Origin of the sequence: Cognatishimia activa, from assembly GCF_001458335.1 — a bacterium.
GTDB classification, from domain to species: domain Bacteria; phylum Pseudomonadota; class Alphaproteobacteria; order Rhodobacterales; family Rhodobacteraceae; genus Cognatishimia; species Cognatishimia activa.
Window position 1 is genome coordinate 693,919 of sequence record NZ_CYTO01000024.1, and the last position, 56,072, is coordinate 749,990.

Genomic DNA, 56,072 nt, shown 5'->3' on the forward strand with positions numbered 1-56,072 from the left:
ATGCAGGTTTTTACCCCCACATTCAGCACCGTTCGTTGTCATTAGCGACCCTTAAACAGGCCGCCCAGAATGCCGCGTACGATCTTGCGACCGGTGGTGCCTGTCAGTTCTTTGACCACCATTTTCGTCATTTGCTCGCCAAAGCTCTTTTGCGTGCGGCGCGACGTTGACCGGCTTGAAGAACGCCCCACACGAGATCCGCTGTAGCGACGTGCCGATGAATATTCCCGCGCCGCGACGGTCATTTCTTCTTCCTCCGCCTCAAGGCGTTCCGCTTCTGCGGCTGCTTTTTCAGCGCGGGATTTCAGGATTTCAAAGGCGGATTTACGATCAACCTTTACTGCATATTTGGCATCCAAGTCGCTGGTATTGATCACTTCTTTGCGTTTGGCGTCAGAGATTGGTCCCAGCTTAGAGGATGGTGGCCGGATCAAGGTCCGCTCGACCACACTTGGGATACCTTTCTTCAGCAAGGTTGATGTCACCGCCTCACCAACGCCGACTTCGCGAATGGCTTCCTCGGTCGAGAACCGCGGATTGTCGCGATACGTCTCTGCTGCCATACGCAGGTTTTTACGATCCCTTGCAGTGAACGCGCGCAATGCGTGCTGCACGCGGTTACCCAACTGGCCAAGAATATCTTCGGGCACATCCGCAGGGCTTTGGGTGATGAAATAGACACCGACACCTTTAGAGCGGATCAGACGCGCCACCTGCTCGACCTTGTCGACCAATGCCTTTGGGGCATCCTCAAACAGCAGATGGGCCTCATCAAAGAAAAAGACGAGTTTTGGTTTGTCGGGATCCCCCACTTCGGGCAGGTCTTCAAACAACTCGCTCAGCAGCCACAGAAGGAAAGTCGCATATAAGCGCGGGGATGACATCAGCTTGTCTGCCGCCAGAATGTTCACTTGCCCGCGCCCATTGCCGTCCGTGCGAATAAGATCGCTCAACTCTAGCGCAGGTTCACCAAAGAACCCGGTGGCTCCTTGGTTTTCGAGCACCATCAACCGACGTTGGATCGCGCCGATGGATTGCACAGAAATATTGCCATAGCGCAGCGACAGGTCTTGGCGATTTTCGCCCAACCAAACGAGTAAGGATTGCAGATCTTTGAGATCAAGGAGCGGGAGCCCCTCTTCATCCGCGACCCGGAACGCGATGTTCAGGATACCTTCTTGAGCTTCAGACAGCTCTAACAAACGTGAAATCAGTAAGGGTCCCATTTCAGAGACTGTGGTGCGGATCGGGTGGCCCTTTTCGCCGAATAGATCCCAGAATGTGACCGGGAAGTCTTCGTAGATGTAGTCGGCAAAGCCAATCTTTTCGGCGCGGCTTGTGAAAGCCTCATGCAGTTTGAAATCCGCGCTTCCTGCTGCGGCGAGACCCGAAAGGTCCCCTTTCACATCGGCCATAAAAACCGGGACACCGGCATTTGAAAACCCTTCCGCAAGGATCTGAAGGGTGACGGTTTTGCCGGTCCCGGTCGCCCCCGCAATCAAGCCGTGCCGGTTGGCGTATTTCAAATTCAGGAATTGTTTCGTGGCGTAGTCTTCGCCGCCGCCGCCAAGGAAAATTGAATTGTCCACGATCCGTCCCTTTTGTGATTCATTCGGTTTTTGCCGTTTGGGAAAGGTTACGGATTTATTGTCTAAGTGCCAATGCGCGCGGCGTTTTTTATCAATCTGATAGTAGAGGCACCAAGAGTCGGGGGCTTTTTTCCTAGGAAAGACAAATTGTGAAGAAAAAACGACCGTTTACCGTTGACCGGTGCAAAGATTCGTCCTAGCGTCCGGGGCATAAAATAAGTCGGCCAGTCCGACGGGGAGAAAACGGATTAAGGGGCCTTCGGGCTCCTTTTTCTATGTCGGCTTTTAAGTCGGCGTAATTGTCCACGGATTGGATGAGCAAATTCTCGCAAGAATTGGCCATTGCTCATAAATTCAAAAATGACACTCCCGCCCCAACGTGGTAATTGCGCCTTGAGACTTTAATCATTTGGGGGCGTTATGCTCAAAACTATCCAGACAATTGCCATTGCAGCAGCGTTCGCCGCTCCGACATTCGTTTTGGCACAGGATCAGGCACCAGCCACTGAAGAGCAGGCACCTACGACAACCGAAGAACAGCCGACTTCAGAGGCACCCAGCGATCTGGCGACGGGCCAGCCGGTGGAACCTGAAGTCACAAGCGAGACATTTGGCGATTGGACAGTGAATTGTCAGCAATTGGGTGAGCAAGAGCGTTGCCAGATGTACCAGCTTCTGCGCGACTCTCAGAACAATCCAGTGGTTGAGGTAAACCTGTTTCGGGTGGCTGGACAACCACAGGTATTTGCTGGCGGCACAATCGTCGCGCCTCTTGAGACGTTGCTAACGCCGCAGCTTACCATTTCCATCGATCAAGCACCGGGTAAGCGCTATCCATTCGCATTCTGCATGCCGAACGGGTGTGTGTCCCGTATCGGACTGACTGAGGACGACGTGAACGGTTACAAGCGTGGCAATTCTGCGTCTGTGACAATCGTTCCAGTGCAAGCACCAGATCAGACGGTGTCGGTCAACATGTCGCTGACTGGCTTCACGAAGGCATTTGATCGCCTTCCGTAAGCTACGCTGATGGCAGAATCCAAAAAGGGCTTCCAATTGGGAGCCCTTTTCGTTTCGATATATGATTTTGCTTAAACCGCGCGAAGCGCGAGAACAGCGTTTAATCCGCCAAAGGCAAAGGCATTAGACAATACTGCGTCCACCTTCGCCTCGCGTGCTTCATTGGGCACAACGTCCAGCGCACATTCTGGATCCGGTTCCTCATAACCTACGGTGGGTGCGATAACGCCCTCTTTGAGCGCCATAATGCAGGCCAGCAGCTCGACAGCACCGGTGCCGCCGATCAAATGCCCGTGCATAGACTTGGTAGAGCTGATCATCAGGTTGTCCGCATGCGGCCCAAAGACATCAGCCACCGCTGCACATTCGGTTTTGTCATTGGCGGCAGTGCCAGTTCCATGTGCGTTGATATAGCCAACATCAGACGCGTTTAGTTTCGCGTCCGCCAACGCACCGGAAATCGCCCGCGCTGCACCCTGTTTAGAAGGCATCACAATATCTGCGGCGTCAGAGCTCATGGCGAAACCCGCAACTTCTGCCAAGATCTCAGCACCACGGGCTTTGGCATGCTCATATTCTTCAAACACAAAGACACCAGCGCCTTCGCCCTGCACCATTCCGTTGCGGTTGGCCGAGAACGGGCGGCATCCGTCTTTGGACATCACGCGCAGACCTTCCCAGGCTTTGACACCACCAAAGCAAAGCATGCTTTCAGCGCCGCCCGTGACCATTGCAGGTGCCATTCCACAACGCACCAGTTGGAATGCTTGGGCCATCGCGTGGTTCGAGCTCGCGCAGGCGGTTGCTACGGTGAAGGACGGGCCTTTGAGATTGAACTCCATCGAAATATGGCTCGCCGCAGCGTTGTTCATCAGCTTTGGCACCACAAAAGGATGCACGCGGTTTTTGCCATCTTCATAGACAGTTCGATAATTTTCATCGAGTGTCTGCATGCCTCCGCCGGAAGTGCCCATAACAACGCCCGCTTTGGCGGCGAGTTCACCGCTGAAGGACAAGCCTGATTGCGCAATCGCTTCCCGCGCGGCCACTAGGGCGAATTGGGTAAAACGGTCATACAGAGCCATTTGCTGGCGATTGAACAGACCTTCGGTCTCAAACCCATGCACCTGACCGCCGATCTTGATCGCCAAACGATCCACATCGCGCACGTCCATGGGGCCGATGCCGCATTTGCCCTCTTTCATCGCCGTCCATGTGTCGGCGACATTATGGCCAAGGGCGTTGATCGTCCCTGCCCCGGTAATGACAACTCGCTTCATCGGATTACTTCTCTTAGATCCACAGCGCTGGCGCGTTAGGCCTGCTCGGCCACAAGTTTTTCGATGCCTGCAATGATCGTCGCCACAGAAGAGATGTCAAAATCGCTCTCTGTGGGTTCATTGGCGTTAAAGGGCACGGAAATATCAAACGCTTCTTCAATGGCAAAAATGCTCTCAACCAGACCGAGGCTATCAATGCCCAGATCTTCTAGCGTGCTTTCCATTGTCACGTCAGACGGCTCTAGCACAGCCTGTTCTGCAATGATCTCAATGATCTTGTCTTTGACGCTCATCAGTCATTCCTTTCGCCAGACTTGCGCTTTGATTTAGTCTTTCGACGAACGATTTAAAATAGCTTTCTTTAAGTCACTGACGTCTTTGGCAAGACGCGAAAGCCTGCGCAAGCCTTTATAGGCCTCAATATGTGTTTCCATTTTCATGGCTGGATAGCCCAACATCGCGCGACCTGAAGGCACGTTTGAGAGCACCATGGTGCCCGCCCCGGTGATGACATTGTCACCAACCTTTAGGTTGTCACCCACGCCGGTCTGCCCGCCGAGCACGGTATTATTACCAATTTGTGTAGATCCTGCGACACCGACTTGACCACAGAGCAAAGAATTCGTGCCAATCACCACGTTATGTCCAATTTGAACAAGATTGTCGATCTTGGTGCCGTCGCCAATCCGAGTATCCCGGATCGTGCCACGGTCGATGGTTGTGTTTGCGCCGACCTCAACATTATCGCCAATGTGAACGGAACCCACGCTGTGAATGCGCACCCAGCTCTGGCTGTCGGCCGTCACTTCTTGGCCCAGGGTTTCACGCGCAGTTTCGACGTGGCTCTTTTCGGGCGTCACAAAGGAAAAGCCATCGCCACCAATGCGTGCGCCTGATTGGCACCAGAAGTTCTCGCCGATCTGAACCCGTGCAAGAAGGCTGACATTGTCGCGCAGGACCGCGCCTGCACCCAGTGTTACGTCGATTCCGACAAAGCATTGCGCTCCGATCTGGGCATTGTCGCCGATCTTTGCACCTGCTTCGATCACGGTCATTGGGCCGATGCTGACGCCTTTACCCAGTTCTGCTGCAGGATCGACAACGGCACTTGGATGAATGCCCGGTTGCAGCCCGTGCCCTAAATCAAAGGTCTTGGTCAGGGTCGTCATCGCAAACCGCGCACGCGGAACGGTGATGGCTGCCTCAAGCCCCATTGCTTGCCAATCCGCACCGTCCCAAAGTACCGCTGCACGCGCTTTTCCTTGAGTGATGCCCTCGGCAAATTTCGGGTTGAGCGCCAAAGCTAGGTCATGAACGCCAGCATCCGCTGGTTCCGCCAGACGCTTCACCAAAATATCAGAAGCCCCAAAGGCTTGCGCCCCTAGAGCTTCTGCAATCACTTGAATGGAATGTGCCATTTCACCCCCAGAACTTGGGGGACTGTTTACCCGCGAACCGCGCGCAAGACCACCCCTTCGTTCGCGAGCGCTTTCCAGATCTTTGCATCACGGCCATAGATGTCACGGCGGTATTGCATTGGGCCTTTCGCTTTTGTGAAAGCGGTGCGGTAAATGATGTGGACTGGAACTTGTTTCTCCAGCGGCACAGTCGTTTCGCGGCCAGTATCTAGATGGCGATGGAACTCGCCTTTCGGATTGCTGCTTTGCTTGGCCAGCAACGTGTAGGCAAACTCGAACGGTTTGTGCAGGCGGATACAGCCATGGCTATATGCGCGGGTCTCACGAGAGAATAAGTTTTTCGCTGGCGTGTCATGTAGATAGATGTTGTACCTGTTCGGGAACATGAACTTTACCAAACCCAAAGCATTGGAACGGCTTGGCGCCTGCTTGATATTGAACGGGAAGCTAGACTTGGTGAATTGTGTGAAATCCACACTATCCCGGCTTACAGTGCGACCCCGTGAATCCACCAGTTTCAAATGCGAAACAGCGTTCGGGTTTTTCTGCAGCATCGGCAGGTATTCTTTGGTGGCAATCGAGCGCGGTACGTTCCATGTCGGGTTGATCACCATGTGCTCCATGGTGTCAGAGAATTCAGGGCTTACCCGATCACTCTTGGTTGCGCCAATGACGGTACGCGTACGGAACGTCTCTTTGCCATTGTCCATAATGACCGCAGAGTAATCCGTCAGGTTGACCAACACGTGACGTTTCCCGCGCCCCTCAGGACGGTTGTTCCAGCGTTCACGCTCCAGTGCGACAAGAACAGATTGCAGACGGGATTCCGCAGATTTGTTCACCTCTTTCAACGTGGTCTTGCCGGCGACGCCATCTGCGTTCAAACCATGCGCCAGTTGGAATTGCTGAACGGCTTTTTGCAGATTGCTGTCAAAGCTTTGGGAAGAACTGCGCTTCATAAAGCCCATCTTGATCAGGCGATTGCGAAGCTGCACCACCGCTGGGCCGGACGCACCAGGCTCAAGCTTGCTTGCTTTTACCGTCTCGCCATAGCCGCCCTTGCCGAGCAATTTCTCCAGCTGCAGCTTCTCTTTCATGAGACGCGTATATTCTGGCGTCTTTGGGGTCAGAGATTTGATGTAGTTGCGCGGAGAGCTTTTGGCGAAGTTCGCCAGATATGCTTTTCGGTCCCGATAAGGCACCTGGCGCACAATATTCTGATCCACACGCTTGGGTGTCAGCATCCCTGTCTGGATGTCTCGGGCATAACGCACAAAAGTTTTAGAGAGGGCGACTTCGACACGACCCAAATCGCGATTGGTTTTTGCAGCCTTTAGCTGCGCCTTAAGACCATCCACATCATAGCGCTTCGCGCTTAGTCCGTGATAGCTGGCATTCTCAAGCGCGGCGAACAGAGCTTTACGACGTTCTCTTGGCTTATTGCCCTTCCCAGTCCAGATTGGCTCATAACCAGCCTCTCTATAGAAAGCCGCTACATCCGAATCCTTGGCCGCAGATTCGGCGACAGATTGTTTAAAAGCCGTGACCTGTGCGACGCTTGGCGTCCCTGCAAACCCGGTAAATACAACAATAGAAAGAACAGCCAGCGCCTTAGGTAGTCCTCGGTAACCACGCATTTTCAAAGTCCTTAACTCGCACCTGCAATTTTTTGCTTTATTTTTATTCAAGGCTTAAGGGGAAAAGTCCATTCACATTTTCCTGAAAAAACAGATCATTTTGTGTCTGGTGCATCCCTGCACCGCATTAACTTGTGATTAACAATTTAAGCTGCTTTCACAAATATGCGCAAAATTCCGCGCAAATTCTTCACCTTAGCACCTTCGGGAAATCTTTTGCTTGGTCGACGAATCAACCTGTGACATAAGAAGCGCACATCTGGGGATAACATACTCATGCAAAGTCATGAGGCAGGTAGGCGACGGGACAGGCGCAGAAACTATGACGACCGAGGGCTCTTTGAGCATTTCGCGGCGTGGCATACTAGGTGCATTTGCAGCTACGGCCATCACAGCCGCACCCACATTCTCCAATGCAGCAGGCTTCTTGCGCGGTGGTGGCGATATTCGCCGTCTTCGCATGTATTCCGGTCGAACCGGTGAAAGCATCGATACCATTTACTGGATTGAAGGCGATTACATTAAAGAAGCCGTTAAAGAAATTAATTACTTCATGCGGGATTGGCGCACCAATGGTGTGAAATCCATCGACACCCGCACGATCGACATCATGGCCGCGTCCCACAATCTGTTGGATGCCAATAAGCCTTATATGATGTTGTCTGGCTATCGCAGCCCGCAGACCAACAATATGCTACGCTCCCGCTCTCGCGGTGTGGCGAAGAACTCTTTGCATATGAAGGGCCAAGCGGTGGATCTGCGTTTGGGTGATCGCTCTGTCGGTCAAATTGCCAAAGCAGCAGCAGCGTGCCGCGCTGGTGGTGTTGGTCGCTATTCCGGTTCTAATTTCGTGCATATGGATTGCGGTCCGGTTCGGACTTGGGGACGTTAAGGTCACCCAATCTGTAAATCAGGCGCCTACGGGCGCCTTTTTTGTTTCTTAAGTTTCCACCGCGGGCAAAGCCTCCAACTCATCCTCGCTGAACAATCGTGAGCGGGTCAGGAACCGTTTCTCACGCCCATTGTCCAAGCTGAACATGCCACCGCGCCCATCCACCGCGTCCAATATCAACTGCGTGTGCTTCCACGCTTCAAATTGAGGGCCGGAGATATAGACCTCCGCGCCGTCGATCTCTCCCAATTTCACATCGCTGCTTCCAATGTAGAAATCCCCTACCTGGTAGCACATGGGCGAAGACCCATCGCAGCAGCCACCGGATTGATGAAACAAGACATCACCGTGATCGGCGCGGATCTCATTTAACAGAGCGCGCGCGGCATCGGTCGCGCTGACACGCACGCCAGCCATTGCGCCATCAGGAAGCGCGTCATCCGTTGCGCAAACAATTTTGGTATTCATCCAAGATGCTCCTCTCATCTTTGATAAGATGTCCCGGCGACCCGTGCCGCCGAGACCAGAGCGGGCTTTAGAAGAAGCCCAGTTTGTTTGGATTGTAGCTCACCAGCATGTTTTTGGTCTGCTGGTAGTGATCAAGCATCATCTTATGGGTCTCGCGACCAATACCTGATTGCTTATAGCCACCAAATGCGGCGTGGGCTGGGTAGAGGTGGTAGCAGTTCGTCCAAACCCGGCCCGCTTTGATGTTGCGTCCAAAGCGGTAGCAGGTGTTTGCATCCCGGCTCCACACCCCTGCCCCAAGGCCATAAAGCGTGTCATTTGCGATCTCTAGCGCCTCATCTTCATCCTTAAACGTGGTCACAGAAACGACCGGGCCAAAGATCTCTTCCTGAAAGACCCGCATCTTGTTGTGGCCCTTCAGGATGGTTGGCTGGATGTAATTGCCGCCAGAAAGTTCGCCGCCGAAATCAGCAGCGCCGCCACCGGTCAACACTTCCGCGCCTTCCTGGCGACCGATGTCGAAGTAAGACAGGATCTTCTCTTGTTGTTCAGAGGACGCCTGCGCGCCCATCATCACACCGTCGGCACGCGGGTCACCGGTGACAATGGCTTGGGTGCGTTCGATACAGCGAGCGATGAACTCGTCATAGATATCTTCATGGATCAGCGCGCGAGATGGGCAAGTACAGACTTCGCCTTGGTTCAGCGCGAACATCACAAAGCCTTCGATGGCCTTGTCCAAGAACGCATCGTCTTCCCGCATGACGTCTTTGTGGAAGACGTTCGGGGATTTGCCGCCAAGCTCTAGTGTCACCGGAATAAGGTTCTCGGTGGCATATTGCATGATCAGACGACCGGTGGTGGTTTCACCGGTGAACGCGATCTTGGCTATACGGTTGGATTGTGCCAGTGGTTTACCTGCTTCAAGACCAAAACCGTTCACAATATTCAGCACGCCTGCTGGCAGCGCATCCGCGATCAGTTCCGCCCAGACCATGATGGTGGCTGGCGTTTGCTCTGCAGGCTTGATCACCACAGCGTTGCCCGCCGCAAGTGCCGGCGCAAGTTTCCAAGCGGCCATCAAAAGCGGGAAGTTCCACGGGATGATTTGCCCGACAACGCCCAGTGGTTCGTGGAAGTGATAGGCGACCGTGTCATCGTCCAACTCACCCATGGTGCCTTCTTGCGCCCGCACACAAGATGCGAAATAGCGGAAGTGGTCTATGGCAAGCGGCAAATCCGCTGCCATTGTTTCACGGATGGCTTTACCGTTGTCCCAAGTCTCACAGGTCGCCAGAAGCTCTAGGTTGTCTTCCATAATGTCTGCGATTTTGAGCAGCGCATTGGCGCGGTCTGTCACTGACGTGCGCGCCCAGCCGTCTTTTGCCGCATGGGCCGCATCCAACGCCTTTTCGATGTCAGACGCATCAGAACGGGCGATCTGGTTGATCACTGCCCCGGTGACCGGCGTGGTGTTGTCAAAATACTGACCGTTGTTAGGCGGCACAAATTGGCCACCAATGAAGTTGTCGTATTTTGATTTAAATGGGGATGTGAATGCAGATTGCAGGTCTGTCATTTCGTTCATGGTTTTCTCCTCCTATAACGTGAGGAAGAGTTAGCGATGATGGAGGACTGGGCTCTAGTGGGTGCAAGCGGCCCGATCTGCAACCTGTCTCAGTCCCGAGACAAGCCGCGTTGATTTAGTGCCCGTCGCGCGCCAATCCCAGGCGTTTCATACGGCGATATAGCGTTGCACGGCCAATGCCCAATGCTTTTGCTGCTTCAGACATATTGCCGCCAGCGCGCGTGATTGCTTTGACAAGGGCTGCCTTTTCACCTCGCTCAAATCCCTGGTGCGTGCCTTCACCCACAAAAAGGTCCGTCGCCGCCACAGGGGTCACAGTTCCCGAGAGTTTCCAGCCAAACAATTTACGTGCCGCGCGGGTTGCACCGACAATGACATCGTCGCCATTCACCGCCACCAGAGCGTTCTGTTCGTTTTTGCTTTCACCAGCAATCACAATGCGGTCCTTGGAAAATGTGCTGCGGAAGGTTTCTGCTTCGATCTGACGCGCGGTTTGTGCAACGGTCGCTGAGATGAGCTTGTTGAACCCTTCCGTCTGATCTGCACGGGCAGAGGATACATCCAGCGCGCCAACAAGTTCGCCATTCGCGCCATAGATTGGGCTGTCGATACAGCTCATAGCCGTGTTCTTTGCCATGAAATGCTGATCGCGGTGCACAATCAGGTGGCGTTCTTCCACCAAGCAGGTGCCAATGCCATTGGTCCCTTCACGGTGCTCGCTCCAGTTCGCGCCAGCCTGCAGGCCCCAGCTTGCGAAATACGGCGCATCCGCATCGCTGCAACGCTGATCAAGGATCACACCATCGGTGTCGGTCAGAACCACGGTGCACCCGGAGCTGCCCACCAGACTGAAAAGATGGTCCAACTGAGAGGTCGCAGCGCTGCGCAAGAGCCCTGCCCGCTCTTGGCGTTCGCTTAGTTCAGACGCCGTCTCTAAGACTGGAATGTCTTGCGTTGCTGGGTCTAGCCCATGGCGTTCCATGGACCGACGCCAAGACGCTGCAATCCGGCTGCGCGCCGCGGATTGCGAAGATTCCATCGTTGCTAGAACTTTATCGCTGTGTCGCATGGCGTTGGTTCTACCTCAGTTCCTCCCGAAAGTCCTGAGATATTCGCATAGGAATGCAGCGGGTCGTGTCATCATGCGCTGCATCGGCAGGCATTTGTCTCAGAAGTGAGACAGTTTGTGAGACAATCATTAACGGATTATGAACTTAGGGTTTTGTCCCGGCGATTGACCAAAACGATCCCGGCAATCACGCAGACCGCGCCTGCAACCAAAGACAGCGTGATGCTCTCACCCAAAAACAGAACTGCCAAGATGCTCCCGAAAATCGGCATGAGGTGAATGAACTGACCGCCCTGCTCGGGTCCAATGACGCTGATCCCATAGGACCAAAGCAAAAAGCCAAGGGCGGAAGGCAGGATCGCGATGTATAGGATCGCCAGCACCATATCGCGGTTCATTTGCGGTGGCTCGATGCCGCGCACCAACAGAAGCGCCAGCATCATAACAAGCGCTACGATGATGCTTGCAACCAAACTGACGGTTTGAGGCACGTTGACGGGGTTTGATCGCAGTATCAGCGTGTACCATGCCCAGATGAGGACAGCGCCCAGCATCCACACTTTGCCGGCATCAATTGCAAAGAGCGACGCGCCCGCCCCGCCACCCGACAGGATCAGAACAATCGCGCCCACAAGTGAAACAAGCAAACCTGTAATTTGAGCCACTGTGGGCCTGAACCCATTCCAAACCATACCGCCCGCAACCGTTGCGACTGGCGCGAGCGCGGTGATGAGAAGGCAGTTTACCGCGGCGGTCAGTGACAGGGCCTCATAAGCCATGGTGTGAAAGGCGGCGATGCCTGTGAAGCCCAACAACGTAATTTTGAGCCAAGACTGAAGCAAAGCCTTTCGATGCGTAATGAGCCCGCGAAACGTGAATGGAAGCAAAACCCCAAGACTTATGATCCAACGAATGGTGTTTAATTCCAAAGGCGCAATATCATCGCGGATGGCGCGTCCAGCAATGAAGTTGCCTGACCAAAACAGCGCTGCCAGAACAAGGGCAGTTGCCGCAGCGCGGGTTTGGTGTTGCGGTGCAATCTTCATAAACGGACTTTCAATGTCTGAGCGCGATGGTTGAAAGTAAGTCTTTCATACGCCGCCGCCTCACTCCCCTTTAGCTATGCCATCATACTACCATTGAGAAAAGACTTAATGCGTGTCTGCACATGTCGGGTCAAAATGCAGAAACGCGCTTTTTGGGCAATTATTCAACATGTCTCACAGTTTGTTGAGAATCATTCTCAAGTTTGTTGACTTTGAGAATGGTTCTCAATATCAAAGTCTCAAATAGGCCCGAAATGCGATTGAGTCGCAAAATGCATATCTGCAAAGGATCCAGAAACGATGCCGGTCAAACCGAACCTCTTATCTGCAACGGCGCTTGTGGCGGCTTTGTCTGCGACGTCAGCGCTGGCAGACATTACTGTTTACGCGACGACGGGATATCTGGGCGACGCAGTCGCAAAAATCGCGCCAAATGCGGATGTCATCACGATGGTTGGCCCCGGCGGCGACCCGCATACCTACCAACCTTCCACGAAAGACATTCAGACGATTCAGCGTGCAGATGCCGTTGTTTGGAATGGCCTTTACCTCGAAGCGCGTATGGAATCCCTATTGAAAGGTCTTGGCGACAAAGCGCTTGCGACTGGCGAGCTTCTGCCCGCGGCGATGTTGCTGCCATGGGACGATGATTTGAGCGACCCCCATGTGTGGAACAGCCCCACCGCATGGGCTTCAATCGTCGGACATGTGGCCGACCATCTGAGCGAAATTGATCCAAAAAACGCCGACGCATATGTCGCGAACGCTAAGGCGTATATCAAGGAAATCCGCAAAGCTGATGCGGATGCCACTGAAATGCTTGCGTCCGTTCCTGCTGAAAACCGTATCCTGATCACCGGTCACGATGCGTTTGAGTACTTTGGGGACACCTACGGGTTTGAAGTGCTGGCGACTGACTTTGTTTCAACCGAGGCAGAGATGAGCCCTGCGCAGTTGGCTGATTTGGCAAAATACATTGCCGACAATAAAATCCCGACTATTTTTCAGGATAACCAAGCCAACCCGCAGGCCATTGTCAGCTTGCAAGAAGCGGTTCAAGCCCTTGGTTGGAAAGTAGAAATCTCCGGCGACGAGCTGTTTGCAGACTCTCTTGGCGCAGAAGCAGACGTTGATGAATATCTAGAAGCGTTCACCCACAATGTCACCGCAGTCGCGGCCGCTTTGGGTCAGTCACAAGGAAACTAAGATGACGTCGACGCCCCTCGCCTGTGAGAGTCAGGACCTCTCTGTCGTTTACCGCGACGAGCCGGTCCTGCGGCACGTGAATTTCCGCGTTCCGACGGGTAGCGTGATGGGCATTGTCGGGCCAAATGGCGCGGGCAAGTCAACCCTGATCAAGGCGATGCTTGGGCTGGTGAAACCACTCACAGGTCATGCGACTTTCTTTGGTCAACCCTTTGGCGACGTGCGCAAGCGCGTTGGCTATATGCCGCAATCTGCCAGTGTGGACTGGGACTTTCCGACGACTGTGATCGACCTCGCTGTGATGGGCACTTACGGGGAGCTTGGCTGGATCCGGCGGCCGGGCAAAGCTGAGCGGGCGCGTGCAATGGCTGCGCTTGAGATGACAGGTATGCAGGATTTCGCGTCCCGCCAAATCGGTGAACTTTCAGGTGGCCAAAGACAGCGGGCCTTTTTAGCACGCGCATTGGTGCAAGCGCCGGATCTCTATTTCATGGACGAGCCCTTCCAAGGGATCGACGCCAAGAGCCAACAGGCAATGATTGAGGTCCTAAAAGACCTGAGCGCGCAAGGCAAAACCATCGTGATCGTGCATCACCATTTGGCCAGCGTTCTGGATTTCTGCGATCACGTGACCTTGCTCAATAAACGCATCATCGCATCAGGTCCGGGACCAGAGACGTTCACCAAAGACAATATCCGTATGGCTTATGAGGCCAGCGATGGTGCCGAAGCTTTCTTGGCTGAGGCTGGATAGTCACCACATGGATCCGGTCGAGTTCTTTAGCAATCACATATTCCGCATGGTGTTCTTGGGAACCACCGTGATCGGACTTGTGGCCGGTGCGTTGGGGGCTTTTGCTTACTTGCGCAAACAATCCTTGATCAGTGATGTGATCGGCCACGCAGCCCTGCCCGGCGCGTTATTGGCTTTTCTGGCAGCGGTGACGATGTTTGGCGTCAATGGACGCAGTATGTTGTTGCTTGTGATTGGGGCAGTGATCACCGGCACCCTTGCGGCGCTTTTCGCCAATACCATTGCGGCGCGCACCAAGGTCGCCATCGATACGGCCATGGCGATTTCGATGACGACGTTCTTTGGCTTCGGCATGCTGTTGTTGCGATTCATCACAAATAACCCGTTCCCCGGTAAGGGCGGCATTCAGGATTATCTGTTTGGCAACGCGGCAAGCATCACCCGCGCCGACTTAACCACAAGCATCGCCGTTGGTGCGCTGGCAATGGGGCTGATGGTGGTCTTTTGGAAGGAATTCACGCTGCGCAGTTTTGATCCGGTACTGTCGACCATGTTGGGTTTTAAGGCGCGGATCATCGACACACTCATGTTTACGACGATTGTGATTGCCATCGTGATTGGCGTGAAAGCGGTCGGCTTTGTGTTGATGGTCGCATTTGTCGTCACCCCACCGGCAGCGGCACGGCAATGGACGAACACCTTGCCCGGCATGGTCATGCTCTCAGGCTTGATCGGTGGCCTGGGCAGCGGGTTTGGCGCATATCTTTCGATTTCCTTAGGCAATGTGCCGACAGGTCCTGTGATTGTGCTGGTTCTGTTTGCGATTCTTTTGTTTTCCCTTCTGGCTTCCCCGAAACGCAGCGTGGTGATCACAGCTTTGCGTCGCATGCGCGCGCGGCGTGCATTGAAACAGGAACTGATCAGCGAAGGGAGCACTCGATGAGCTATATTCTTGGGGTTGTCCTGTTGGCCTGCACCACCGCATTGACTTGTGCATTGCCCGGTGTGTTCGTCGTCTTACGCAAGCATTCCATGATTGTGGATGGGATCTCTCATGCTGTCCTGCCGGGCATTATCATCGGTTTCGCAATTGTCGGAGATCTGGACTCGCCCGTGCTGATCCTTGGCGCGGCAGTCACGGGATTGCTCGTGGTGCTTGGCAATGAATGGCTGACCGAAACAGGGCTGCTTGCAGGCGATGCGCCGCAAGGTCTTATTTTCCCATCTCTTTTTGCGGTTGGCATCCTGATGGTGTCCATGGATTTCCAGCATGTCCACCTTGATACCCATGTGGCGCTTGTAGGTGATATGAATCTCGCTGCGGTGATCCCGTTGACGGTGGGCGGCGTGAATATCGGACCTGAATACCTCTATGTCATGTTGGGTTTGCTGCTTTTGAACGCTGGCTTTATCGCCGTCTTTTCCCGTGCGCTGAAAATCACAACCTTTGCCCGGCAGTTTGCGGAAATCCTTGGGATAAGGACCCGCCTGCTCAACACAGCATTTATGTTTTTGGTGTCTGTAACGGTTGTGGCCGCTTTTAACGCGGTTGGTGCGATCCTGGTGATTTCGCTTCTCGTCGTCCCGGCCGCAACGGCGCAGCTGATCAGCACGCGCCTGTCGGTAATGTTTGCTTTGACGGCGGCGATCGCGATTATTGGTGCGCTTGCTGGATTTTGGATCGCCTATGTTCTTGACACAGGTACCTCCGCGGCGATGGCGGTGTTTTATGGAGTGCTTTTTGTGGCTGTTGCTGTAGCAGAAAGAACTGCCACCCGCCTACGGCGCAATCGGCATCAGGATGTCAAATCGGAAGAGACCTCGGCAACACTGGTAAGATCCGCCTCCGTGCGGTAGGTCTTTGGTGCAAGTACCGATGCAAAAGGCATAAATCGTAATCATGTCAGACACTTTCGCCGCGACCCACCCGGAAGACCCACACCGTTTGGGACGCAGTCATTGGCTCCGTGCCGCGGTCCTCGGGGCGACGGACGGCATTGTTTCGATCTCTTCGCTTTTGATTGGCGTGGCCGCGGCTGTATCCACAGCAGATATCGTTTTGGCGACGGGTTTTGCAGGGGTTGTCGCAGGCGCAATGTCTATTGCAGCGAGTGAATATATCTCGGTTTCTTCGCAGGCAGACATTGAACAAGCGGAAATCGAACGGGAAAAGCTGGCGTTGGAACGCGATCCTGAAGGCGAACTCGCAGAAATGGCGGCCATCTGGCGCGCCCGTGGGTTAAGTGCTGAAACCGCAGATCAGGTGGCGCATGAGCTCACTCAAAACGGTGTTCTCGAAGCGCATTTGCGTGACGAAGTTGGTTTGTTGGAGCTGCACTCCGCCAGCCCAAAACGGGCGGCCATGGCATCTGGCTCCGCTTTTGCCTGTGCTGCGCTGTTGCCCTTAGCAGCGGCGCTGCTTGCGCCGGCAGGACTTATTGTTTCCTGGGTTTTGGTGGCGACCCTGATTGCATTGCTGGCCTTGGGTGCGTTGGGGGCATGGACCGGCGGCGCGCCTATTGTTCCGGCGATGATCAGAACCGCCCTATGGGGCGCAGTGGCTATGGCCGCGACCTTCTTAGCGGGATCGCTTGTCGGCGGGATATTCGTCTAGCGTCTTCGTGTTAGACTAATTTTTAGGAAGGAAATGGCGCGCTCCGTAGGAGAATGTTCGAACTCTCTGTTCGACGTTCTTGAAGAGTGGGAACGCCATCTCCGCGCAATTGAAAGCTCCAACACCGTAACCCAAGACAACGATCCGGGGTGCGGTGATGAGCATTTCGGAACGTGATTTCAATACGGTAGCAGCCGCCTCCCCCAAGAAACGGGATGCCCCCTTCTCGCTGCGTCTAAGCTTCGAGGAAAAGACCGAGCTAGCGAAGATGGCAGCGGGCGAACCTCTTGGCGCGTATATCAAGGCTGTTCTTTTCGATGAGGCGCGAACTGGCGTGCGCCGCAGCAAAACGCCTGCCCGCGAGGGTCAGGCTGTAGGGCGCGCTCTGGGCGATCTTGGTAAAAGCCGTCTGTCGCAGAACCTAAACCAGCTTGCCAAAGCGGTGAACATGGGCGCTCTGCCTGTTACCCCAGAAACTGAAGCCGAGATTCAAGATGCTTGCCGCGCTGTGAAGGACATGCGCGATGCGTTGATGGATGCCCTCAAGGATGGAGGCGCGCCATGATCCTCAAAGCCAAAGAACGCGGCAATGCACGCCAACTCGCAAGCTATCTGCTCTCGATGCGGGATAACGAACATGTCGAGTTGCATGATATGCGCGGGTTCGTCAGCGATGATCTAAACGAGGCCTTCGAAGAGCTGGATGCCATTGCAGGTCAAACCAAGTGCAAAAAGCACCTATTCTCCATGAGTCTGAACCCGCCCGAAGGGGCGCAAGTCAGCCGCGAAGATTTCGAGCGGGCTGTTGCTAGAATCGAGCGTAAACTCGAACTGGACGACCACGCCCGTGCCCTGGTTTTCCATGAGAAGGACGGACGGCGACATGCACATGCTGTCTGGAGCCGTATCAATACCGACGAGATGCGGGCAAAGAACATGAGCTTTTACAAGCAGAAGCTTATGGATGTGTCGCGCGATCTCTACCTTGAACATGGTTGGGACATGCCGAAGGGCATGATCGACCGCTCCATGCGCAACCCGCTGAACTATTCGCGGAGCGAATGGCAACAAGCGCAGCTCTCCAAGCAAGACCCGAAGTTGATCAAGGCGGCTATTCAGGAGTGCTGGAAGAACTCTGACGGCACAGATGCACTTAAAGCCGCGCTGGAAGAAAAAGGCTTCTTCCTTGCGCAAGGGGATCGGCGCGGCGTGGTCGCGGTTGATGTACGCGGCGAGACGTTCTCGCTCTCGCGCTGGTCTGGCGTGAAGGCCAAGGATGTTCGTGAGCGCATCCCCGATGCCGACTTTTTGCCATCCGTGCAGGACACCAAAACCCATATCGCCAGCCGCATGACTGATAAGCTGAAGACCTACATTCGCGAGGTTGATGACGGCTATAAGCGCGCCTCGCCTGCTATCGAGCACAAGCGCCAGCAGATGAAGGCGCGTCATGGCGAAGAGCGCAAAGCTGAATACGCCCGCATTGCCGAGCGCGAAAAACGCGAACAACTGGCACGTGCCGCACGTCTGCCCAAAGGATTCAGCGGAGTATGGAGCCGCATTACGGGCAAGCTTTCGAAGATCAAAGACCAGAATGAGATGGAGGCTTTGCGTTCATGGCAACGTGACCGCGCCGAAAAAGACAAGCTGGTGGCGCGTCAACTTGATGAGCGTCAGCGTCTGCAAGACGCCGTTCGAAAAATGCGCGAGACCCGCGCCCAGGAAATCATGCAAATCCGTAAGGAGATTGCGGCCTACGTCGCCATGAAGCGTGGCGACATCCCGAGTCTCGCCAAACGTACCCAAAGCGAAGAGCAAGCCAAGACAAAGATGCGCGAGCGTAGTCGTCAGGGCGCTGATCGCCAGCGTCAGCGGCAACGCGAACGCACCCGAGGGCGCGGCGATGATCGAGGCCGAGAATTTTAACCCAAACGATAAGGAGGTCGCCCATGCGACAGGAACTACGACAAACCTTCATGCTGAACCTAGATGAGAAACACGCTCATCTTCTTAATGATCTGCGCGAGCATTTCAGGTTGAAGGCGGAAGATACCCTCCGCCTCACAATCAGGCTGGCTCATGCACGCTTGAAAAAGCCCGATGTACTTGTGCCGAAGTTCAAGCCATCGGCGCACCGCGATGATTGGTATGATGATGACGACAACGGACCAGTCTAAATGAACGAAAGCGCCGCGTGTTTCAGCGGCGCTTCGATCAAAGCAAGTCGAAGAGATCGACTTGATGCGGTAGGCTGTCGAGCAACTCAAGATGACCGAAGTCGTTGTAGATATGCGAAAACTTCAAACCCATTGATGTGTGAACTGAAGCGCTCACGTTCGGGATTGGTTCACCTTCGTATCTTTTCCTATAGGCGTGCAGCTCTCTGGCAACTTCGCGGTATCGCGAGATGTTGAACTTTAACGAACGCCTAACTTCGTCGCGGATTTTTCTAAGTGACTGCGAACGCTGCGGTTCGGGCTTTTTCGCAGCATCGCGGATTTCGTCGCGCCTGTATCCTTCATATCCTTCAAGGCGGACTTCGCGGCGAATGGCTTTTGGAGCCATTACATCTCCACCTAAGAGATAATACCAGGGATGGCCTGGCGAGTATGTGATGGGGGCGCTCATGAGCGCCCCGCATCGTTTGTGTTCTCGGGAGCATCTTCCAGCGGAAGACGAAGGACGATGCGGCCATTGATCGGGCAGGTTTCGAGCTGGAGCGTAAATCCTCGTTCGTCTTTGTGCTGCCAAGCGGCTCCGACTTTGTTCCAGTAGGATTTTTCGCCTTTCTGGGTGACGTGCCACGCCAGATAGTCGGGCGCGTTCAAGGGCAGGTTTTGGTTCGTGTTTTCGCGTGCCATGGTTTTCTCCTTTGCTTCTAAGTTGGCTTGCTAACGCCCTCCCGTTCGGACGAAGGCAAAGGATCAGGGTTCATGTTCAACACGGCTGGCGAAGCCAGGTGGAGCGGGCAGGACATTGAATGCTGAGCCGCATTCGGCCAGGGAATTAAGGGCAATCAGTGCAAGTCACTTCGATGCAATGAAGACAGACAGCCGTGAAGTGAACGGCCAGACCTGACTTAGCCGCGCTCGTCAGAGCGTGCCGCTCGCCATTCACCTTCGGAAAATCCGCATCTGGAGCAATGCGCCGCTGGCACACGTACGCGGTGGGACAAATTCATCTAAAGCCTGCGGCGATCAAGCCGCAACAATTCCGCCTTCGCGGTGATCCCATTCAAACCGATGACGCCGCATTTCATGCGCATCGCTCTATCGCTTGCAAGACCGTCTCCCGACCCATCAGCGCCTTCATTGGCCAATGATGGTGTGCGTGGGGCCGAAAGGCCCTGAGCGGTTCGGGGCCTCCTTGAAACAAAGGAGGATACGATGAAACTCATCTCACGATTTGAAGCGGCATCTCGCAGCACGGCAGAATTGCACGGACTTCTAACAGAAGCCTTCAATACCTTCGCCGTCGCACCGCGCGGAAGCCAACAGCGCCAAGATGCTCTCCAGAGCATGCGCAATATCGAAGATGAACTGGCGGTTCGAACCCCCAAGCTCTAACGTACGCGGCCAGCCTGACGGCTGGCCGCAAGCCCTAGAAAGGTAGCTCTCTTTTCTCCCAACGGCTACGCCTTACGGGGTTTACGCGGGTCCTGATATCGACGGCTTGCACCTCGTGGACGAACACTTCGTCAATGTCGATGCGCAAGGTAACGTCCCGATTATCAGCGTTGGTGTAGTCTTCCGGCCAACCAAGCATGCGGGAGGCAAACGCTCCCCGTTGTTCGGCGTCTGAATCTTCATCATCATCTTCAACTGGTGGAACCTCCTCCGTGACGGAGAAGTCAGGTTCCGGGCCGTCTTCGTAGTTCATGTAAGTCCGCGCCGTGATGTCAGTTCCCTGCGGGATGCCCAATTCTTCGCAGCGTGAAGCCTTGTGGAATAGGACGACATTCAAACCATCGCCGCCGAGTTGCACTGACGGGAAGAGGATTCCATCAAGTGGAACCTGACCTTCCGTGGACAAATAATCGGCGATGGCCTGTGTGGGGAGGTACTCCAGCTCCTGATCGTCAGGCATCACTGGTCTGGCCATCAAAGCGCACAGCGTCCGTAGGAACATCATGCGCGTAAGGCGCTCGGCATAGCCCGGATCGAATATGCTGCCGTCCTCTTGAAGATCACCCAGAGCAGTCAGATCAAGAAGCCGTATCGGACGGGTGATATTGAACCTGCCAACGGCAACCCAACTGCCGACAGGCGGGCGCACCTCGGCAATAGCGATTTCGGGCGCGGTTGCTCCGTAGAAAACCGAGATGCCTCTGGCGTTCATGCGTCCCGAACTTGCCGCCCATGCTGGGGGCGCTGATAGTTCCAGGTCGGGCCGCTTTATCGCCTTCAAGAGCGCGTCTTCACTTTGAAACGGTCTTGCACGGTGAAGGTGATCTATTGGTGTATCTGGTCCCGCATCCACGACCAGAGAGCGGCCCGAACGGGTGCGCATTTCATCGATTTTGTCGAATAGCTCGCCAAGATGGGACGCCGCCGTCCTGCTAAAGAACCGCGCCTCTTTCTTTATTAGGCGCTCGAACTCATCCCATTGTTCCTGCCACTTCCAATCTCTCGGCATGATTTCTTCATAGTGCGCATCATCCGAGAATTCGGTTTCGAGGCCCATCTCTGCCGACTCGCGGTCAGAGTGGCGGTAATCGAGAATGGCTTGAGCGTCCTGCGCTATGGCTTCTGAAATCTGCGCCGCATCCGCAATGATATCGACTGACTTGTCGCCGTCCCGATACCAGTCATAGCTGATTTCCCTGTCCCTGAGCATCGCGTACTCATAGGAGTTCGGCTCTTGGGAAGTTCGAGAATAATGCTGCTCGAATGCACCATCGATGTGGTCGCAGAATTCTTCCATTGTGATGGTGGCTTGTTCCTCCTCACAATAGGAGCATTCATCGACTTCGCCTTCTTCCTCGACAACAGCTGACATATAGCTCTCGCCGATGCACTCGAAGCAAATCATCTTGCCTCGCAAAGCCTCATCTTCTTCAAAGTCTATTGTCATGGTCTGCTCTCTTAAATTTCTTTAATTATATAAGGATAGCCGATCTGGCGACAAGTCGGGGGCGTACTCCGTCCAGATGTTTTCGCGGCTGACCTGATGGTCAGCCGTGATTTTTTTTGGAAGATTGAGCCATGCCTACGCGGCGACTCCTTCTTGACTGTCTCGCTCGATAAGAGGTTGAAGCCCGTGCAGGAAATCTGCCGCGCGTTGTGCGTGGGCGGCGGCGCTGAAAATCGCCCGCTTGTCTTCCTTTAAGACCTTAAGCCAGCTTTGGATATATGCGGCGTGGTCGGTGCCAGGCTCAGGCGTTAGTTCCAGATCGGCGCAAAGGAATGCCGCGCCAAGTTCGGCAACCAGCTCTTCGCGGGCGTAGCCTTCATCACCCCATTTCTTGCGCCCGAATTCGCGATCAAGGCGGCTCTTGTGCTTCGTCCAGTGGGTCAGCTCATGGGCAAGCGTTGCATAATAGCTTTCTGGGCTCTTGAATGTCTCGAAATGCGGCATCTGCACATGATCGCTCCCGCCAGCATAGTGGGCGCTGTTGCCGCCATGACGGATATCTGCGCGAGTGTTTGCGAAGAATGCTTCTGCATGCTCGATCCGCGCGGCGGGATCAATAATAGGCTCGGGCTTTGAATAGTAGTGTTCGGGCAAGCCCTCGATCTGCTCGACGTTGAAAACGCTGTATCCTTTCATGAAGGGGATTTTCCGCTCTTCCTCTGACCCGTCGTCCTGTTCTTCCGTCTTGGTGATGGTGTTGGCATAAACAACCAGATTGCCGCGCTCGCCTTTCTTGACGTGTGCGCCAAGTTCTTTGGCCTGTTTGAACGTCATCCAGAACGGGGAGAGATAACCCGCTTCCACGGCGGCACCCCAAAGCATCAGAATATTGATTCCGTTGTATGGCACGCCATTGTGCCGCAAGGGTTTTGTGATTTTGCCTTCGAGGTTTCCAGCGTTCCACGGCTTGAGCCATGACAGCTCGCCTTGTTCCAGATCGGCAATAATCTTGTCAGTTACTTTTTGGTAAATATCTTGTCTCATTGGCTTTTTCCTTCCTTCAAAGCTCGGTTGCGCATGCAACCGGACTAGGCCCGTGCCAATGAGCGGGGGGACGGCCGTCCAGACCGAAAGCTATGGAGGGGTGCGGGCGCAACCGCAGGTGAGCCACGGCCATGGCTTTCGCCCGTAGCAAAGCTACGGGCTTGGTCTTGACGGAGGACGGGCCTGCAAGGCCCCAAAACAAGAAAAGAAGTGTCAGCCGTTCAAGGCTGGCAATAGATGCGCAAGGGATGGAAGCCGCAGGGCCGAGACCGCCAAAGGCGGGCTCGGTTCACGACAGCCCGCCCCGACGGGTGCGCCTTATGTCAGAGATGCAGTAGGTTTCCCTACTGTAATATTTCTTTCTTGACAGCCCGTGGGTTGGGTTGTATATCTGTGGCATGATCTACAGACAAAAAAATATGACTTTGGCGGATGTTTGCAACATTCAGAGTGGCTATACGGCGCGCACAAGCCTTATTAAGGATGAAGCGCTTGGTGTCCCTGCTATCCAGTTGCGCGATCTGCGCGACAACGAGGTTTCCCTAGAGTCCGTCGAGAAATACCGACTTGAAGGCAAACTGGATCGATACGCCGTTCGGCCCGGTGACATTCTCTTCCGCTCGCGGGGTGAGAAAAACACGGCCAGCATCGCCGTGGGAGAGCCGCAGGAAATGGTCGTGGCTCTTCTGCCTGTCATGGTGATCCGCCCGAAGAGCGATGCCGTTCTTCCCGAATACATTGCCTGGTCGATCAATCAGCCCGAGGCCCAAAGGCATTTGGACAGTCGTGCGCGCGGGACAAAGCTCCGCATGATCCCGCGTGGAGGACTTGAGAAGGTTCCCGTTAACATACCTCCCCTGAATATCCAGCGCATGGTCGTGGAGGTTGATAGGCTATCAGCGCGAGAAGAGCGGTTACTGCGTGAACTAGCGGATAAGAAAAGAGAATTTACGAAATGCGCTCTGCTCCGGCAAGTGCAAGACGCCCAGCTTCACGGCAATGAAGCTGGGCATAAGGTCGCCCGCTGACCTTGGTCGGAAGCGGGCAAAGTGCAACGGACAAACTCAAGAGGTGAATAATGTCCATTAATATTGGAAGCTACCACGCCGAAGGTCCTTTCGGCAATGAAAACAACTTAGAGGCACGCTCGGGCGTCTACGTGATCCTTGGGCGGCGCAGTGCGGCGTCCACTTGGAACGTAGTGGATGTGGGCGAGTCGCAGAACATTCGGGAAAGGGTCTCGAACCATAACCGTGCACCTTGTTGGCGCGGGCAAGGTCACGCGGAGCTTTCAGTCGCGGCGATCTATGCAGACGCACACAATCGCTCGCTGATAGAGCGTCAGCTCCGCGAGCAGTTCAACCCGCCCTGTGGATTGATTTGAGAAAAAACTTGGGGCGGGCATGCGTCCGCCCCAGAATGAGAAAAAAAGGATTTGAAAATGAACGATAAACTTACACAGGCGGAAGTGAACAATGCGGCTTGGGCTGCCTGCGACACGTTCCGTGGCGCGGTCGATCCCGCACAATACAAGGACTATATCCTCGTGATGTTGTTCCTGAAATACATCACGGACAACTGGAATGACCACTTCGAGACATACCGCAAGCAGTATGGTGATGATGATGTTCGCATCCGTCGCCGCATGGAGCGTGAGCGCTTCTATCTGCCCGAAGGTGCAAGCTTCTACGACCTCTACGAACAGCGCAACGAGCCGAACATCGGCGAACTGATCAACATTGCGCTCGAAGGCATCGAGGACAAAAACCGCAGCAAGCTCGAAGGCGTGTTCCGCAACATCGACTTCAACTCGGAAACGAACCTTGGGCGCACCAAGGATCGCAACCGCCGCCTGAAAAACCTCCTCGAAGACTTCAACAAGCCCGCCCTCGACCTGCGTCCGTCGCGGGTGAAGGAAGACATCATCGGGGAAACTTATATCTACCTGATTTCGCGCTTTGCATCAGACGCGGGCAAGAAGGCTGGTGAATTCTATACCCCCGCAGCTGTCTCGGGCTTGCTGGCAAATCTGGCAGGGGCACAGGAAGGCAATACCATTTGTGATCCCGCCTGTGGCTCCGGCTCGCTTTTGATCAAGGCTGCTGAGTCTATAGGCTCCGATAACTTCGCGCTCTACGGGCAGGAAGTGAACGGTGCGACCTGGGCACTGGCACGAATGAACATGTTCCTGCACGCCAAGGATGCCGCGCGCATCGAATGGTGTGACACGCTGAACAGCCCAGCACTGATTGAGGGCGATCACCTTCAGAAATTCGATGTCGTGGTCGCCAACCCGCCCTTCTCGCTCGACAAATGGGGTGCGGATGGCGCGGACACAGACCAGTACAATCGCTACTGGCGAGGCATTCCGCCCAAATCCAAGGGCGATTATGCCTTCATCACGCACATGATCGAAATTGCCAAGCGCCAGTCAGGCCGTGTGGCCGTGATCGTTCCCCATGGCGTTTTGTTCCGTGGCGGCGCTGAAGGCAAAATTCGCCAACAGCTGATAGAGGAAAACCTTCTCGACGCCGTTGTTGGTCTGCCCGCCAACCTCTTCACCACCACAGGCATCCCTGTCGCTATTCTGATCTTCGACCGCTCCCGCGAGGAAGGCGGTGCGAACGCGGAGCGCAAGGACGTCCTCTTCATCGACGCGAGCAAGGAGTTCACTCCTGGCAAAGCCCAGAACGTGATGGACGAAGACACCCACATCAAGAAAGTGCTCGACACCTACAGCGCCCGTGCCGAAGTCGAGAAGTTTTCCTATCTCGCCAGCACCGAAGAGATCGCAGAGAACAACTACAACCTCAATATCCCACGCTACGTGGACACCTTCGAGCCGGAGGAAGAGATCGACGTTGCCGCCGTACAGGCAGACATCGTGCGGATCGAGGGCGAGCTCGCGGACGTACGCGCCAAAATGTCGGGCTATCTGAAGGAGCTTGGGATTGATGCGTGACCTAGAATTTCAAGCGGCTGACTGGACAGAAATCACGTTAGGCGATGTATGTACGTTCCGCGGAGGCAGTGGCTTTAAAGAGAGTCACCAAGGTCAGAGCCACGGCGATCATCCATTTATCAAGGTGAGTGATCTAAATCTCAAGGGTAACGAGAAGTATGTCACGACTGCCCAAAATTGGGTTAGTGAAGATGTTCTACGTGAACTACGTGCGACATTGCAGCCTGTTGGAGCTGTCGTGTTCGCAAAAGTCGGCGCGGCTCTCAAGTTGAACCGCCGGAGAATACTAACGCGACCCACAGCTATTGATAACAATATGATGGCTGCCATTCCTGATACCGGACAGCTGGATGGGGATTTTCTGTACTACTTCCTGCTAGTTCAAGACCTTGGGAAATTCAGTCAGGAAAGTGCTGTTCCTTCAGTCAATCAGGGCCATCTGTCTGCCATTGAGATTAGCCTTCCCCCACTCCTCGAACAACGAAAGATCGCGGCGCTCCTGCGGACTTGGGACAATGCCCTCGAAAAACTCAACGCGTTGCGGGCGGCAAAATTACGACGGATGGATGGGGTGGCGCAGGTGCTTTTGGACCCCAGTCGGGCCATAGGCTCAGATGTATCGCCTTCGAATTGGTCCTTGAGCAACTTCGGTGAGCTTTTCGAAGAACGGCAGGACAGAAATTCCGGCTCGACAGTGGATGACGTTGTAACGGTTGGTAAATACGCGATCCGCAAGCAGTCGGAGCACTTTACGCGAAGCGTAGCCAGTAAAGACCTCTCAAATTATTGGACCATATCTCCGGGAGATTTCGTCTATGATCCAATGTCAGCGTACTACGGCGCTATAGGTCGCTATCTTGGTAACTCAGACGGGATTGTCAGTCCTGCCTACAGGGTCATTCGTCTCAAGAATGGCCACGATCCAGATTTCATATCGGCACTTCTCAAAGCGCATCACATTCGCTTCCTTTTGGAGACGCGGTCAAGTCAGGGAAACAAAGAGGGGAAACGTCGCCTACTACAAAGAGATGAGTTTGAGCGTATCGAATTCAAACTGCCCACCAAAGAAATGCAGATCGAGATCGCTAACAAGCTTTCGGTTTTCCAAACGGATTTGGACCTAGCGGACGCTGAGATCAAATCCCTGACTGACCAGAAGCGCGGCCTGATGCAGAAACTCCTGACGGGCGAATGGCGTGTCGAGGTCTCGGATGATGAGGAGGCTGCGGCGTGACCGAGAAAACGAAAATGCGCACGCTCAACGTTCGCCTACTTCGGAAAGGGAGAACACCCGAAGACGCTTTCATCGAGACATTTGCACCTGACGCTGACCGAGCGCTTGAAGAACGGCCATGGGATGCGGGCGAAGGTGCGCGGCTGTTCGTTGGGCAGATTTACTCTAACCCTCCTGGTTGGCGTGATCTGTTACAGCAAGTAAGCCCGGATTTGCCGGAGGACATTTTCACTGGCGGGGCTGGTGCAGTAGTCTTCATTCCTGTTGGAGACCGCTTCGCCGCCGTCTGTTTCGGTCATGTCCATATCGCGCTGAACGATCACGCTTTCGAGCGTCAATTCGGCTTACGAGTCACGCTCAACAGCGTTCCGAGAGACAAGCTTCGGTCCCTTGATCTGGCGACACCAGATGCCGTCACGTTTCAAAAACGTGTGCAGGCGAGCAAGGACAGCGACGTTCAGGCTTTCGGAGTCGATATGCTCCGCGATCTTGCGCGCGTGGCGGGTGGAACGCCCCGAAAGCCTGCTTTTGCCAGCTTCGTTGCAGGCAAAGACAGCTTGTCGATCACGTGCCGAGTGGAACCAGACAAGTTCCATGAGAAGTGCGCGGAGATCGTCTCGGAGTTCACCAAATCGACCTATCAAAAGGAGTTCGCATGGGTTGATAACATGCGCAGGGTCGAGGAGAAGGATACAATCGCGAAGCTCGACGCTAGTATCGAACAGGCGATCAAGGATTTGAAGGCGGGCAAGGCAAGCGATCTACACATGACGCCGCCGGAGATCGTAAATTATACGGAGGGATCTCTGCTGCACTACAACGGTTTTGGAAGCCACGGAACGAATTTCCACAGCCTTTCTATCAAAGACTACATTTCAGAGTTAAAGCGCTGCTCCTTCAATGGCGGAATCTCCGAAATTAAGGAGAAACATCGCGTCAAAGCGAAGGCAGACGACGAAGGCGAGTTTTCCGAGAAGTGGCGTGTATATGATTGTTTTGTCTTCGAAACAACCCTCGGCGCGGATGGTAGCCAAGAGCACTATGTTCTTTTCGCTGGAGATTGGTACAAGGTCGAAAAATCGTTCAAGGACCGCATCGAAACCGCTTTCAACGCAATTGAGCGGGTTACCATTGTTGGCAAAACGACCTGCCGCAACGAGGAAAAGCTCATTGAACACCTTGAGGCTAGCCGTGACGATCTGGTCAAGCTGGACTGCGAAAAAATCAACCCACAGAACGTGCGGTATGCCAATATCGAACCATGCGACTTCTTCTCAGATCAAAAAGATTTCATCCATCTGAAGGACGGAAGCTCTTCAGGACCGATTAGCCATCTTTGGTCGCAAGGTGTTGTCAGTGCTGATGCGTTTATCTCTGACAAGGAGTTCAGAAAGAAGCTGCGCGCCAAGGTAAAATCCATAAAGGCGGGCTTCGAGGTTCACCTGCCCAAGAGCACCGACAAAGTGGTTAGAGAGGACTACAAAGTGGTCTATGGCATCATGAGGCCGCCGTATGCAGACGGCACCCTCGGCTTGCCGTTTTTTAGCAAGGTGAGTTTCCAAGCCGCTGTCGAGCGCCTCGCACAGTTCGGTATTCCTGTGGCTATCGAGCTCATTGAGAAGCCTGCCTCTGATGCTGATGCTGGCGATGGAGATGATGGCGACGAAGGCAACGACGATGTGATTGAGGAGGCAGCATGAACCAGCACGCTGCATCTCAAGGCTTCAACCCTGCCGAAAAGTACCAATCACAGATTCCTGCGCTCCAAACACTGGTGGCGCTTGGCTTCCAGCCGTTGTCGCAAACGAAGGTTGATCGACTGCGGGGCAAGACCCGCAGCGTGATCCTCGACGACATCGTTGTCGAGCAGATGCTGAAGCTGAACAGCTTCAGCTATCGCGGCAAGAGCTACGCCTTCGATCTTGAGGATGCCCACGAAGCGCTGCGCCGCCTCAAGCCAACCCCTGACAAGCTCAAGGGGCTGAAGGGCACGAACCAGGATATCTATGATCTCTTAGTGCTGGGTACGACGATCTCCAAGGCGATTGAAGGCGATAGCAAGAGCTATTCCTTCAAGTACATCGATTGGGAGACGCCTGAAAACAACGTCTTCCATGTGACGGCGGAGATGAGTGTTGAGCGCACGGCCAGCACCGCTACGCGGCGCTGCGATATCGTCTGTTTCGTCAACGGCATCCCGTTCATCGTGATCGAGAACAAGCGCCCTACGGAGTCGCTCAAGAAGGCCGACAGCCAGCTGATCGGGTATCAGAACGAAGACAACATCCCGCAGCTCTTCCACTACGCGCAACTCTTGATGAGCATGAAGCGGCAGGAAGCTCGCTATGCCACTGTGGGCACGCCGCGCAAGTTCTGGCAAATCTGGCGCGACGAAGAGGATCAAGACGCGGATATCTCCGCCGTGATCAACCGCACACTGACAGCAGAAGAAAAGAACGCCGTTTTCTCCGGCGACTTGGCGGATGCACGTAGTTTCTTTGAGGAGCTAGCAGCAAGCGGAGAAAGGTCGATCAGCGAACAAGACCGCGCAATCTACGCGATGTGCCGACCGGAACGCCTCCTCGATCTTGTGCGCCGTTTTACGGTCTTCGATGGAGGCGTGCGTAAGATCGCCCGCCATCAGCAATTCTTCAGTATTAAAACCGCTCTCGCCCGCCTTAAGGGTGTCGATCTGGAAGGTCGCCGCAAAGGCGGTGTGATCTGGCACACGCAGGGCTCTGGAAAGAGCTTAACAATGGTGATGCTCGGACGGGCGCTAGCCTTGGACAAAGGTGTAAAGAACCCCCGCATCCTGATTGTCACGGATCGCGATGACCTCGACAAACAGATCAAGGGCACGTTCAAATCCTGCGACCTTGAACCCGTGCGTGCAGCCACAGGGGCAAATCTGATTGAGCTGATCAGGAACCGGACTCCCTTGGTCACGACGATCATCAACAAATTCGATACCGCCATGAAGGCGGGTGAATTTCAGGATGACAGCGCCGACATCTTTGTTCTCGTCGATGAGAGTCACCGCAGCCAGACAGGGCGCTATGGCGGGCATGGCAAATTCGCCCTGAAGATGCGGCGCATCTTGCCGAAAGCCTGCTATCTCGGTTTCACAGGCACACCACTGTTGAAGAGAGACAAGAACACACTCGATACATTCGGGGGGCTTATTCACAAATATACGATTGATCAGGCGGTGAAGGACGAGGCCGTTGTCCCGCTGCTATACGAAGGGCGTTTGGTTGAGCAGCAGGTGAGTGGCGATGTTGTTGATACTTGGTTCGACAAAATCAGTGAGGGACTGACAGATAAACAAAAAGCCGATTTGAAGCGAAAGTTCTCGCGCATGGATGCTTTGTCAAAAACGAGCCAAGCCATCCGCGCAAAGGCGTTCGATATCTCCGAGCACTTTCGCCAATATTGGCAAGGAACAGGATTTAAGGGGCAGCTGGTGGCACCATCAAAGGCCGCTGCCGTGCGTTTTAAGGAGGTTCTCGACGAGATAGGTCATGTGACCAGCGAGATCATCATCTCCGCCCCTGACGACAAGGAAGGGAATGAGGAGGTTGATCAGGAGTCCAAGGACTTGGTCCGCAAGTTCTGGGTCAAAATGATGGCCAGGTACAAAACCGAGGACGAGTATAACCGTCAGATCACAGACTCTTTCAAGTGCTCGGGCGATCCAGAAATTCTGATTGTGGTCTCCAAACTTCTGACTGGCTTTGATGCCCCACGAAACACTGTGCTCTACGTCTGCAAGCCGTTACGCGAGCACAACCTCCTTCAAGCCATTGCCCGCGTGAATCGTCTCTATGAGGACGACGACAAGGAAAAGCAGTTCGGCTTCATCGTCGATTATGAGGGGCTTCTTGGCGAACTCGACGCCGCCCTGACGACCTACAGCGCTTTTGAAGGTTTCGACGGCGAGGATGTCGCCGGGTCACTGCACGACATTCGAGAGGAAATCCGCAGGCTTCCGCAGCTTCACGACCAACTATGGGATGTCTTTAAAGAGGTTCGCAACAAAAAGGATATGGAGCAGTTCGAGCAACTGCTCGCGGACGATGCCAAACGGGTAGATTTCTACTCACGGCTGAAGGACTATGGTCGCTGCCTGCACATTTCGCTTTCCTCAGAGAAACTCTATGATGTGTTCGATGAGGCAGCGGTCTCAACCTTCACGAAGGATTGGAAAGCATTTTCAGAGCTGAAGCGTTCAGTCCAGCTGCGTTATCAAGAAACTGTCGATGTAAAAGAGTTCGAGCCCAAGATTCAAAAACTGCTCGACGATCACGTTACGGCCAAACCCGCCGAAGTGATAATTGATCTGGTGAATATCAACGACCCAGACGCCTTGAACGCTGTGATCGAAGAAGAAGGCACGACCGCCGCTTCCAAGGCGGATCGAATTGCCAGCGCCACCAAACGCACGATTACAGAAAAGATGAACGAAGACCCTTCGTTCTACAGGCAGTTCTCTGAGTTGCTTGCTGAAACGATCCGCGATTACCGCGAGAAGCGCATTTCCGAAAAGGACTACCTGAAATCGGTTGTGGACCTTGCGGGTCGCGTTGCGCGCCGGGATCATGGGCGTGAAATGCCTGAAAGCATCAAAGGTGACACTGACGCACAAGCAGTCTTTGGTGTTCTCGAGCCAATTCTGAAGGACATTAATGGGGGCGTTGATGACAATGTGACAGCCGATCTTGCGCAATCCATCATCGAGATCGTCAAGGATCATCATATCGTCGATGTCTGGTCAAATGAAATGGCGCAAAACAACATGCGAAATGCGATCGACGATTACTTCTTCGATGTTGTGCGTGATGAAAAAGGTATCAGCATTCCTCTCGATTTGCTCGACGATATGGAACTTCGGATTATGGATATCGCACGGGCGAGGTTCCCTGGATGAGTGTCGAGGTTTGCGAAGTAGAATTTGGTCAGAATACGATCACATTCGATCTCGTTAGGCGTGAACGAAAGACCCTATCTATCAGCGTTCATCCTGATCTAGCTGTGGAAGTCTTCGCGCCTATTGATGCCACCTTCGATAAGATTGCGGAAAAGGTTCGCAAACGTGCGCCATGGATTCAGAAACAGCTAAAATACTTCGCACAATTCCAACCTCGCACTCCTAAGCGGAGCTATGTGGCGGGTGAAACGCATTTGTACCTTGGACGGCAGTACAAACTTAAGGTTGCTCCGCATATCCAGAATAGCGTGAAGATGTTTCGCGGGCAGATCATGGTGAATAGTACCAAACCGCGAAGCAAAGAACACACACGGGAATTGGTCCGCGACTGGATGCTGAAGAGAGCGCGGATCAAGTTTGCCGAGCGCTTGGAAATCTGTCGTGGGCGATTTGCCGATCCCGAGGCGGTTGTTCCCACCGGACTTGTGATCCGCGATCTTTCTCAAAGATGGGGCTCGATGACAGCTCGCGGTAATCTGGTGCTCAATAGATCGTTGATCGGAGCGGCAACGGATTCAATTGACTACGTCATCACACACGAGCTTTGTCACATTGAACATCCCCACCACGGGACTGCTTTTTTCGAACATCTAGGCCGAGTGATGCCGGATTGGGAGCGTCGAAAAACCAAGCTCGAACGCCAGTTGGCATAGACATTTGCGAAGAGCAAGTTAGCAATATCCACGGAGAGGTTTGGATGAAATCCTCATGGGGGGTATCGGGGGTAGCAGGAACGCTCCCCTGATTGGTGATCAAACGGGCAGCCGTTTGTGCATGGTTTGGTGTTGATGGAGAGGCACGTCTCCAAGCCCAACGAGTGGGTTGTCAGGGGGCGCGATAGCCCCTTGGCTCGATGGGAAGGTTCCAAGGTAAGGGTAGCTAAGAAATGCTCCCTTCCTGGTCTCGATGAAATCGTCTCCATGAAGTGGCGCGCATCCAAACCGCGAAGGGTTGGTCTCCATGACATGGTGGTGATTGAACGGCCAAACGTTCTACTGGCTCTGGAATGGGCTTCATGCCCTGATCTGAGCCACTGGCCGGGGGGATGCAACGGGGGCGCGCAAGTCTGAAAGACTGGAGCGGGCCCCCTTGCCAAGATGTAGGTGGTACTACCACGTACACATCTTGCACGTGCAGTTTTCGCGGATTTTCGGCTCCTAGGACACGTCAGCGTTGCTCTCTGTACAATCCCGTGCTCATCTTTCGATCCATGACAGATGCCACAGATCAGAACAAAGACGATCCGTTCAACCACTTCGTAGATTACGTTGCCTGGACCACAAGGCATGATGACGCGGAATACTATGAACGCAAACCCCACAGAACCTTTGAGTGGTACGTCATGGCTCTCAATCAGGAACTTGATGCACAGCTTGGCTACGATTCATTGCACCTGGAAAGCTACCGACCGAACAAGAACACCCGCCATATTGTGGGCCAGATGATGCGCGGTCTTTATGTGGTATTTCATGACAAGAAGCTTTTGCCAAAAGCACAACTTATCGACAAAGCCCTTCATGCTGCCTCAATCTCAGATGAACAGCAGGCACGACTAGCCTATTATTTTGGTAGAGCACTTAAGGCATACATCTCTCGTCTAAAGGATCGTGATGATGCCTACGGCACTTTTCGATTGGTTCCTGCAAGAAAGCGTCGTTCTCCTCGCAGTCGAGAAAACTTACCAGATCCATCTTCACCAGCTTGGTCAACGGCCAATCGCCAGCCCTCTCAAAAAGTGCAAATTGGGTGCCGCGTTGATGCAAAGATCAAAAAGGACAGTCTAGAGGCTGCTTCTGATCGCGGAATAAGTCTTGCGCAATGGCTAAGCGAGGCAATCGTCAACCAACTCCAAGAAGAGGGTTTCGACGCGGCGCTGGAGGACAACTTCCGGCCAACATCGGACAGGGTTCTTCACAGAAAGAGACCACAGCGTCCGAAATCGTCGTATCCAGATTCAAACAAATCCCGCCACGCAAGCGTAAATCGCGCTGACAAGATAACGAGTATTCGGATTGACGAAGCTCTAGCACATAAGATCGACCAAGTGCGTTGGCAAGGTGAAGACATGTCGCGTTGGTTTAACAACGCCTGCTATGACTTCATGCGTTCACGAGCGCGGCTACCCGACGCTCGAACTGGCAGTCCGAGCTACAGCATCTCAGTCTCCATTCGATTCGAGCGTCAGACCCATTCAGTCATCAAAGCGACAGCCAAGGATCGCAATCTTACTGTCTCTGAGTGGCTCCGACGGGTCGCGATTTGGTACATTCAGAACCTGAAAACCGACGAATAATCAATTTGTATTACACAGTAGAGAGTGCGCTATCGCACTAGACCCCACTTTCGTGCGAGCCTTGGCATACCTTCCTAGGGCTACCCCTCAGAAAAAATACACAAGCATTTTCAATGCTTTATATAGGTATTGAGGTCAGGCAAGCAGACCTGATCACGCCCACTAAGAGAGCCGCCAGGCTCATCCAAGACCCTGAAACCAAATCCAACGCTGAAAGCACCGCTTTCAGCGAACGGAGAACTGCGGCCTCGGCTGCGCAATAGACAGAAAGGAAGACAAGAAAATGTATCAACCACCTTATCACCCTGGCCAAGGAGGCCGAGGTCCAGGTGAAGACTTAAAAGGCGGCTTTGCTACTTGCGCCGCCGCGATGGTCTCCATCGTCGTCAGCCCACCATTCCACGAGTTCACAGCACCTTATGTCTGGGAGCTTTCACGGCGGAGCTACGGACCAGAAATGGTCGATTTCATCATGGTCTGTTGGATGATCCTGACCTGGCCTCTTTGCTACTTCGCGGCGCGTGCCTCGATCCTCGCAGGCCTCACCGTGGCAGGGGTCTGGATCGCCTATCGCCTGATCTAACGCACTCTGATCTGGCCGCAATGAGGTGGCCAGGCATCAAAACTGAAACTCAAATGAAAGGAAACACCATGGCTTACATCAAAGACGAAATCGAAATCCCCGCAATGAAGAAGCTGCAAGGATGGCTCTTCGGAATCGGAGGAGTCTCAGGACTGATCACTTTCGGCGCTTACCAAAACGGAAGCGTGAAAGGAATGCTGATCTACGGAAGCATCTGTATTGTCCTCTTCTTTATCGGCGCGAAACTGAAAACGACAAAGAAGCTTCAGCGAACGGTCAGCCAGTACCGATGAACCTAGAGATGGCGGCTCCCTAACAGCTGTCATCCCACACCAAACAAAACATGAAAGGAGACCCTCATGCGATTTGAGGAACAATACCCCTATGGCTCGGCGCGGTTTGCGCAAAACCTAGAAATCGGCCGCGCCTTCAAGGCGAAGGGCGGAGTGCCCTTTGGCTTCTATAATGGGCGCAAGCTGTATCACTCCAAGAATGCGGGCATGCTGCTGATTGGCGGCGCTGGCTCGGGCAAGTTTACGTCCATCCTCGCGCACCTTATGGATGCGCCTGGTCGGAGCTGCGAGCCTGCACGCTATGCGATCTTCGATCCCAAGCGCGAGCTGCGCGCCGTGATGGAGCCGTACTTCGCCTCCATCAAAGCGCGTGTGTACGAGATCAACCCGTACTTTACGCATGGCGTCCAAGGAAATCGGCTTTCCCTCCTGAGCCACCTTACGCCTAATAGCCCGCGTCTCGTTGCGGATTGTCGCCGCGTAGCGCGAACCTTCCTGCCCGAAAGCGGCGGAGGAGACTCGGCCTTCTTCGATCAGAAAGGGCAGAACTGGCTTGATGCTCTGATGCGTGGCCTTGTGCATCTGGATGGCGGCGTTTCTCCGACCTCGCTTTACGAACTGATCGGCATGGTGCGCTCGTATCCCGATGCCTGGGAAGAGACGGCAGAGGTGATGAGCGCTCTTGGTGAAGGCGATCTTCGCATCACCTTTGATGAGATGCTGGATATGGCAGCCGAGAGCCGCCGCACCTTTGACTCTGTCATGGGCGGCATCAGCAATGCGCTGGCCTTCATGAATGATCCGCGTCTGCAAACCTCGCTTGTTCGAACAAGCGAGGCAGATTTCACGCTGGATGTGCTCTGCGAGAAGAATAGCAATCCCGTCTTCGTCTTCTTTGTCATGCCGCCTGAAATGACCGAGCAGAATGCAGCCGTCATTCGCCAGTTCTTCTCGACGCTGCGCACGCTTAAGCAACTGTGTCCCGACGCGCCGACGCTCAATCTGGTGATTGATGAAGCCGCCCAGCTCGGGCGTTTTCCCGAGATTGCCGAGTTCTACTCGATTGGGCGCGGCTTCGGACTTTGCCCTGTCTGTGTTTATCAGGACATTGGTCAAATCCGAAACAACCTCGGGCCAACGGGCGCAATGACGCTCTCGGCCAGCGCCGATCTAGAGCTCTATCTCGGCGGCGGTATCTCGGATTTGGAAACCGCGCGACACTTAAGCGCCAAACTCGGCAACCAAACGTTGGAGTTGGACGATCATCTCACCCAGCACCGCGCGCAACGGGAAATGCGCGTGGCGATGCACGATGCGCTCTTCGGAAACAAAAACGGTGCCATTCGCACAGGGCTTGCGATGAAGGCGCTTGATTATGAGCGCGGGCACAAGCGCAAGCAGGCGCGCGCGCTCATGACGCCCGAAGAAATCCTCGGCATGAATCACAAGCAATCGCTCGTGATGGCATCGGGCTACGGCATTCCGCCGTTCCTTGCGGACAAAAGCCCGTACTTCGCCATGCCGCGTTATTCTGGCCTCTATGCGCCGAACCCTTACTTCGACCGCGATCCTCGCGTGGTCAAAGTGCCTGGCCGCTTCAAACTGAAGCGATCCCTCAAGGTCATCACGGAAGCCGTTCCTTCGGCGCTCGCTGATCTGCCGCAATACCAAAACGGGACGTGGAGCTTCATCGAAGGCCACCGCCCGAACGTCTGAAAAACGCATATAGAAAAAAGGAGAACAACATGAAACTTGAAACGATCACTTACCGCGAAGGCGCAGAAATTTGCGGGACCTATCCGAATAGTGGTAAAATGAAAGTAGACCAAAGCGTCCCGAATGACGCTCTGCTTTCCGCCTCCGCTGTTCAGCATGAGGCACCTCAAGGGCACGACGGAAATGATGCACACCCGCAGGCAGCGGGTGCAGGACAACGCACGCCTATCGCAGGAAAGGAGGGTGCGAGCATGAAAGAGATGAATGGGAGTCAGGACTTCTGCTTTGCGCTGGATGCGGCGGCCAAGCCAAGCCTCGGGATCGACACGGCGAAATATCAGGCTTACCTCGATGATCCATCACTAAGCGAGGCTCAAAAAGAAGAGATCGTTCAGACGCTTTGGAACATCATCACCGCCTTTGTGGACCTCGGCTTCGGCGTTCATCCTCTTCAGGAAGTGCTTGGCCAAGAAGCCTGTGGAAAACTCGGGGCGGCACTTGATGTAACAGGCAACAAGGATTCTAATGAATCCAAGCCCGTAGACACTTTGAGCAAGAAATTCGAGCGTGCCAGCGATGATACGTGATCGCGGCCCGCCAGAAATTAGGAGTCGATATGAAAGTACATGTAGAAAAGGATGTTGGAATCGGCACGAAGGCAGTCATCTACTGCCGCGTGTCCGATCCTAAGCAGACCACACGCGGTGACGGGCTGAACTCGCAAGAGACCCGCTGCCGCGAATTTGCCAAGTACAAAGGGTACGAAGTCGTTGCCGTCTTCAAAGACGATATGTCGGGCAAATACTCTATGCGCCCTGGCATGAAAGAAACGCTGTCATTTTTGCGCAAACGCCGGAAGACACCGCATGTACTAATCATCGATGATATCACGCGGCTTGCTCGCGGGCTTGAAGCACATATTAAACTCCGTGCCGACATCAGTGCCGCAGGCGGAATCCTCGAAAGTCCTTCGATTGAATTCGGCGAAGATTCGGATTCGATTCTCGTCGAAAATCTGCTGGCCTCCGTCTCGCAGCACCAACGCCAGAAGAACGGCGAGCAAACCAAAAACCGCATGCGAGCACGACTTCAAAACGGTTATTGGCCTTTTCAGGCACCAATTGGATATCGCTATGAGCGCTCCAGCGCTGGCCATGGCAAGGTGTTGGTGCGAGATGAGCCCAATGCGTCGATCTTGCAAGAAGCGCTTGAAGGCTACGCCAGCGGTCGCTTCCAGACGCAAGTTGAAGTGAAGCGGTTCTTGGAGCGCCAGCCTGCCTTCCCCAAGGACCTGAATGGTAAAGAGATTCGCAACCAACGTGTCTATGAGATGCTGACGCGATGTCTTTATGCTGGCTATGTCGAGCATGCCGATTGGGGTATCTCGGTTCGAAAGGGCCAGCATGAAGGTCTCATCTCTTATGAGACACACCTGAAAATTCAGGAGCGGCTGACGAGCACAGCCAAGGCTCCTGCCCGCAAGGACATCTCGTTGGACTTCCCGCTTCGTGGCTTCATCCAGTGCGATGATTGCGGCGCTGCGCTCACGGCCTGCTGGTCTACCAGTAAAACGGGCAAGAAGCACCCCTACTACCTTTGTAAGACCAAGGGCTGCGAAAGCTATCGTAAGTCCATCAAGCGCGATCAGCTCGAAGGCGACTTCGAAGAACTGCTCCAGCGTCTGGAGCCGTCCGAAGGCCTCTTCAAGCTCGCTAAGGCGATGTTCAAAGACGTTTGGGACGCACGTCTTGCACAAGCTGCTGACACGTCGAAGACACTCAAGCGAGATATCCACAAGATTGAGAAACAAATCGAAGCCCTGCTCGACCGCATCGTTGAATCTGGCGTAGGAAGCGTGATTGCGGCTTATGAGAAGCGCATCGGCAAGCTAGAAAGCGAAAAGGCGCTACTCGAGGAGCGGGTGGCGATGGGCGGCAAGCCGAAGAATACTCTGGAGGAGTCGTTCGAACTCGCGCTGCGCTTTCTGTCAAGCCCTTGGAATATCTGGAAAATTGGTCGGATTGAGTGGCAAAAAACGGTGCTTCGACTGGCATTTTCGGAGCCTGTTCGATACAGCCGTAATCAGGGTGTTCGAACCCCGATTTTTTCTTTCCCTTTCAAGGTGTTGGAGGGATTTTCAACTGCCGAAAGTGAAATGGCGCACCTGAGAGGATTCGAACCTCTGGCCTCTGCCTTCGGAGGGCAGCGCTCTATCCAGCTGAGCTACAGGTGCGTTGAGGCCGTTATAGCCTGAGATTATTTCGCCGCAAGCGGGAAAAAAGCTTGCGGCGCAATATGATGTTTATGCAAATAATTCATGCGCCAGTTCCAGCGCGTCCACCAGAATGTCGATTTCCTCAGTGGTGTTGTACATGCCAAAAGATGCCCGGCAGGTGGCGCTGACGCCCAGATGATCCATCAGCGGACCGGCACAGTGATGCCCTGCCCTCACGGCCACGCCGCGCTTGTCGAGGATGGTGGAGATGTCATGGGCATGGGCCGCTCCCTGCAAGGTCATGCTGAAAATAGCGGCCTTACCCGGCGCGTGGCCTTGGATGTTGAGCCAATTCAGGCCCTTAAACTTCTCTGTTGCGTAGTCACGCAATGCATTCTCATGGGCCGCGATATTTGCCATGCCGACACCCATCATGTAATCCAAGGCGACACCCAAACCGATGGTTTGCACGATGCCCGGGGTGCCCGCTTCAAACTTCATGGGGGGATCATTGTAGGTCACAGCCTCTTTGCTGACCTCTTTGATCATATCTCCACCGCCGATAAAGGGGCGCATCTCGGCCATGCGTTCTTTCTTCACATAGATCGCACCCGACCCAGATGGGCCATAAAGCTTGTGGCCGGTGATCGCATAAAAATCACAATCCAAATCTTCTACGTTCACAGGCGCATGCACGGAGCCCTGTGAGCCATCGACCAACACTGGAATACCGCGCTCATGCGCCGCGTCAGCGATGGATTTCACATCCACAAAGGTGCCCAATACGTTTGAGCATTGGGTGATCGCCACCAGTTTGGTCTTTGGGCCCATAGCGTCAATCACGGCCTGAGGGTCAAGGCTGCCGTCATCGGCCACATCAACCCATTTCAGCACCACGCCCTGACGTTCACGTAGGAAATGCCAGGGCACGATATTGGCGTGGTGTTCCATGACGCTCAGCAGGATCTCGTCCCCTGCTTCAAGCCGTGGCATGGCCCAGCCATAGGCGACCATATTGATGCCTTCGGTGGTGCCCGAATTCAAAACGATTTCGTCTTCAGATGCCGCTCCTAGGAACCTGGCAACGGTCCCGCGCACGGATTCATATTTCTCTGTCGCAAGGTTGCTCAGGTAATGCAGGCCGCGATGCACATTGGCGTATTCTTCTGAATAGGCTTTGGTGATCGCATCAATCACCACCTGCGGCTTTTGCGCCGAGGCACCGTTATCTAGATAGACCAGCGGTTTGCCGTTCACCTCGCGGGACAGGATCGGGAAATCAGCGCGGATTTTTGCGACATCATACATCAGTGGATCTTTCAAACGCTCAGGCCAAACAGTGGGATAAACAGTGAGAACACAAAGGTTAGGCCGATGAAAGCCAGAACAAGGTTGGCAATCGATTTGCCAAAAGAATCATAGCCTTGCGCCTCATTGACAAAGTTCATCAGGATCCAGATCCCGTAAAGCATCGCCAGAAACGTCACGATCGTGGACAGCGCCGGGAGGATGACCATCAACACCAAGCCCACCAGTTGGACCGCAAATCGCATGTATTGCAGCCAGGTGACCAGCGTGAGGATTTCATAAAAGCTCGCGGCACCGCTAAGGGGTTTGCCCCCCACATAAAGTGTGAGCGCACCGACGGCCATGCTTGCAAAAAACAGAATGGCGAGAATGAAGGGATTGATCAGTTGGACCACTTCAGGTGCCGCATTGGGCGACACCATGATCGTCACCACAAAGACAATGGTGTTCAACACGATGGCCAACACCAAGGCCAGCCACACTTCATTGTTTTGCGGCTTGAGCGCAAGCAACGTTTTGGCCGCGGTTGCGGGCGCATTAATTGTGTCTTTGAGCAGCTGTGTCCACATGTCGTCTTACCGCGTTATTCCGGTTTTTGGCGTGCAGCCATAAGGCCTGCGAGCCAGAAGCAAAGGATGGCTGCGAGCCAAATCAGCCCGAAGGTCGTGTTCAATGTACCTGGTCCGATAAAACCTGCAATCAAGCCTTGGAACAAGATAAGTGGGCTACCTGCCAATAGCGCCCAAAAGAGCGCCATGCGCGCGCGATAGCCGGTCGTGCCGCCAAACAGCATCAAGATGATTTGGGTCACAAAGGCCACCGCATAGAAAAACAGCGGTGCCATAAAGACCCAACCCATCAAAGCACCACCAAGCAGCGGCCCCAGCTCGGTTTCCGCTAAATGTGCCTCACGCGACAGCCTTGGCCATTGGGCCACGAATATCACGATACAGGCCGCCATCAGCACCGCCAAGGCCCGCTCCTCGCGCGGGCCATCCGCTTGCCGCCGCAGAGCGACGGCTTTTGGATGGCGATAGGTCGCGAGGATGTCGCGGGTGACTGACATTAGCCGCGCCGACGCTCGAGCCAGCCTTCAAGGCGGGTCAGGATGCAATCAGCCAAAGCTTCGTCTTCGATCTCTTCCACTGCTTCCGCAAGGAAGGCGAGTGTCATGAGGTCGGTTGCGATGTCCTTTGGCACGCCACGCGCGCGCAGATAGAACAGGCCTTCTTCATCGATCGCACCAGACGTTGAGCCGTGAGAGCAGGCCACGTCATCTGCGTAGATTTCCAACTCTGGTTTCGCAAGGAACTGGCTGTCATCATCGAGCAAAAGCGACTGGCTCATCTGATAGCCGTCGGTCTTCTGCGCATCTGGTTTCACAAGGATCTTCCCTTGGAAGACGCCCGTTGCACCGTTGCGCAGGACCTTCTTAAACACCTGACGGCTTTCACAATTCACCGCGTCATGGGTGATGAAGACCGTGTCATCATGCGAGAACTCGCCATCGCCTACGCAAGCGCCAGCGACATGGGCCACGGCGTCATCGCCGGTCAGTTCAAGCACGCATTCATTGCGGGTCAGAACGCCGTTCACCGTTACCGTGAAGCATTTGAACACGCTTTCGGTGCCTAGACGGGCGAACATATGGGTCGCCGCACGACGATCGTGATCGCGGCCTTGTGCGCGTACGTGGTGGAATTCAGCATTGTCAGGAACGTCCACTTCCAACACGGTATTGAACCGTGCGGCAGCTGGGCCGTTTTCCAACAGAGTGAAAGAAGTGCCCTCTTCCATCTTGACCACATGGTGCAGGATCGCGTCAGAGTTTTCGTCTTCGTGCTTGTAGATGAAGCTGACCGGACGAGAGACTTTGCCAGTCACGTGGATCACAATGCCATCTTCTGCGAGCGCTGTATTGAGCGACGCCAATGGTCGTTCAACCGGGTCTTGGCCCTTGGCTTCAAGCTGACCATAAAGGTCTTTTGCCCAATGGATGTCTTTCTGCGCGACGTCAGAGAGGCATTCTATGGTAAACCCTTCGCCTTCCAGCGCATCGGATTGATCCGCGTCGAAAATGCCATCAACGAACACGACCTTTAGACGGTCGATCTCGTCAAACATCGGTGCTTCGCCAGAGTCAAACACAGGTGCAGGCACTGGGTCCTGAGCGGTCAGCGTGTCTGGGCGGGTGTATTTCCAATATTCATCACGACGATGCGGCAAACCATTGTCCACAACGCGCGCCATCGCGGCGTCACGGATGGAGGTGATCCAGGAAGCACCCGCGGGAACGGAAACCCCGTCCAGAAGCGCAGCGGTCGCCTCTTGTTTTTGTACAAGTAAGCTCATTAGGCGGTCTCCGCCAGAATGTCAGCGTAGCCGTTGTTTTCAACTTCCAGAGCCAGCTCTGGGCCGCCTGTCTTCACGATGCGACCGTCGGCCATGATGTGCACCACGTCTGGTTTGATATGGTCGAGCAAGCGCTGATAGTGGGTGATCACAAGGAAACCACGACCTTCGTCACGCAGCGCATTCACGCCTTCAGACACCAGCTTCATCGCGTCCACGTCCAGACCAGAGTCGGTCTCGTCCAAGATGCACATCTTTGGCTCAAGCATCGCCATCTGAAGGATCTCGTTACGCTTTTTCTCGCCACCCGAGAAACCCATGTTCACTGGACGCTTCAGCATGTCTGCGTCAATCTTTAGGGTCTTTGCCTTGGCGCGGATGTCTTTCAGGAAGTCTGTCGCGCTCAGCTCTTCTTCGTCACGCGCTTTGCGCTGTGCGTTTACTGCTGTGCGCAGGAAGGTCATGTTGCTCACACCAGGAATTTCGACCGGGTATTGGAATGCAAGGAAAAGGCCTTCTGCGGCGCGTTCTTCTGGCTCCATGTCCAGCAGGTCTTCGCCGTCCAGTGTCGCTTCGCCGTCGGTCACTTCATAACCGTCACGGCCGGAAAGCACATAGGACAATGTGGATTTACCAGAGCCGTTCGGGCCCATGATCGCATGCACTTTGCCCGCTTCCACCTTCAGGTCGACACCCTTCAGGATTTGCTTGTCTTCGTCTTCAAGTTTGACCTTCAGGCCTTTGATTTCCAACATATTATATTCCTCATCCGCCGTTCGCGCAGGCGGTTAACGTTTGATTAGTAACTGGGCCACAACGGACCCTAAAAACCCGCTGACGAAACTCGTCGCCAGCACTTGTGTGTTTGTCAGCATCGGAGCGATTTGGCTGATCACAAAGGCAAACGCGGCGCAGAACAGCCCCGTCGTGCATGCCCCCATGAGCATCGCCCGCAGCATCAGTCCAGAACCACCGCAGTGCCGGAGGCCGATACCATCAGCATGGATTGGCCGACCACCTCATAGTCAAGATCCACGCCGACAACGGCATTTGCGCCCTTGGACAGCGCGCGCTCTTCCAGTTCACGCAATGCGGTGTCCCGCGCGTCCTGCAGCTTGCTTTCGTATGCGCCGGACCGACCGCCCACGATGTCAGTGATCGAAGCAAACACATCGCGCACCACATTGGCGCCCATGATGGCTTCGCCCACGACAATGCCGCGGTAGTCAATGATCTTGCGTCCTTCGACGGAATTGGTTGTCGTGATTATCATCTCAATTCCCTTTTTTCGCTTCGGCCCGATTGCCGTACCAAGCTATTCCAAAATTGAAGAGCGCAAAGAACACGGCAAAGACCGGGGTGTCCGACTTTGCAATCTCAAGCGCATTCGCCATGCTGAAAGGCTCGTTGTTCATGAAAGCCATGATGAACGGATGCACCGCACTTACGATCACCGTTGTGAACAGCGCATGCAAATACCGAGATTTGTTCTGGCTGTTTTCCATCACATGCCGCCAATCCAGTTGATCAACATCATGATCGCCATACACACCGCCCCGATCAGCGCCGAGGTTACAAAGACCGACCCGCCTACGAGCCCTTCTGTGTTGCCTTTGCGCTTGCGAAAGCTCAACCCGATCAGGCTGCCGATGGTCATACCAACGCCAACCCCAAGAGATTGCTGCATGAGCTGTTGAATGGTTTCCATTAGCCCACGGATCCTTCCAGTGAGATCGCAACAAGTTGTTGTGCTTCCATAGCGAATTCCATTGGCAATGCCTGCAGCACTTCTTTGGCGAAGCCATTCACGATCAAGGCGACCGCTTCTTCTTCGTCCATGCCACGCTGACGGCAGTAGAACATTTGCTCATCATCCACCTTGGAAGTGGTCGCCTCATGTTCCACCCGAGACGAGTTATTTTTCACCTCGATATAAGGCACCGTGTGCGCCCCGCATTTATCGCCAATCAGCAAGCTGTCACACTGGGTGTAGTTGCGTGAATTCTTGGCTTTCGGGTGCATGGACACCTGACCGCGATACGTATTCTGCGCAACACCGGCAGAGATCCCTTTGGACACGATCCGGGACTTGGTGTTTTTGCCCAAGTGGATCATCTTTGTGCCTGTATCGGCCTGCTGGTGGTTGTTTGCGATGGCGATGGAATAGAACTCGCCTTGGCTTTCTTCACCGCGCAGGATGCAGGATGGGTATTTCCAAGTTACAGAAGAACCAGTTTCCACCTGCGTCCACATCATCTTCGCCCGATCGCCACGGCAATCCGCGCGCTTGGTCACGAAGTTATAGATGCCGCCTTCGCCGTTCTCATTGCCTGGGAACCAGTTCTGGACGGTGGAGTATTTCACTTCTGCATCTTCTTCGATGATGATCTCAACCACCGCAGCGTGCAGCTGGGCTGTGTCACGCTGAGGTGCGGTACAGCCCTCAAGGTATGACACGTAAGAGCCCTTGTCCGCGATGATCAATGTGCGTTCGAACTGGCCAGTGTTTTCAGCATTGATGCGGAAATAGGTGGACAGTTCCATTGGGCAACGCACCCCGGGTGGGATGTAAACAAACGAGCCGTCAGAGAAGACCGCGGAGTTCAGAGTTGCATAGAAGTTGTCAGTGACCGGAACCACGGAACCGAGATACTTTTTCACCAGTTCAGGATGTTCTTTGATCGCTTCAGAGATCGAGCAGAAGATGACGCCCGCTTTCTTCAGCTCTTCCTGGAACGTTGTGCCGACAGAAACGGAGTCAAACACCGCATCCACCGCGACTTTGCGCTCTTCTTCTGGCATTTCAACGCCAGCCAAAATCGCTTGTTCTTTCAAAGGGATGCCGAGCTTTTCGTATGTGGCCAGCAGTTTTGGATCCACCTCGTCCAAGGACTTTGGTTTCACTTCCATGCTCTTTGGACGCGCATAGTAATACTGGTCCTGAAAATCGATCTCAGGATAGCTGACCATGGCCCAATCGGGCTCTTCCTTTTTGAGCCAACGGCGATACGCCGCCAGACGCCATTCAGTCATCCATTCAGGCTCTTCATTCTTTTCAGAAATCAGCCGAACGATGTCTTCATTGAGACCTTTCGGAGCGTACTCCATCTCAATATCGGTTTCCCAACCGTATTTATATGCGCCACCGACTTCGCGGACCGCATCAACCGTTTCCTGGTCGACGCCTTCCTTCACTTCGGACTTCTCAAGAGTGGCCATTTCGCGTCTCCTGTCCTTTATTCACGCCGCCTTGGCGCGGTATTTCTGCAGTTGAGCCAGCCACTTATCGGCAAAACCCAAGATTTCTTCTTCGCGGGTGTTCGGGCCTAGGCTGACCCGGATCGCGCTTGACGCCACCGTGGCGTCATATCCCATTGCCGTCAGAACGGCGCTTGCTTTGACCTTGCCTGAGGAGCAGGCTGAGCCAGCAGAAATCGCATAGCCCGCAAGGTCCATTTGCATGACCTGCGTTTCCCCTTTCCAACCGGGGACCGCAAAGCATGAGGTGTTGGGCAAACGATCAGATGTTTGTCCCATAAAGATGGTATCGGGTGCGGCGTCGGCAAGGGTGGTTTCCAGCAAATCGCGCAGGCGCGCGACCTCTTTCCAAACGCCCTCTTCCAGCTCTTTCACCGCTGCCGTGGCCGCTGCGGCAAAGCCCGCAACACCAATGATATTTTCCGTCCCTGCACGACGACCCATTTCCTGTCCGCCCCCCTTGAGGCGTGCATTGACGTCCGTGCCCCTTTTCACGACCAAAGCGCCAACACCTTTGGGGCCGCCCAACTTGTGCGCGGAAACAAATGCCATTTCCGCGCCAAGCCAGTTGAAGGCAACAGGCAGTTTGCCAAAGGCCTGCGTGGCATCACAAACGGCAAGTCCTTCCGGGATCTTTTGGATCACGCCGGTTTCAGAATTGGCGAGTTGCAAGGTGGATGTTTCGGGTGTTTCTATCGCAACAACGCCCGCCTGATCTGCAGGTAATTCTTCTCTAATCCAAGCTCTTACAGCGTCATGTTCAACTGCGCTGCCAGCCAGATCACGCCCCTCAAGCGCCAGAGATGCGGCCTCAGTTGCGCTTGAGGTGAAAATCACATCCGCGCCATCCGCGCCGAAAGCGGTCGCGATCGCGCCGCGGGATTTCTCCATCAGGGACTTCGCCGCACGCCCTTCCGCATGCACAGAAGACGGGTTTCCGACCACATCCATGGCCGCAATCATCGCGTCCCGCGCCTCGGGGCGCAGTGGCGTTGTTGCGTTATGGTCCAGATACGTCCTCATTCCGGGTCATCAACCACGTCAAAGAGGTTAGGAACCGCAGGACACGGTGCCAGCCCGTTTTCGATCACATCCGACAAGCGGGTTTGGTGCAGGAAAACATAAACATGTGCGGAGAGACCTTCCCATAGACGGTTGGTCATCGACTGTGCTTTGGAGCCCGATTTAGCGCCAGATGCCCCTGCACCTGTGTGAAGCGCTGAAACGGTCTCATCCACTGCGGAAAGGATATCAACCACGCGAATCTCTGATGTAGCTTTGGCCAATCGATAACCGCCGCCCGGCCCGCGCACGGATTCAACCAAATTTGCGCGGCGCAATTTGACAAATAATTGCTCAAGATAGGCCAGCGAGATGTCTTGGCGTTCGGAGATTTCAGATAAAGTTATAAGCTTTTCATGGGGTTGCATCGCGATATCGGCAAGCGCGACCATTGCATAGCGCCCTTTTGTCGATAGTTTCATAGCAGCTTCGCCCCCAAGCGAATTGATTGACCTAGAACGCTTCTATGCTTACACCGCATAGAACGCTATTGGACTTCCGTCCAAATCGCATTTCTTAGAACCGTTCTAAAGTGGCTGAGCAAATTCGTCAAGAATGTAACGGCCAAAAAACAGGAGCAGGGAAAACCTATGCCCGAGGTCATTTTTCCAGGACCCGAAGGTCGCCTAGAAGGCCGCTATCACCCCCAAAAAGACCGTGACGCACCGATCGCAATCGTTTTGCACCCGCACCCTCAGTTTGGCGGGACGATGAACAACAAGGTCGTCTACAATCTGCACTATGCCTTCTACAACATGGGCTTCACTGTGCTGCGGTTCAATTTCCGGGGCGTCGGTCGCAGCCAAGGCGAATACGATCAGGGTGTTGGCGAATTGTCTGACGCGGCAAGCGCTCTGGATTATCTGCAATCCATGAACAACAACTCCAAGCATTGCTGGGTTGCCGGCTTTAGCTTTGGCGCTTGGATTGGCATGCAGCTTTTGATGCGCCGCCCAGAGATCACTGGCTTCATCTCTGTGTCGCCACCGGCCAACATGTATGATTTTAGCTTCTTGGCGCCCTGCCCGTCTTCTGGTCTGATTATCAATGGCACGAATGACCGCGTTGCGCCGCCTTCAGATACGACTGCGCTGGTGAACAAGCTTCACGAGCAAAAAGGCATCACCATCACTCACCAAGAGATCGAAGGGTCCGGCCACTTCTTTGAAGAGCCACATATGGACACCATGATCGGCAATGTGAGTGACTATGTGAAACGTCGTCTGACTGAAAACACGCGTTAATGAAATGAGTTACATCGATTCCCTCGCCGAAAAGCTCGCTCGGGACGTTCTGCTTGTGCAGAAGGAAACGGATGACTTGAATTTGGTGCAGGAAGTCGCGGCTGTGTTAGAGGCCTCGTCCAGCAAAATGCACGAGGCCTTTATGACGGCTATTCGGGTCTATGACTCTGAAACCCGCGCGCGCAAGCTGCTTGATGCCAAGATTGCTGCAGCGGCCAAAGCCGCAGGGCTTGATCCGAATGGATGAGCGCGTTGCGGAGCGTTTGAACCAACAGCTCGCGTTCCTAACTGAAATTGACAAGCTTAAATCGATAGACCGCTCGACCTTGCTGATTGACAACAGCCGGGTTGAAAACTCGGCTGAGCATAGCTGGCACCTCGCTCTCTTTGCGCTGGTTTTGTGGGATCACGCCTTTGAAAACGCAGATCTGGCGACGGCCATTCGTATGCTGCTGTTGCACGATATTGTTGAAATCGATGCGGGGGATCACCCGATCAACGTCGAGACGGATTGGGACGCTGTGGCAAGGCAAGAAGCGCTTGCTGCAGAACGCATTTTTGGTCTTCTCCCTGAGGATCAAATGCAGGCCTTAAAAAACGACTGGATGGAATTTGAAGCCAATACGTCGCTCTCCGCCTGGTTTGCCAAACATCTTGATCACTGTCAGCCGATGTTTCAAACACTGACAAACAGTGGTTCCCCTGAAGAGCATCGCTGCGTTGTACGTGAGAATTTGCGGTCCGGGCGCGCCAAGACCCTGAAAAGCGGATTTCCTGAAGCATATGCTGAAGTCGCTTCGCGCTTAGAGTGGCAAGAGACAACCGGGTCGGAACATTTTCAGAAGCAGATCGGGTTCTTGGCCGAGGTCGATCGTTTGAAGACCGTTGAACGTGCGACACTCCTTTGTGATGGGTCCCGGCGTGAGCTTACTGGTGAACACTCTTGGCACATTGCGATGTATGCGCTGGTCCTTGCTGAACATGCCGCCACCCCAATCGACATTGATCGTGTCATACAAATGCTTTTGATCCACGATCTGGTGGAGATCGATGCAGGCGACAAACCGATCCATGGGGACCATGACATCGCAGAGATGGAAGCAATCGAGCAAGCCGCTGCGGATAGGATCTTTGGTTTGCTTCCCTGCCAGCAAGGCGCAGACCTGCGCGCGCTTTGGGAAGAGTTTGAGGCGGCTGAAAGCAATGACGCGGTGTTTGCCAAATCGGTCGACCGTGTGCAGCCGGTGATTGCGAACCTAGAGACAGGTGGCGGCAGTTGGATCGAATATAACGTTTCCCGTAAGCAACTTGAGGACCGGGTTGGCTGGAAAGTTGAAAAAGGTGCGCCAAATCTTTGGGCGCATTTACAGTCAAAAATTGCTAAGTTTTTCGACGGCACTTCCGCACGCTAACGATTTCTGCGCTTTCTCCGTCGCATTTGTTCTGACATAAATGAGAGAGCCAATGTGTGATCAATATAGATCTCCGTAGCCACCCTTCCCATTTTCACCATTTGCCATGTGCACTTAAACACATCGGAATGCCAAAATGCCCAAAGCCTATCTCTTTCTCATCGTGGCCATTGCCGCTGAAACCGTCGGAACGTCTGCGCTGCAAGCCAGCCAGCAGTTTTCCAAATTCTGGCCGTCTGTGTTGGTCGTCATCGCCTACGGGCTGTCATTCTACTTGCTGGGACACACGCTCAAATACATCCCGGTTGGCATCGCTTACGCGATTTGGTCCGGGCTGGGCATCGTGCTGATTACAGTAATCGGCTATGTGGTCTTTTCGCAAAGCCTCGATCTGGCGGCGGTTTTGGGTCTTGGGTTGATCATTTCCGGTGTGCTTGTGATCCACCTGTTTTCCAGCTCTGCCAGCCACTAAATCCGTCGTTTTGTTGTAAGCAGTGCGCAAATTTGGGCTTCGCAGCGAGGTTGTCGCTTTTGGGGCTGGCTTTTCGCGACGTGACGCGTTAGGGCGCGCGAGAACATTTAAGAGGCAGGCTCATGGACCTTCGCAATATTGCGATCATCGCACACGTTGACCACGGCAAAACCACGCTGGTGGACGAGCTACTGAAACAATCCGGCGCCTTCCGCGCAAACCAAGAAGTGGCCGAGCGGGCCATGGACAGCAACGATTTGGAACGCGAGCGTGGCATCACCATCTTCGCGAAACCAACAAGCGTTGAGTGGAACAACACCCGTATCAATATCGTGGACACCCCAGGCCACGCGGACTTCGGCGGCGAAGTCGAGCGTATCCTGAGCATGGTTGACGGTGTTGTGCTGCTGGTGGATGCGGCTGAAGGCCCGATGCCTCAGACCAAATTTGTGACCTCTAAGGCGCTTGCGCTGGGTCTGCGCCCAATTGTGGTGCTGAACAAAGTCGACAAACCCGACGCCGAGCCCGACCGCGCGCTGGATGAGTGTTTTGACCTGTTCGCGTCTTTGGATGCGTCTGAAGATCAGCTGGACTTCCCACACATGTATGCATCTGGCCGGTCTGGTTGGGCGGATCATGAATTGGATGGCCCTCGCAAAGACCTCTCTGCGCTCTTCAACCTGATCGTGAACCACGTGCCTGAGCCAAAGCAGATCAAACGCCAAGGCGAAGACTTCCGCATGTTGGCAACCACTTTGGGCTCTGACCCATTTGTTGGCCGTATCCTGACAGGTCGTGTTGAATCCGGCACTTTGAAAGTCGGCGCGACAGTCCAAGCGCTGTCTCGTGTTGGTCAAAAGATTGAACAGTTCCGCGTGACCAAAATCCAAGCCTTCCGCGGCCTTGCACAGCAAGACATCGAAGAAGCGCAAGCGGGTGACATCGTGTCCATTGCCGGCATGGCGAAAGCCACCGTTGCGGACACGATCTGTGCGCTGGCGGTAGATGAGCCTCTGGACGCGCAACCGATTGACCCGCCAACCATCACCGTGACCTTCGGCATCAACGACTCCCCTCTGGCGGGTCGTGACGGCAAAAAGGTTCAGTCCCGTGTGATCCGTGACCGTCTTTACAAAGAAGCGGAATCCAACGTGGCGATCAAAATCGCTGACACGCCGGGTGGTGAGGCTTTTGAGGTGTCCGGTCGTGGCGAACTTCAGATGGGTGTTCTGATTGAGAACATGCGTCGTGAAGGCTTTGAGCTGTCGATCTCTCGTCCGCAGGTGATCATGCGCGAAGAAGATGGCCAGAAGATCGAGCCCATCGAAGAAGCGACCATCGACGTGGATGACGAATATTCCGGTGCGGTGATCGAAAAACTGACCGGGTCCCGTAAAGGTGAGTTGGTCGAGATGCGTCAGGCCGGTGCGGGCAAGACTCGTATCATCGCCCACGTACCGTCCCGTGGCCTGATCGGTTATCACGGCGAGTTCCTGACCGACACGCGCGGCACTGGCGTTCTGAACCGCGTTTTCCATGGCTGGGCCCCTTACAAAGGTGCAATCCCTGGTCGTCGCGCGGGTGTTCTGATCTCGATGGAGAACGGCACATCGGTCGCTTACGCGCTTTGGAACCTTGAAGAGCGTGGCAAGATGATGATTGGCGCGCAGGCGGATGTTTATACCGGTATGATTATTGGCGAGCACTCCCGTGACAACGATCTGGAAGTGAACCCGCTGAAGGGTAAGAAGCTGACCAACGTGCGGGCCTCTGGCTCTGACGATGCGGTACGTTTGACCACTCCGATGGTGCTGTCTCTGGAAGAAGCGATTGCTTACATTAACGATGACGAGCTGGTGGAAGTGACACCAAACACCGTGCGTCTGCGTAAGCGCTATCTTGACCCGCATGAGCGTAAGCGGATGTCCAAATCCGCTGGCTAAAGACAAGCTGGGTAGGATTGGGGGCCAGCCCCCAAACCCCCGGAGTATTTTGACAAAGGTGAAAGGGCTTTCGGGCCCTTTTATTTTTGCGGGCGGTCCACGTGTTGATCAAAGAGGATGGCGTTTCCGTCCGGGTCTCTGAGGGTGATGCTTGCGGGGCCCGTGCTGTTCGGGTCTGCGGTTGTGTCGAGCGCGATGCCCGCCGCCTGCAAACGGGACTGCAGGTCGCGCACGTCCTCAAAAGCGTCAACCGGTTGCGCGCTTTGATCCCAGCCGGGGTTTAGAGTGAGAATATTGCCCTCAAACATGCCTTGGAACAGGCCAATCACCGCGTGGCCATTTTTCAGGATGGCGAAGCCGTGTTCGGACATGTCATGAAATTGTTGGAACCCAAGGGTCTCATAGAATTCGATCGAGGCTTTGAGGTCTTCGACCGACAGGCTCACTGAAAATGCACCGAGTGCCATAGCGTTCTCCAAAATGAATTGGAGATAACTTGCCACGGGGTTCGGCAATAACCGAGAGATTTATGCAAAGTTGTCGATCGTGGTAATAGATCGCCTAGGGTTGCGATCAGCGAAATTGCATTCTGTCGCTTTGGAATTTGGGTCAGGAACAGCCAAGGGCCTGACCCAAAGCGATGGTGTCAGACACCCTCAACAATCATAAAATAACGATCCGACGCACGGAGTGCGATAGGCAAGATGGCTTGGTACTCTTCCGAATTATACCAATCCAATGCCGCCTGTTTGCTGGGAAATTCAATAACCGCATGGCGACCGGGTGCGGTGCCTTCTATGACATCCTGCTCCCCGCCCTTAACAAGAAACTTGCCACCGGCCTTTTCTGCGGATTTGACCGTCTGACTGGCGTAGTTAACGTAGTCATCCGGATCAGTGACATGAATTCCGGCAATAATATATGCGGACATAGAAGCTCCCTACCCTGTTTTACCCTGCAATCACGGCTTCCGCTGCGGCGATAGCAGCTTCCGCGTTCTCAGTCGACTTCGCGCCACCTTGAGCCATATCGGGGCGTCCACCACCGCCTTTGCCGCCAAGCTCAACCACAGCGGCACGCACCAAATCAGGTGCTTTTACTGTATCGGTCAAGTCTTTGGTAACACCGGCTGCCACGGCGGCTTTGCCGTCGGCGTCTGCAATCAACAGAACCGCGCCGCTTTCGATACGTGCTTTGTGCTCGTCGATCAGGGCGGGAAGGTCGCGGCCCGAAACGCCTGAAAGCACTTGAGCAACGAACTTTATACCGTTGATTTCTTTGGCATCTGCGCCGCCATCGCTGGAACCTCCAGCCATCGCCAATTCCCGACGCAGTTGTGCGACTTCATTTTGAAGCGACTTGCGTTCGTCCAGCAGGCCCTTCACGCGGTCGACCACGTCAGTTGGCTGAGCCTTCAGAGCGGCGAGAACGTCCGCGAATCGTGCCGATTCAGCGGCGGTATGTGCTTCTGCGGCGGGTCCTGTCAGGGCTTCAATCCGGCGCACGCCCGCAGAAGACGCGCTGTCCCCAAGCAGTACGAAGGACCCGATATCGCCGGTCTGCTTAACATGTGTACCGCCGCAGAGTTCCAGCGAGTAGGTTTCGCCATCAAGCCCTTTTCCAGTGTCAGCACGACCCATGGAGACCACACGGACCTCATCGCCGTATTTCTCGCCAAACAATGCCTGCGCACCAATGTCGCGGGCATCATCCGGGGTCATGATCCGGGTTTCAACTGCGGTGTTCTGGCGAATATAGGTGTTCACCTCTTGGCTCACCTGCGCCAGTTCGTCGGCGGACAAGGCTTTGGCATGGCTGAAGTCAAAACGCAGACGATCCTCGGCATTGAGCGAGCCACGCTGCGCCACGTGATCACCAAGTGCGTTGCGCAGTGCTTCGTGCAACAGGTGGGTTGCCGAGTGGTTTGCACGGATCGCGGTGCGGCGTGCATGGTTCACCTTCAACTCTAAGGGATCGCCGACTTTGAGTACGCCGTGTGTTGGTGTCACTTTATGTGCAAAAACACCACCAGCCATTTTCTTCGTATCGTCAATGTGGCCAACGCCTTCGCTACCATCCGCTTTAATATACGTTCCGGTATCTCCAACTTGTCCGCCTGACTCGGCATAGAATGGAGTTTGATTGGTAACGACCCAACCCGTACCAAGTTCAACTAACTCATCGATGAGCTTGCCATCTGCTACTATCGCGATGACCTGACCCTCGGCGACTTCCGTGTCATAGCCCAAGAAATCTGTGGTGCCCTTGTCTTCGGCGATGTCAAACCAAATGGTGCTGTCCGCTGCTTCACCAGAGCCTGCCCAAGCGGCACGCGCCTTGGCTTTTTGTTCTGCCATGGCTTCGTCAAAGCCGTCGGTGTCTACTTCGCGGCCCTTCTCACGCAGCGCATCCTGCGTCAGATCGAGAGGGAACCCGTAAGTGTCATAGAGTTTGAACGCCGCTGCGCCGGGCAGCTGTGCGCCCTCGTCCAGACTCGACAGCTCATCGTCAAGCAGCTTTAGGCCGCGATCCAAAGTCTGTTTAAAACGGGTCTCTTCAAGCTTCAGGGTTTCTTCGATCAAAGACTGTGCTTGTCCGAGTTCAGGATAGGCCGCGCCCATTTGCTGAACCAATGATGGCACCAGCTGGTGCATCACCGGATCTTTCGCGCCCAAGAGGTGCGCATGACGCATCGCGCGACGCATGATGCGGCGCAGAACATAGCCACGACCGTCATTGGATGGCATCACGCCGTCGGCAATCAGGAAAGATGTCGAGCGAAGGTGGTCTGCAATCACCCGGTGGTGCACGTTCTTGTCACCATATGGATCAACGGACGTCGCATGGGCTGAGGCTTCAATCAGTGCCTTCATCAGGTCGGTGTCGTAGTTGTCGTGGCTACCCTGCAGCAGCGCACCGATACGCTCAAGCCCCATACCGGTGTCGATGGACTGCATATCCAGCGCTTTCATGGAGCCGTCTTCGAACTGCTCGTTCTGCATGAAAACAACGTTCCAGATTTCGATAAACCGGTCGCCGTCTTCTTCCGGGGAACCCGGAGGGCCACCCCAGATGTGATCGCCGTGATCATAGAAAATCTCGGTGCACGGGCCGCATGGGCCGGTTGGGCCCATCTGCCAGAAGTTGTCGTTTGTTGCGATGCGGATAATCCGATCCTCAGGAACGCCAACTTTCTTCCAGATTTCAAAGGCTTCATCGTCGGTGTGGTAAACCGTCGTATAGAGCTTTTCTTTTGGAATATCGAATTCCTTGGTGATCAGCTCCCACGCGAAGGGGATCGCGTCATCTTTGAAATAGTCGCCAAAGCTGAAGTTGCCGAGCATTTCAAAAAAGGTGTGGTGACGTGCGGTGTAACCCACATTGTCTAGGTCATTGTGCTTGCCGCCAGCGCGTACACATTTTTGTGCCGAGGTGGCGCGTTGATAGTCGCGCGTTTCAACCCCAGTGAACAGGTTCTTAAACTGAACCATACCCGAGTTTACAAACATCAGAGTTGGATCGTTGCGTGGAACCAACGGGCTGGACTGCACGATTTCGTGGCCCTGTTTTTCAAAATAGTTCAGGAAGGTCGACCGGATGTCGTTCAAACTTGGCATGCGTCAGGCTTTCTGGCGGTTTTTCATCTTGTTGATCGGTTTAGCCCTAGGCGCAAAGGGTGTCCACAGCCCAGTGTGATTCCTGGTGATCAACTGCACGCCAGAAAGCAAAAAGGCCGCGAAAACCGCGGCCTTTCATCAGAATTTGGGATTGCTTTAGTTGTCTTCCACCAAAGCGTCGTTGTCATCCACGCCAGGTGGCATATCAAAATCCAAACCATGGGCGGCGCGTATCTTGTCTTCGATCTCCAGCGCCACGCGTTGGTTTTCTTTCAGGAAGACTTTTGCATTCTCACGGCCCTGCCCGATGCGTTCATCCCCGTAGCTGAACCAGCTACCGGATTTCGCAACGATGCCCGCTTTCACACCAAGGTCCAGCAGTTCGCCCATTTTCGAGATGCCTTCGCCATACATGATGTCGAA

Annotated in this window: 57 protein-coding genes, 1 tRNA gene and 1 pseudogene (1 of these 59 running past the window's edge); 30 read left to right on the top strand and 29 right to left on the bottom strand. The window is 54.4% G+C overall.

Translation table 11 applies throughout. The features are described from left to right. Positions 1-41: 41 nt before the first annotated feature. A complete protein-coding gene (locus tag TA5113_RS14470) occupies positions 42-1,589 on the bottom strand; it encodes a helicase HerA-like domain-containing protein (RefSeq protein WP_058316123.1) in 1,548 nt (515 codons plus the stop codon). Positions 1,590-2,009: 420 nt separating this feature from the next. Here TA5113_RS14470 and TA5113_RS14475 point away from each other — a divergent pair, with 420 nt between their 5' ends. Then, on the top strand, positions 2,010-2,609 hold the full coding sequence (locus TA5113_RS14475) for an invasion associated locus B family protein (RefSeq protein ID WP_058316122.1): 600 nt from the start codon (positions 2,010-2,012) through the stop codon (positions 2,607-2,609). Positions 2,610-2,680: 71 nt separating this feature from the next. Here TA5113_RS14475 and TA5113_RS14480 read toward each other — a convergent pair whose 3' ends face one another. From TA5113_RS14480 to TA5113_RS14495, 4 genes are read right to left on the bottom strand one after another with little or no spacing between them, the layout of a single operon-like run. Then, on the bottom strand, positions 2,681-3,889 hold the full coding sequence (locus tag TA5113_RS14480) for a beta-ketoacyl-[acyl-carrier-protein] synthase family protein (RefSeq protein WP_058316121.1): 1,209 nt from the start codon (positions 3,887-3,889) through the stop codon (positions 2,681-2,683). A gap of 35 nt (positions 3,890-3,924) precedes the next feature. Beyond that, on the bottom strand, positions 3,925-4,182 hold the full coding sequence (locus tag TA5113_RS14485) for an acyl carrier protein (RefSeq protein ID WP_058316120.1): 258 nt from the start codon (positions 4,180-4,182) through the stop codon (positions 3,925-3,927). Between the two features lie 33 nt (positions 4,183-4,215). Continuing rightward, the gene (locus TA5113_RS14490; RefSeq protein WP_058316119.1) at positions 4,216-5,307 is read right to left on the bottom strand and encodes a UDP-3-O-(3-hydroxymyristoyl)glucosamine N-acyltransferase; all 1,092 of its coding nucleotides are present in this window, start codon (positions 5,305-5,307) and stop codon (positions 4,216-4,218) included. A 26-nt stretch (positions 5,308-5,333) separates the two neighbouring features. Further along, on the bottom strand, positions 5,334-6,944 hold the full coding sequence (locus TA5113_RS14495) for a L,D-transpeptidase family protein (protein ID WP_058316118.1): 1,611 nt from the start codon (positions 6,942-6,944) through the stop codon (positions 5,334-5,336). 322 nt (positions 6,945-7,266) lie between these two features. Between TA5113_RS14495 and mepK the strand changes: the two genes are divergently transcribed. Beyond that, a complete protein-coding gene (mepK, locus tag TA5113_RS14500; protein WP_058316117.1) occupies positions 7,267-7,836 on the top strand; it encodes a peptidoglycan L,D-endopeptidase MepK in 570 nt (189 codons plus the stop codon). A gap of 48 nt (positions 7,837-7,884) precedes the next feature. Here mepK and TA5113_RS14505 read toward each other — a convergent pair whose 3' ends face one another. The 4 genes from TA5113_RS14505 to TA5113_RS14520 all read right to left on the bottom strand — a co-directional run bounded on the left by TA5113_RS14505 (position 7,885) and on the right by TA5113_RS14520 (position 12,007). After that, positions 7,885-8,253, bottom strand: coding sequence for a DUF779 domain-containing protein (locus TA5113_RS14505; RefSeq protein WP_058316173.1), 369 nt, complete (start codon positions 8,251-8,253; stop codon positions 7,885-7,887). A 118-nt stretch (positions 8,254-8,371) separates the two neighbouring features. Next, positions 8,372-9,892: an aldehyde dehydrogenase gene (gene adh / locus TA5113_RS14510; RefSeq protein WP_058316116.1), complete on the bottom strand. Its 1,521-nt coding sequence runs from the start codon at positions 9,890-9,892 to the stop codon at positions 8,372-8,374. 115 nt (positions 9,893-10,007) lie between these two features. Then, positions 10,008-10,961 carry a helix-turn-helix domain-containing protein gene (locus tag TA5113_RS14515; protein ID WP_181949474.1) on the bottom strand — a complete coding sequence of 318 codons (954 nt, stop codon included), beginning with the start codon at positions 10,959-10,961 and terminating at the stop codon, positions 10,008-10,010. A gap of 137 nt (positions 10,962-11,098) precedes the next feature. Beyond that, positions 11,099-12,007 (bottom strand): DMT family transporter, encoded by a 909-nt coding sequence (locus tag TA5113_RS14520; RefSeq protein WP_058316115.1) that lies wholly within the window; start codon positions 12,005-12,007, stop codon positions 11,099-11,101. Between the two features lie 300 nt (positions 12,008-12,307). Here TA5113_RS14520 and TA5113_RS14525 point away from each other — a divergent pair, with 300 nt between their 5' ends. Genes TA5113_RS14525 through TA5113_RS14560 form a run of 9 tightly spaced genes read left to right on the top strand, consistent with a single transcriptional unit; the run spans position 12,308 to position 18,758 of the window. After that, a complete protein-coding gene (locus tag TA5113_RS14525; protein ID WP_058316114.1) occupies positions 12,308-13,213 on the top strand; it encodes a metal ABC transporter substrate-binding protein in 906 nt (301 codons plus the stop codon). 1 nt (position 13,214) lies between these two features. Continuing rightward, positions 13,215-13,967: a metal ABC transporter ATP-binding protein gene (locus TA5113_RS14530; protein ID WP_058316113.1), complete on the top strand. Its 753-nt coding sequence runs from the start codon at positions 13,215-13,217 to the stop codon at positions 13,965-13,967. Then, entirely contained in the window at positions 13,933-14,910 is a 978-nt protein-coding gene (locus tag TA5113_RS14535) for a metal ABC transporter permease (RefSeq protein ID WP_220387212.1), read from the top strand. The genes TA5113_RS14530 and TA5113_RS14535 overlap by 35 nt, the downstream gene beginning before the upstream one ends. Beyond that, positions 14,907-15,824, top strand: a complete 918-nt coding sequence (locus tag TA5113_RS14540) for a metal ABC transporter permease (RefSeq protein ID WP_058316782.1) — start codon at positions 14,907-14,909, stop codon at positions 15,822-15,824. Before TA5113_RS14535 ends, TA5113_RS14540 begins: the two co-directional genes overlap by 4 nt. A gap of 43 nt (positions 15,825-15,867) precedes the next feature. Further along, positions 15,868-16,581, top strand: a complete 714-nt coding sequence (locus TA5113_RS14545; protein WP_058316110.1) for a VIT1/CCC1 transporter family protein — start codon at positions 15,868-15,870, stop codon at positions 16,579-16,581. Positions 16,582-16,614: 33 nt separating this feature from the next. Then, positions 16,615-16,758 carry a hypothetical protein gene (locus TA5113_RS17105; RefSeq protein ID WP_220387213.1) on the top strand — a complete coding sequence of 48 codons (144 nt, stop codon included), beginning with the start codon at positions 16,615-16,617 and terminating at the stop codon, positions 16,756-16,758. Further along, positions 16,739-17,146, top strand: a complete 408-nt coding sequence (locus TA5113_RS14550) for a hypothetical protein (protein WP_058316783.1) — start codon at positions 16,739-16,741, stop codon at positions 17,144-17,146. The genes TA5113_RS17105 and TA5113_RS14550 overlap by 20 nt, the downstream gene beginning before the upstream one ends. Beyond that, positions 17,143-18,507: a relaxase/mobilization nuclease domain-containing protein gene (locus TA5113_RS14555; protein ID WP_181949475.1), complete on the top strand. Its 1,365-nt coding sequence runs from the start codon at positions 17,143-17,145 to the stop codon at positions 18,505-18,507. The genes TA5113_RS14550 and TA5113_RS14555 overlap by 4 nt, the downstream gene beginning before the upstream one ends. Positions 18,508-18,530: 23 nt before the next feature. Beyond that, entirely contained in the window at positions 18,531-18,758 is a 228-nt protein-coding gene (locus TA5113_RS14560) for a hypothetical protein (protein WP_058316784.1), read from the top strand. A 37-nt stretch (positions 18,759-18,795) separates the two neighbouring features. Here TA5113_RS14560 and TA5113_RS14565 read toward each other — a convergent pair whose 3' ends face one another. Continuing rightward, positions 18,796-19,146 carry a hypothetical protein gene (locus TA5113_RS14565; protein ID WP_131726491.1) on the bottom strand — a complete coding sequence of 117 codons (351 nt, stop codon included), beginning with the start codon at positions 19,144-19,146 and terminating at the stop codon, positions 18,796-18,798. Positions 19,147-19,205: 59 nt separating this feature from the next. Then, entirely contained in the window at positions 19,206-19,442 is a 237-nt protein-coding gene (locus TA5113_RS14570) for a hypothetical protein (RefSeq protein WP_058316786.1), read from the bottom strand. A gap of 525 nt (positions 19,443-19,967) precedes the next feature. Between TA5113_RS14570 and TA5113_RS14575 the strand changes: the two genes are divergently transcribed. Next, complete coding sequence (locus tag TA5113_RS14575) at positions 19,968-20,147, top strand: hypothetical protein (protein WP_058316787.1); 180 nt, start codon at positions 19,968-19,970, stop codon at positions 20,145-20,147. Positions 20,148-20,181: 34 nt separating this feature from the next. On the opposite strand, the gene TA5113_RS14580 is transcribed toward TA5113_RS14575, so the two are convergent. Together TA5113_RS14580 and TA5113_RS14585 are read right to left on the bottom strand one after the other, a co-directional pair. Then, entirely contained in the window at positions 20,182-21,654 is a 1,473-nt protein-coding gene (locus TA5113_RS14580) for an RES family NAD+ phosphorylase (RefSeq protein WP_082638122.1), read from the bottom strand. Positions 21,655-21,789: 135 nt separating this feature from the next. Continuing rightward, positions 21,790-22,698: an ArdC family protein gene (locus TA5113_RS14585; protein WP_058316788.1), complete on the bottom strand. Its 909-nt coding sequence runs from the start codon at positions 22,696-22,698 to the stop codon at positions 21,790-21,792. 419 nt (positions 22,699-23,117) lie between these two features. On the opposite strand from TA5113_RS14585, the gene TA5113_RS14590 reads away from it, so the two are divergent. The 13 genes and pseudogenes from TA5113_RS14590 to TA5113_RS16700 form a co-directional block, all read left to right on the top strand. Beyond that, on the top strand, positions 23,118-23,726 hold the full coding sequence (locus TA5113_RS14590) for a restriction endonuclease subunit S (protein WP_058316789.1): 609 nt from the start codon (positions 23,118-23,120) through the stop codon (positions 23,724-23,726). Positions 23,727-23,776: 50 nt separating this feature from the next. After that, a complete protein-coding gene (locus tag TA5113_RS14595) occupies positions 23,777-24,082 on the top strand; it encodes a hypothetical protein (RefSeq protein WP_058316790.1) in 306 nt (101 codons plus the stop codon). A gap of 57 nt (positions 24,083-24,139) precedes the next feature. Then, on the top strand, positions 24,140-25,660 hold the full coding sequence (locus TA5113_RS14600) for a type I restriction-modification system subunit M (RefSeq protein ID WP_058316791.1): 1,521 nt from the start codon (positions 24,140-24,142) through the stop codon (positions 25,658-25,660). Next, positions 25,653-26,894 carry a restriction endonuclease subunit S gene (locus tag TA5113_RS14605; protein WP_058316792.1) on the top strand — a complete coding sequence of 414 codons (1,242 nt, stop codon included), beginning with the start codon at positions 25,653-25,655 and terminating at the stop codon, positions 26,892-26,894. The genes TA5113_RS14600 and TA5113_RS14605 overlap by 8 nt, the downstream gene beginning before the upstream one ends. After that, positions 26,891-28,594 carry a DUF6119 family protein gene (locus TA5113_RS14610; RefSeq protein WP_258953932.1) on the top strand — a complete coding sequence of 568 codons (1,704 nt, stop codon included), beginning with the start codon at positions 26,891-26,893 and terminating at the stop codon, positions 28,592-28,594. The genes TA5113_RS14605 and TA5113_RS14610 overlap by 4 nt, the downstream gene beginning before the upstream one ends. Continuing rightward, on the top strand, positions 28,591-31,821 hold the full coding sequence (locus TA5113_RS14615) for a type I restriction endonuclease subunit R (RefSeq protein WP_058316793.1): 3,231 nt from the start codon (positions 28,591-28,593) through the stop codon (positions 31,819-31,821). Before TA5113_RS14610 ends, TA5113_RS14615 begins: the two co-directional genes overlap by 4 nt. After that, positions 31,818-32,534, top strand: a complete 717-nt coding sequence (locus TA5113_RS14620) for a M48 family metallopeptidase (RefSeq protein ID WP_058316794.1) — start codon at positions 31,818-31,820, stop codon at positions 32,532-32,534. Before TA5113_RS14615 ends, TA5113_RS14620 begins: the two co-directional genes overlap by 4 nt. Before the next feature lie 689 nt (positions 32,535-33,223). Beyond that, on the top strand, positions 33,224-34,174 hold the full coding sequence (locus TA5113_RS14625) for a hypothetical protein (protein WP_220387214.1): 951 nt from the start codon (positions 33,224-33,226) through the stop codon (positions 34,172-34,174). Between the two features lie 283 nt (positions 34,175-34,457). Beyond that, the gene (locus TA5113_RS14630; RefSeq protein WP_058316796.1) at positions 34,458-34,757 is read left to right on the top strand and encodes a hypothetical protein; all 300 of its coding nucleotides are present in this window, start codon (positions 34,458-34,460) and stop codon (positions 34,755-34,757) included. 68 nt (positions 34,758-34,825) lie between these two features. Then, positions 34,826-35,050 (top strand): hypothetical protein, encoded by a 225-nt coding sequence (locus TA5113_RS14635; RefSeq protein ID WP_058316797.1) that lies wholly within the window; start codon positions 34,826-34,828, stop codon positions 35,048-35,050. A 66-nt stretch (positions 35,051-35,116) separates the two neighbouring features. Beyond that, the gene (locus tag TA5113_RS14640) at positions 35,117-36,766 is read left to right on the top strand and encodes a type IV secretory system conjugative DNA transfer family protein (protein ID WP_058316798.1); all 1,650 of its coding nucleotides are present in this window, start codon (positions 35,117-35,119) and stop codon (positions 36,764-36,766) included. A 29-nt stretch (positions 36,767-36,795) separates the two neighbouring features. Continuing rightward, positions 36,796-37,353, top strand: coding sequence for a hypothetical protein (locus tag TA5113_RS14645; protein ID WP_058316799.1), 558 nt, complete (start codon positions 36,796-36,798; stop codon positions 37,351-37,353). A gap of 29 nt (positions 37,354-37,382) precedes the next feature. Continuing rightward, a pseudogene (locus tag TA5113_RS16700) lies at positions 37,383-38,381 on the top strand (recombinase family protein); the annotation flags it as partial. A gap of 541 nt (positions 38,382-38,922) precedes the next feature. Here TA5113_RS16700 and TA5113_RS14655 read toward each other — a convergent pair. From TA5113_RS14655 to iscR, 12 genes are all read right to left on the bottom strand, one after another. Further along, positions 38,923-38,999, bottom strand: a tRNA-Arg gene (locus TA5113_RS14655). Positions 39,000-39,068: 69 nt separating this feature from the next. Further along, on the bottom strand, positions 39,069-40,289 hold the full coding sequence (locus tag TA5113_RS14660) for a cysteine desulfurase (RefSeq protein ID WP_058316109.1): 1,221 nt from the start codon (positions 40,287-40,289) through the stop codon (positions 39,069-39,071). An 11-nt stretch (positions 40,290-40,300) separates the two neighbouring features. Further along, the gene (locus tag TA5113_RS14665) at positions 40,301-40,858 is read right to left on the bottom strand and encodes a YIP1 family protein (RefSeq protein ID WP_058316108.1); all 558 of its coding nucleotides are present in this window, start codon (positions 40,856-40,858) and stop codon (positions 40,301-40,303) included. Between the two features lie 14 nt (positions 40,859-40,872). Next, a complete protein-coding gene (locus TA5113_RS14670) occupies positions 40,873-41,355 on the bottom strand; it encodes a hypothetical protein (protein WP_058316107.1) in 483 nt (160 codons plus the stop codon). Beyond that, on the bottom strand, positions 41,355-42,641 hold the full coding sequence (locus TA5113_RS14675; protein ID WP_058316106.1) for a SufB/SufD family protein: 1,287 nt from the start codon (positions 42,639-42,641) through the stop codon (positions 41,355-41,357). Before TA5113_RS14675 ends, TA5113_RS14670 begins: the two co-directional genes overlap by 1 nt. Further along, positions 42,641-43,396, bottom strand: coding sequence for a Fe-S cluster assembly ATPase SufC (sufC, locus tag TA5113_RS14680; protein ID WP_058316105.1), 756 nt, complete (start codon positions 43,394-43,396; stop codon positions 42,641-42,643). Before sufC ends, TA5113_RS14675 begins: the two co-directional genes overlap by 1 nt. Before the next feature lie 203 nt (positions 43,397-43,599). Then, complete coding sequence (locus TA5113_RS14685) at positions 43,600-43,914, bottom strand: heavy metal-binding domain-containing protein (protein ID WP_058316104.1); 315 nt, start codon at positions 43,912-43,914, stop codon at positions 43,600-43,602. 1 nt (position 43,915) lies between these two features. Next, positions 43,916-44,146, bottom strand: a complete 231-nt coding sequence (locus TA5113_RS14690) for a hypothetical protein (RefSeq protein WP_058316103.1) — start codon at positions 44,144-44,146, stop codon at positions 43,916-43,918. Further along, positions 44,146-44,349, bottom strand: a complete 204-nt coding sequence (locus TA5113_RS14695) for a hypothetical protein (protein WP_058316102.1) — start codon at positions 44,347-44,349, stop codon at positions 44,146-44,148. Before TA5113_RS14695 ends, TA5113_RS14690 begins: the two co-directional genes overlap by 1 nt. After that, entirely contained in the window at positions 44,349-45,860 is a 1,512-nt protein-coding gene (gene sufB / locus TA5113_RS14700) for a Fe-S cluster assembly protein SufB (protein WP_058316101.1), read from the bottom strand. The genes TA5113_RS14695 and sufB overlap by 1 nt, the downstream gene beginning before the upstream one ends. Positions 45,861-45,881: 21 nt before the next feature. Further along, positions 45,882-46,922, bottom strand: coding sequence for a cysteine desulfurase family protein (locus tag TA5113_RS14705; protein WP_058316100.1), 1,041 nt, complete (start codon positions 46,920-46,922; stop codon positions 45,882-45,884). Beyond that, positions 46,919-47,383 (bottom strand): Fe-S cluster assembly transcriptional regulator IscR, encoded by a 465-nt coding sequence (gene iscR / locus TA5113_RS14710; protein WP_058316099.1) that lies wholly within the window; start codon positions 47,381-47,383, stop codon positions 46,919-46,921. The genes TA5113_RS14705 and iscR overlap by 4 nt, the downstream gene beginning before the upstream one ends. A gap of 168 nt (positions 47,384-47,551) precedes the next feature. Here iscR and TA5113_RS14715 point away from each other — a divergent pair, with 168 nt between their 5' ends. The 5 genes from TA5113_RS14715 (at position 47,552) to typA (ending at position 52,032) form a co-directional block, all read left to right on the top strand. Further along, a complete protein-coding gene (locus tag TA5113_RS14715; protein WP_058316098.1) occupies positions 47,552-48,205 on the top strand; it encodes an alpha/beta hydrolase in 654 nt (217 codons plus the stop codon). A gap of 4 nt (positions 48,206-48,209) precedes the next feature. Further along, complete coding sequence (locus TA5113_RS14720; protein ID WP_058316097.1) at positions 48,210-48,452, top strand: hypothetical protein; 243 nt, start codon at positions 48,210-48,212, stop codon at positions 48,450-48,452. Further along, the gene (locus tag TA5113_RS14725; RefSeq protein WP_058316096.1) at positions 48,445-49,617 is read left to right on the top strand and encodes an HD domain-containing protein; all 1,173 of its coding nucleotides are present in this window, start codon (positions 48,445-48,447) and stop codon (positions 49,615-49,617) included. The genes TA5113_RS14720 and TA5113_RS14725 overlap by 8 nt, the downstream gene beginning before the upstream one ends. Before the next feature lie 136 nt (positions 49,618-49,753). Then, positions 49,754-50,089, top strand: coding sequence for a DMT family transporter (locus tag TA5113_RS14730; protein ID WP_058316095.1), 336 nt, complete (start codon positions 49,754-49,756; stop codon positions 50,087-50,089). A gap of 122 nt (positions 50,090-50,211) precedes the next feature. Beyond that, positions 50,212-52,032 carry a translational GTPase TypA gene (gene typA, locus TA5113_RS14735; RefSeq protein ID WP_058316094.1) on the top strand — a complete coding sequence of 607 codons (1,821 nt, stop codon included), beginning with the start codon at positions 50,212-50,214 and terminating at the stop codon, positions 52,030-52,032. Between the two features lie 80 nt (positions 52,033-52,112). On the opposite strand, the gene TA5113_RS14740 is transcribed toward typA, so the two are convergent. From TA5113_RS14740 to recA, 4 genes are all read right to left on the bottom strand, one after another. Continuing rightward, positions 52,113-52,499: a VOC family protein gene (locus TA5113_RS14740; protein ID WP_058316093.1), complete on the bottom strand. Its 387-nt coding sequence runs from the start codon at positions 52,497-52,499 to the stop codon at positions 52,113-52,115. A gap of 179 nt (positions 52,500-52,678) precedes the next feature. Further along, a complete protein-coding gene (locus TA5113_RS14745; RefSeq protein WP_058316092.1) occupies positions 52,679-52,963 on the bottom strand; it encodes a DUF1330 domain-containing protein in 285 nt (94 codons plus the stop codon). 19 nt (positions 52,964-52,982) lie between these two features. Beyond that, the gene (gene alaS / locus TA5113_RS14750) at positions 52,983-55,649 is read right to left on the bottom strand and encodes an alanine--tRNA ligase (RefSeq protein ID WP_058316091.1); all 2,667 of its coding nucleotides are present in this window, start codon (positions 55,647-55,649) and stop codon (positions 52,983-52,985) included. Positions 55,650-55,805: 156 nt separating this feature from the next. Next, positions 55,806-56,072, bottom strand: partial view of a recombinase RecA gene (recA, locus tag TA5113_RS14755; RefSeq protein WP_058316090.1) — the 3' end only. It continues 813 nt past the right edge of the window; 267 of the gene's 1,080 nt are visible here — the last part of the coding sequence; its start codon lies off the right edge, out of view; it ends in the stop codon at positions 55,806-55,808.

Bases quoted from the DNA above. Each gene is read 5' to 3' on its own strand.
- TA5113_RS14475 (WP_058316122.1), top strand. From the start codon at position 2,010: ATGCTCAAAACTATCCAGACAATTGCCATTGCAGCAGCGTTCGCCGCT.
- TA5113_RS14480 (WP_058316121.1), bottom strand. From the start codon at position 3,889: ATGAAGCGAGTTGTCATTACCGGGGCAGGGACGATCAACGCCCTTGGC.
- TA5113_RS14485 (WP_058316120.1), bottom strand. From the start codon at position 4,182: ATGAGCGTCAAAGACAAGATCATTGAGATCATTGCAGAACAGGCTGTG.
- TA5113_RS14490 (WP_058316119.1), bottom strand. From the start codon at position 5,307: ATGGCACATTCCATTCAAGTGATTGCAGAAGCTCTAGGGGCGCAAGCC.
- TA5113_RS14495 (WP_058316118.1), bottom strand. From the start codon at position 6,944: ATGCGTGGTTACCGAGGACTACCTAAGGCGCTGGCTGTTCTTTCTATT.
- mepK (WP_058316117.1), top strand. From the start codon at position 7,267: ATGACGACCGAGGGCTCTTTGAGCATTTCGCGGCGTGGCATACTAGGT.
- TA5113_RS14505 (WP_058316173.1), bottom strand. From the start codon at position 8,253: ATGGCTGGCGTGCGTGTCAGCGCGACCGATGCCGCGCGCGCTCTGTTA.
- adh (WP_058316116.1), bottom strand. From the start codon at position 9,892: ATGAACGAAATGACAGACCTGCAATCTGCATTCACATCCCCATTTAAA.
- TA5113_RS14515 (WP_181949474.1), bottom strand. From the start codon at position 10,961: ATGCGACACAGCGATAAAGTTCTAGCAACGATGGAATCTTCGCAATCC.
- TA5113_RS14520 (WP_058316115.1), bottom strand. From the start codon at position 12,007: ATGAAGATTGCACCGCAACACCAAACCCGCGCTGCGGCAACTGCCCTT.
- TA5113_RS14525 (WP_058316114.1), top strand. From the start codon at position 12,308: ATGCCGGTCAAACCGAACCTCTTATCTGCAACGGCGCTTGTGGCGGCT.
- TA5113_RS14530 (WP_058316113.1), top strand. From the start codon at position 13,215: ATGACGTCGACGCCCCTCGCCTGTGAGAGTCAGGACCTCTCTGTCGTT.
- TA5113_RS14535 (WP_220387212.1), top strand. From the start codon at position 13,933: ATGGTGCCGAAGCTTTCTTGGCTGAGGCTGGATAGTCACCACATGGAT.
- TA5113_RS14540 (WP_058316782.1), top strand. From the start codon at position 14,907: ATGAGCTATATTCTTGGGGTTGTCCTGTTGGCCTGCACCACCGCATTG.
- TA5113_RS14545 (WP_058316110.1), top strand. From the start codon at position 15,868: ATGTCAGACACTTTCGCCGCGACCCACCCGGAAGACCCACACCGTTTG.
- TA5113_RS17105 (WP_220387213.1), top strand. From the start codon at position 16,615: ATGGCGCGCTCCGTAGGAGAATGTTCGAACTCTCTGTTCGACGTTCTT.
- TA5113_RS14550 (WP_058316783.1), top strand. From the start codon at position 16,739: ATGAGCATTTCGGAACGTGATTTCAATACGGTAGCAGCCGCCTCCCCC.
- TA5113_RS14555 (WP_181949475.1), top strand. From the start codon at position 17,143: ATGATCCTCAAAGCCAAAGAACGCGGCAATGCACGCCAACTCGCAAGC.
- TA5113_RS14560 (WP_058316784.1), top strand. From the start codon at position 18,531: ATGCGACAGGAACTACGACAAACCTTCATGCTGAACCTAGATGAGAAA.
- TA5113_RS14565 (WP_131726491.1), bottom strand. From the start codon at position 19,146: ATGGCTCCAAAAGCCATTCGCCGCGAAGTCCGCCTTGAAGGATATGAA.
- TA5113_RS14570 (WP_058316786.1), bottom strand. From the start codon at position 19,442: ATGGCACGCGAAAACACGAACCAAAACCTGCCCTTGAACGCGCCCGAC.
- TA5113_RS14575 (WP_058316787.1), top strand. From the start codon at position 19,968: ATGAAACTCATCTCACGATTTGAAGCGGCATCTCGCAGCACGGCAGAA.
- TA5113_RS14580 (WP_082638122.1), bottom strand. From the start codon at position 21,654: ATGACAATAGACTTTGAAGAAGATGAGGCTTTGCGAGGCAAGATGATT.
- TA5113_RS14585 (WP_058316788.1), bottom strand. From the start codon at position 22,698: ATGAGACAAGATATTTACCAAAAAGTAACTGACAAGATTATTGCCGAT.
- TA5113_RS14590 (WP_058316789.1), top strand. From the start codon at position 23,118: ATGACTTTGGCGGATGTTTGCAACATTCAGAGTGGCTATACGGCGCGC.
- TA5113_RS14595 (WP_058316790.1), top strand. From the start codon at position 23,777: ATGTCCATTAATATTGGAAGCTACCACGCCGAAGGTCCTTTCGGCAAT.
- TA5113_RS14600 (WP_058316791.1), top strand. From the start codon at position 24,140: ATGAACGATAAACTTACACAGGCGGAAGTGAACAATGCGGCTTGGGCT.
- TA5113_RS14605 (WP_058316792.1), top strand. From the start codon at position 25,653: ATGCGTGACCTAGAATTTCAAGCGGCTGACTGGACAGAAATCACGTTA.
- TA5113_RS14615 (WP_058316793.1), top strand. From the start codon at position 28,591: ATGAACCAGCACGCTGCATCTCAAGGCTTCAACCCTGCCGAAAAGTAC.
- TA5113_RS14620 (WP_058316794.1), top strand. From the start codon at position 31,818: ATGAGTGTCGAGGTTTGCGAAGTAGAATTTGGTCAGAATACGATCACA.
- TA5113_RS14625 (WP_220387214.1), top strand. From the start codon at position 33,224: ATGGCTCTCAATCAGGAACTTGATGCACAGCTTGGCTACGATTCATTG.
- TA5113_RS14630 (WP_058316796.1), top strand. From the start codon at position 34,458: ATGTATCAACCACCTTATCACCCTGGCCAAGGAGGCCGAGGTCCAGGT.
- TA5113_RS14635 (WP_058316797.1), top strand. From the start codon at position 34,826: ATGGCTTACATCAAAGACGAAATCGAAATCCCCGCAATGAAGAAGCTG.
- TA5113_RS14640 (WP_058316798.1), top strand. From the start codon at position 35,117: ATGCGATTTGAGGAACAATACCCCTATGGCTCGGCGCGGTTTGCGCAA.
- TA5113_RS14645 (WP_058316799.1), top strand. From the start codon at position 36,796: ATGAAACTTGAAACGATCACTTACCGCGAAGGCGCAGAAATTTGCGGG.
- TA5113_RS14660 (WP_058316109.1), bottom strand. From the start codon at position 40,289: ATGTATGATGTCGCAAAAATCCGCGCTGATTTCCCGATCCTGTCCCGC.
- TA5113_RS14665 (WP_058316108.1), bottom strand. From the start codon at position 40,858: ATGTGGACACAGCTGCTCAAAGACACAATTAATGCGCCCGCAACCGCG.
- TA5113_RS14670 (WP_058316107.1), bottom strand. From the start codon at position 41,355: ATGTCAGTCACCCGCGACATCCTCGCGACCTATCGCCATCCAAAAGCC.
- TA5113_RS14675 (WP_058316106.1), bottom strand. From the start codon at position 42,641: ATGAGCTTACTTGTACAAAAACAAGAGGCGACCGCTGCGCTTCTGGAC.
- sufC (WP_058316105.1), bottom strand. From the start codon at position 43,396: ATGTTGGAAATCAAAGGCCTGAAGGTCAAACTTGAAGACGAAGACAAG.
- TA5113_RS14685 (WP_058316104.1), bottom strand. From the start codon at position 43,914: ATGATAATCACGACAACCAATTCCGTCGAAGGACGCAAGATCATTGAC.
- TA5113_RS14690 (WP_058316103.1), bottom strand. From the start codon at position 44,146: ATGGAAAACAGCCAGAACAAATCTCGGTATTTGCATGCGCTGTTCACA.
- TA5113_RS14695 (WP_058316102.1), bottom strand. From the start codon at position 44,349: ATGGAAACCATTCAACAGCTCATGCAGCAATCTCTTGGGGTTGGCGTT.
- sufB (WP_058316101.1), bottom strand. From the start codon at position 45,860: ATGGCCACTCTTGAGAAGTCCGAAGTGAAGGAAGGCGTCGACCAGGAA.
- TA5113_RS14705 (WP_058316100.1), bottom strand. From the start codon at position 46,922: ATGAGGACGTATCTGGACCATAACGCAACAACGCCACTGCGCCCCGAG.
- iscR (WP_058316099.1), bottom strand. From the start codon at position 47,383: ATGAAACTATCGACAAAAGGGCGCTATGCAATGGTCGCGCTTGCCGAT.
- TA5113_RS14715 (WP_058316098.1), top strand. From the start codon at position 47,552: ATGCCCGAGGTCATTTTTCCAGGACCCGAAGGTCGCCTAGAAGGCCGC.
- TA5113_RS14720 (WP_058316097.1), top strand. From the start codon at position 48,210: ATGAGTTACATCGATTCCCTCGCCGAAAAGCTCGCTCGGGACGTTCTG.
- TA5113_RS14725 (WP_058316096.1), top strand. From the start codon at position 48,445: ATGGATGAGCGCGTTGCGGAGCGTTTGAACCAACAGCTCGCGTTCCTA.
- TA5113_RS14730 (WP_058316095.1), top strand. From the start codon at position 49,754: ATGCCCAAAGCCTATCTCTTTCTCATCGTGGCCATTGCCGCTGAAACC.
- typA (WP_058316094.1), top strand. From the start codon at position 50,212: ATGGACCTTCGCAATATTGCGATCATCGCACACGTTGACCACGGCAAA.
- TA5113_RS14740 (WP_058316093.1), bottom strand. From the start codon at position 52,499: ATGGCACTCGGTGCATTTTCAGTGAGCCTGTCGGTCGAAGACCTCAAA.
- TA5113_RS14745 (WP_058316092.1), bottom strand. From the start codon at position 52,963: ATGTCCGCATATATTATTGCCGGAATTCATGTCACTGATCCGGATGAC.
- alaS (WP_058316091.1), bottom strand. From the start codon at position 55,649: ATGCCAAGTTTGAACGACATCCGGTCGACCTTCCTGAACTATTTTGAA.